The 57,671-nt window shown below is 45.1% G+C and carries 54 protein-coding genes and 1 pseudogene (1 of these 55 running past the window's edge); 45 read left to right on the top strand and 10 right to left on the bottom strand.

Annotated elements, in window-relative coordinates:
• Positions 1 to 116: 116 nt before the first annotated feature.
• Both mepA and AB4585_RS14700 read left to right on the top strand, forming a co-directional pair.
• Positions 117 to 956, top strand: coding sequence for a penicillin-insensitive murein endopeptidase (gene mepA / locus AB4585_RS14695; RefSeq protein WP_017062537.1), 840 nt, complete (start codon positions 117 to 119; stop codon positions 954 to 956).
• 273 nt (positions 957 to 1,229) lie between these two features.
• Positions 1,230 to 1,538, top strand: a complete 309-nt coding sequence (locus AB4585_RS14700) for a hypothetical protein (RefSeq protein ID WP_372154820.1) — start codon at positions 1,230 to 1,232, stop codon at positions 1,536 to 1,538.
• Positions 1,539 to 1,580: 42 nt separating this feature from the next.
• Here the strand turns inward: AB4585_RS14700 and AB4585_RS14705 are convergent, their stop codons facing one another.
• The 3 genes from AB4585_RS14705 to rdgC form a co-directional block, all read right to left on the bottom strand.
• A complete protein-coding gene (locus AB4585_RS14705; RefSeq protein WP_004735061.1) occupies positions 1,581 to 1,835 on the bottom strand; it encodes a YfhL family 4Fe-4S dicluster ferredoxin in 255 nt (84 codons plus the stop codon).
• A gap of 34 nt (positions 1,836 to 1,869) precedes the next feature.
• Positions 1,870 to 3,288: a tRNA 5-hydroxyuridine modification protein YegQ gene (yegQ, locus tag AB4585_RS14710; RefSeq protein ID WP_017062848.1), complete on the bottom strand. Its 1,419-nt coding sequence runs from the start codon at positions 3,286 to 3,288 to the stop codon at positions 1,870 to 1,872.
• 206 nt (positions 3,289 to 3,494) lie between these two features.
• Complete coding sequence (gene rdgC, locus AB4585_RS14715) at positions 3,495 to 4,409, bottom strand: recombination-associated protein RdgC (protein ID WP_017062534.1); 915 nt, start codon at positions 4,407 to 4,409, stop codon at positions 3,495 to 3,497.
• Positions 4,410 to 4,603: 194 nt separating this feature from the next.
• On the opposite strand from rdgC, the gene phoB reads away from it, so the two are divergent.
• From phoB to AB4585_RS14730, 3 genes are read left to right on the top strand one after another with little or no spacing between them, the layout of a single operon-like run.
• The gene (gene phoB / locus AB4585_RS14720) at positions 4,604 to 5,293 is read left to right on the top strand and encodes a phosphate regulon transcriptional regulator PhoB (RefSeq protein ID WP_004735064.1); all 690 of its coding nucleotides are present in this window, start codon (positions 4,604 to 4,606) and stop codon (positions 5,291 to 5,293) included.
• A gap of 33 nt (positions 5,294 to 5,326) precedes the next feature.
• Complete coding sequence (gene phoR, locus AB4585_RS14725) at positions 5,327 to 6,625, top strand: phosphate regulon sensor histidine kinase PhoR (protein WP_004740365.1); 1,299 nt, start codon at positions 5,327 to 5,329, stop codon at positions 6,623 to 6,625.
• Positions 6,626 to 6,642: 17 nt separating this feature from the next.
• Complete coding sequence (locus AB4585_RS14730; protein ID WP_372154824.1) at positions 6,643 to 7,599, top strand: PstS family phosphate ABC transporter substrate-binding protein; 957 nt, start codon at positions 6,643 to 6,645, stop codon at positions 7,597 to 7,599.
• Between the two features lie 76 nt (positions 7,600 to 7,675).
• Here the strand turns inward: AB4585_RS14730 and ppx are convergent, their stop codons facing one another.
• Both ppx and ppk1 read right to left on the bottom strand, forming a co-directional pair.
• Entirely contained in the window at positions 7,676 to 9,187 is a 1,512-nt protein-coding gene (gene ppx, locus AB4585_RS14735) for an exopolyphosphatase (RefSeq protein WP_210447367.1), read from the bottom strand.
• Complete coding sequence (gene ppk1 / locus AB4585_RS14740; protein WP_017066137.1) at positions 9,178 to 11,274, bottom strand: polyphosphate kinase 1; 2,097 nt, start codon at positions 11,272 to 11,274, stop codon at positions 9,178 to 9,180. Before ppk1 ends, ppx begins: the two co-directional genes overlap by 10 nt.
• 200 nt (positions 11,275 to 11,474) lie before the next feature.
• Here ppk1 and AB4585_RS14745 point away from each other — a divergent pair, with 200 nt between their 5' ends.
• The 4 genes from AB4585_RS14745 to phoU all read left to right on the top strand — a co-directional run bounded on the left by AB4585_RS14745 (position 11,475) and on the right by phoU (position 17,104).
• The gene (locus tag AB4585_RS14745) at positions 11,475 to 13,691 is read left to right on the top strand and encodes an ABC transporter permease subunit (RefSeq protein WP_372154818.1); all 2,217 of its coding nucleotides are present in this window, start codon (positions 11,475 to 11,477) and stop codon (positions 13,689 to 13,691) included.
• 111 nt (positions 13,692 to 13,802) lie between these two features.
• The gene (gene pstA / locus AB4585_RS14750; RefSeq protein ID WP_372154822.1) at positions 13,803 to 15,512 is read left to right on the top strand and encodes a phosphate ABC transporter permease PstA; all 1,710 of its coding nucleotides are present in this window, start codon (positions 13,803 to 13,805) and stop codon (positions 15,510 to 15,512) included.
• Entirely contained in the window at positions 15,513 to 16,331 is an 819-nt protein-coding gene (gene pstB / locus AB4585_RS14755; protein ID WP_009848269.1) for a phosphate ABC transporter ATP-binding protein PstB, read from the top strand.
• Positions 16,332 to 16,405: 74 nt separating this feature from the next.
• Positions 16,406 to 17,104: a phosphate signaling complex protein PhoU gene (phoU, locus tag AB4585_RS14760; protein WP_009848270.1), complete on the top strand. Its 699-nt coding sequence runs from the start codon at positions 16,406 to 16,408 to the stop codon at positions 17,102 to 17,104.
• A 9-nt stretch (positions 17,105 to 17,113) separates the two neighbouring features.
• Here the strand turns inward: phoU and AB4585_RS14765 are convergent.
• The 3 genes and pseudogenes from AB4585_RS14765 to AB4585_RS14775 form a co-directional block, all read right to left on the bottom strand.
• Positions 17,114 to 17,377: pseudogene (locus AB4585_RS14765) on the bottom strand (hypothetical protein); the annotation flags it as partial.
• 146 nt (positions 17,378 to 17,523) lie between these two features.
• On the bottom strand, positions 17,524 to 18,267 hold the full coding sequence (locus tag AB4585_RS14770) for a copper homeostasis protein CutC (RefSeq protein ID WP_017062527.1): 744 nt from the start codon (positions 18,265 to 18,267) through the stop codon (positions 17,524 to 17,526).
• Between the two features lie 311 nt (positions 18,268 to 18,578).
• Entirely contained in the window at positions 18,579 to 19,187 is a 609-nt protein-coding gene (locus tag AB4585_RS14775) for a peroxiredoxin C (RefSeq protein ID WP_017062526.1), read from the bottom strand.
• A gap of 210 nt (positions 19,188 to 19,397) precedes the next feature.
• On the opposite strand from AB4585_RS14775, the gene AB4585_RS14780 reads away from it, so the two are divergent.
• Entirely contained in the window at positions 19,398 to 20,303 is a 906-nt protein-coding gene (locus AB4585_RS14780; RefSeq protein WP_017062525.1) for a hydrogen peroxide-inducible genes activator, read from the top strand.
• Positions 20,304 to 20,372: 69 nt separating this feature from the next.
• On the opposite strand, the gene AB4585_RS14785 is transcribed toward AB4585_RS14780, so the two are convergent.
• Entirely contained in the window at positions 20,373 to 20,819 is a 447-nt protein-coding gene (locus AB4585_RS14785) for a CBS domain-containing protein (protein ID WP_017062524.1), read from the bottom strand.
• A gap of 334 nt (positions 20,820 to 21,153) precedes the next feature.
• On the opposite strand from AB4585_RS14785, the gene queA reads away from it, so the two are divergent.
• The 5 genes from queA to secF all read left to right on the top strand — a co-directional run bounded on the left by queA (position 21,154) and on the right by secF (position 26,818).
• Positions 21,154 to 22,206: a tRNA preQ1(34) S-adenosylmethionine ribosyltransferase-isomerase QueA gene (queA, locus tag AB4585_RS14790; protein WP_017629870.1), complete on the top strand. Its 1,053-nt coding sequence runs from the start codon at positions 21,154 to 21,156 to the stop codon at positions 22,204 to 22,206.
• A gap of 195 nt (positions 22,207 to 22,401) precedes the next feature.
• Entirely contained in the window at positions 22,402 to 23,538 is a 1,137-nt protein-coding gene (tgt, locus tag AB4585_RS14795; protein WP_017056177.1) for a tRNA guanosine(34) transglycosylase Tgt, read from the top strand.
• A gap of 111 nt (positions 23,539 to 23,649) precedes the next feature.
• On the top strand, positions 23,650 to 23,979 hold the full coding sequence (gene yajC, locus AB4585_RS14800) for a preprotein translocase subunit YajC (protein WP_010440492.1): 330 nt from the start codon (positions 23,650 to 23,652) through the stop codon (positions 23,977 to 23,979).
• A 20-nt stretch (positions 23,980 to 23,999) separates the two neighbouring features.
• A complete protein-coding gene (secD, locus tag AB4585_RS14805) occupies positions 24,000 to 25,856 on the top strand; it encodes a protein translocase subunit SecD (RefSeq protein WP_372154816.1) in 1,857 nt (618 codons plus the stop codon).
• A 14-nt stretch (positions 25,857 to 25,870) separates the two neighbouring features.
• The gene (gene secF / locus AB4585_RS14810) at positions 25,871 to 26,818 is read left to right on the top strand and encodes a protein translocase subunit SecF (protein WP_048658840.1); all 948 of its coding nucleotides are present in this window, start codon (positions 25,871 to 25,873) and stop codon (positions 26,816 to 26,818) included.
• A 309-nt stretch (positions 26,819 to 27,127) separates the two neighbouring features.
• On the opposite strand, the gene suhB is transcribed toward secF, so the two are convergent.
• Positions 27,128 to 27,931 carry an inositol-1-monophosphatase gene (suhB, locus tag AB4585_RS14815; protein WP_017062836.1) on the bottom strand — a complete coding sequence of 268 codons (804 nt, stop codon included), beginning with the start codon at positions 27,929 to 27,931 and terminating at the stop codon, positions 27,128 to 27,130.
• A 181-nt stretch (positions 27,932 to 28,112) separates the two neighbouring features.
• Between suhB and trmJ the strand changes: the two genes are divergently transcribed.
• The 30 genes from trmJ to ureC form a co-directional block, all read left to right on the top strand.
• Positions 28,113 to 28,841: a tRNA (cytosine(32)/uridine(32)-2'-O)-methyltransferase TrmJ gene (gene trmJ, locus AB4585_RS14820; RefSeq protein ID WP_372170128.1), complete on the top strand. Its 729-nt coding sequence runs from the start codon at positions 28,113 to 28,115 to the stop codon at positions 28,839 to 28,841.
• A gap of 116 nt (positions 28,842 to 28,957) precedes the next feature.
• Positions 28,958 to 29,479 carry a Fe-S cluster assembly transcriptional regulator IscR gene (iscR, locus tag AB4585_RS14825; RefSeq protein WP_010440512.1) on the top strand — a complete coding sequence of 174 codons (522 nt, stop codon included), beginning with the start codon at positions 28,958 to 28,960 and terminating at the stop codon, positions 29,477 to 29,479.
• A 27-nt stretch (positions 29,480 to 29,506) separates the two neighbouring features.
• Positions 29,507 to 30,721, top strand: a complete 1,215-nt coding sequence (locus AB4585_RS14830) for an IscS subfamily cysteine desulfurase (protein WP_017629866.1) — start codon at positions 29,507 to 29,509, stop codon at positions 30,719 to 30,721.
• A gap of 33 nt (positions 30,722 to 30,754) precedes the next feature.
• Positions 30,755 to 31,132, top strand: coding sequence for a Fe-S cluster assembly scaffold IscU (gene iscU, locus AB4585_RS14835; protein WP_004740340.1), 378 nt, complete (start codon positions 30,755 to 30,757; stop codon positions 31,130 to 31,132).
• Positions 31,133 to 31,229: 97 nt separating this feature from the next.
• A complete protein-coding gene (iscA, locus tag AB4585_RS14840) occupies positions 31,230 to 31,553 on the top strand; it encodes an iron-sulfur cluster assembly protein IscA (RefSeq protein ID WP_010440519.1) in 324 nt (107 codons plus the stop codon).
• Positions 31,554 to 31,637: 84 nt separating this feature from the next.
• A complete protein-coding gene (gene hscB, locus AB4585_RS14845) occupies positions 31,638 to 32,153 on the top strand; it encodes a co-chaperone HscB (protein ID WP_019822106.1) in 516 nt (171 codons plus the stop codon).
• A 22-nt stretch (positions 32,154 to 32,175) separates the two neighbouring features.
• Entirely contained in the window at positions 32,176 to 34,026 is a 1,851-nt protein-coding gene (gene hscA, locus AB4585_RS14850; RefSeq protein WP_048658837.1) for a Fe-S protein assembly chaperone HscA, read from the top strand.
• A gap of 20 nt (positions 34,027 to 34,046) precedes the next feature.
• Positions 34,047 to 34,385: an ISC system 2Fe-2S type ferredoxin gene (gene fdx / locus AB4585_RS14855; RefSeq protein ID WP_010440525.1), complete on the top strand. Its 339-nt coding sequence runs from the start codon at positions 34,047 to 34,049 to the stop codon at positions 34,383 to 34,385.
• Between the two features lie 134 nt (positions 34,386 to 34,519).
• Positions 34,520 to 34,720 (top strand): Fe-S cluster assembly protein IscX, encoded by a 201-nt coding sequence (iscX, locus tag AB4585_RS14860; protein WP_004740335.1) that lies wholly within the window; start codon positions 34,520 to 34,522, stop codon positions 34,718 to 34,720.
• Between the two features lie 206 nt (positions 34,721 to 34,926).
• Positions 34,927 to 36,222, top strand: coding sequence for an aminopeptidase PepB (pepB, locus tag AB4585_RS14865; protein ID WP_372154813.1), 1,296 nt, complete (start codon positions 34,927 to 34,929; stop codon positions 36,220 to 36,222).
• A gap of 106 nt (positions 36,223 to 36,328) precedes the next feature.
• A complete protein-coding gene (ndk, locus tag AB4585_RS14870) occupies positions 36,329 to 36,763 on the top strand; it encodes a nucleoside-diphosphate kinase (protein ID WP_016797173.1) in 435 nt (144 codons plus the stop codon).
• A gap of 441 nt (positions 36,764 to 37,204) precedes the next feature.
• Complete coding sequence (locus AB4585_RS14875) at positions 37,205 to 38,347, top strand: bifunctional tRNA (adenosine(37)-C2)-methyltransferase TrmG/ribosomal RNA large subunit methyltransferase RlmN (RefSeq protein WP_019822113.1); 1,143 nt, start codon at positions 37,205 to 37,207, stop codon at positions 38,345 to 38,347.
• A gap of 440 nt (positions 38,348 to 38,787) precedes the next feature.
• A complete protein-coding gene (rodZ, locus tag AB4585_RS14880) occupies positions 38,788 to 39,744 on the top strand; it encodes a cytoskeleton protein RodZ (RefSeq protein WP_372147193.1) in 957 nt (318 codons plus the stop codon).
• A 7-nt stretch (positions 39,745 to 39,751) separates the two neighbouring features.
• The gene (gene ispG, locus AB4585_RS14885) at positions 39,752 to 40,873 is read left to right on the top strand and encodes a flavodoxin-dependent (E)-4-hydroxy-3-methylbut-2-enyl-diphosphate synthase (RefSeq protein WP_009848294.1); all 1,122 of its coding nucleotides are present in this window, start codon (positions 39,752 to 39,754) and stop codon (positions 40,871 to 40,873) included.
• 70 nt (positions 40,874 to 40,943) lie between these two features.
• Positions 40,944 to 42,212 (top strand): histidine--tRNA ligase, encoded by a 1,269-nt coding sequence (gene hisS, locus AB4585_RS14890; RefSeq protein WP_004735105.1) that lies wholly within the window; start codon positions 40,944 to 40,946, stop codon positions 42,210 to 42,212.
• Between the two features lie 79 nt (positions 42,213 to 42,291).
• Positions 42,292 to 42,906 (top strand): YfgM family protein, encoded by a 615-nt coding sequence (locus AB4585_RS14895; protein WP_372154811.1) that lies wholly within the window; start codon positions 42,292 to 42,294, stop codon positions 42,904 to 42,906.
• Between the two features lie 10 nt (positions 42,907 to 42,916).
• Entirely contained in the window at positions 42,917 to 44,077 is a 1,161-nt protein-coding gene (bamB, locus tag AB4585_RS14900; RefSeq protein ID WP_048613470.1) for an outer membrane protein assembly factor BamB, read from the top strand.
• A 158-nt stretch (positions 44,078 to 44,235) separates the two neighbouring features.
• Positions 44,236 to 45,717 carry a ribosome biogenesis GTPase Der gene (gene der / locus AB4585_RS14905; RefSeq protein ID WP_017629857.1) on the top strand — a complete coding sequence of 494 codons (1,482 nt, stop codon included), beginning with the start codon at positions 44,236 to 44,238 and terminating at the stop codon, positions 45,715 to 45,717.
• 131 nt (positions 45,718 to 45,848) lie between these two features.
• Positions 45,849 to 46,751 carry an alanyl-tRNA editing protein gene (locus tag AB4585_RS14910; RefSeq protein ID WP_372170134.1) on the top strand — a complete coding sequence of 301 codons (903 nt, stop codon included), beginning with the start codon at positions 45,849 to 45,851 and terminating at the stop codon, positions 46,749 to 46,751.
• Between the two features lie 289 nt (positions 46,752 to 47,040).
• Positions 47,041 to 48,042: a sensor domain-containing diguanylate cyclase gene (locus tag AB4585_RS14915; RefSeq protein WP_102431876.1), complete on the top strand. Its 1,002-nt coding sequence runs from the start codon at positions 47,041 to 47,043 to the stop codon at positions 48,040 to 48,042.
• 36 nt (positions 48,043 to 48,078) lie between these two features.
• Complete coding sequence (locus AB4585_RS14920) at positions 48,079 to 48,306, top strand: zinc ribbon domain-containing protein (protein WP_102431877.1); 228 nt, start codon at positions 48,079 to 48,081, stop codon at positions 48,304 to 48,306.
• Positions 48,307 to 48,600: 294 nt separating this feature from the next.
• Positions 48,601 to 49,887, top strand: a complete 1,287-nt coding sequence (gene urtA, locus AB4585_RS14925) for an urea ABC transporter substrate-binding protein (protein WP_076650847.1) — start codon at positions 48,601 to 48,603, stop codon at positions 49,885 to 49,887.
• Between the two features lie 160 nt (positions 49,888 to 50,047).
• Positions 50,048 to 51,676, top strand: a complete 1,629-nt coding sequence (gene urtB, locus AB4585_RS14930; RefSeq protein ID WP_372170138.1) for an urea ABC transporter permease subunit UrtB — start codon at positions 50,048 to 50,050, stop codon at positions 51,674 to 51,676.
• Between the two features lie 10 nt (positions 51,677 to 51,686).
• Positions 51,687 to 52,859, top strand: coding sequence for an urea ABC transporter permease subunit UrtC (gene urtC, locus AB4585_RS14935; protein WP_136974072.1), 1,173 nt, complete (start codon positions 51,687 to 51,689; stop codon positions 52,857 to 52,859).
• On the top strand, positions 52,856 to 53,698 hold the full coding sequence (gene urtD, locus AB4585_RS14940) for an urea ABC transporter ATP-binding protein UrtD (protein WP_105059085.1): 843 nt from the start codon (positions 52,856 to 52,858) through the stop codon (positions 53,696 to 53,698). The genes urtC and urtD overlap by 4 nt, the downstream gene beginning before the upstream one ends.
• 1 nt (position 53,699) lies before the next feature.
• On the top strand, positions 53,700 to 54,395 hold the full coding sequence (gene urtE / locus AB4585_RS14945) for an urea ABC transporter ATP-binding subunit UrtE (protein WP_017062505.1): 696 nt from the start codon (positions 53,700 to 53,702) through the stop codon (positions 54,393 to 54,395).
• Positions 54,392 to 55,339 (top strand): urease accessory protein UreD, encoded by a 948-nt coding sequence (locus AB4585_RS14950; RefSeq protein WP_136974073.1) that lies wholly within the window; start codon positions 54,392 to 54,394, stop codon positions 55,337 to 55,339. The genes urtE and AB4585_RS14950 overlap by 4 nt, the downstream gene beginning before the upstream one ends.
• A 133-nt stretch (positions 55,340 to 55,472) precedes the next feature.
• Positions 55,473 to 55,775 carry an urease subunit gamma gene (gene ureA / locus AB4585_RS14955; protein ID WP_004735119.1) on the top strand — a complete coding sequence of 101 codons (303 nt, stop codon included), beginning with the start codon at positions 55,473 to 55,475 and terminating at the stop codon, positions 55,773 to 55,775.
• Positions 55,776 to 55,786: 11 nt separating this feature from the next.
• Complete coding sequence (locus AB4585_RS14960; RefSeq protein WP_004735120.1) at positions 55,787 to 56,122, top strand: urease subunit beta; 336 nt, start codon at positions 55,787 to 55,789, stop codon at positions 56,120 to 56,122.
• 39 nt (positions 56,123 to 56,161) lie between these two features.
• Positions 56,162 to 57,671, top strand: the 5' portion of a protein-coding gene (gene ureC / locus AB4585_RS14965; protein ID WP_372050938.1) for an urease subunit alpha. Its footprint extends 194 nt past the window's final position; 1,510 of the gene's 1,704 nt are visible here — the first part of the coding sequence; it begins with the start codon at positions 56,162 to 56,164; its stop codon lies beyond the right edge, outside the window.

Below are 57,671 nucleotides of genomic sequence, written 5' to 3' on the forward strand. Positions count from 1 at the left end.
ATTTTTACTTTAATTGGTATAATTCACTAGCTACCACCAAAAACTTAAGTACGATATGCACCTAATCCTAAATGGCGACTAATATAATGAGTAAGCGTCAGTAATTTGGGATTATTATGAGGTTCTTTTTTGCACTGGTTGTATTCTTTTGTTCATTTTCTCTATCAGCAACTTCGTGGGAAAAAGAGAGTCACCCTACTAGAAATTCACCCTCATCAATTGGAAGCTATGCCAATGGCTGTCTAGACGGCGCGCAGGCTTTGCCTATTAATGGTTTGGGGTATCAGATCATTCGCCCTCAAAGAGAGCGCTACTATGGCCATACAGAAGCTATAAAGTTTATTGAGAGGTTAGGAGTCACGACCAGCGAGAAGCTCAATACTAATTTATTGATCGGTGATATTTCTCTTCCCAGAGGAGGGCGCTTTTCTTCAGGTCATTCAAGTCATCAAACAGGGTTAGATATTGATATATGGCTAAGGTTAACCAGTAAGAGGTTGTCAGAGAACGAATTAGCTGTGCCTAAACCTGTGAGCGTTGTGGATCTTACCAACTACAAATTGCGTGAATCGAATTGGACCGATGATCATTTTCAAGTTATTCGTTATGCGGCGAAAGATGAAAAAGTGGTGCGTATTTTTGTTCATCCAGTGATCAAGCAAACCCTTTGTGAACAAGAAAACTCTGACGCTAATGATAGAGCTTGGTTAGGCAAAATAAGACCTTGGTGGGGACACCACTCCCACTTCCACGTTCGTTTAAAGTGTCCTGAAGGCAGTTCAAACTGCATAGCTCAAGCGAGCCCTCCTAAAGGTGACGGTTGTGGAGATGAACTTGCAAGTTGGGCTCCAAAGACTGTTCCAGTTCCACCTCCTAAAAAAGTAGCGAAAACTAAGAAAAAGAAAAAAGTTAAAGTGATGCCAAGTCAGTGTTTGGCCTTGATATCGAATAAGTAATCCTGTTCATCGAGGCTTTTTACAGTGGTACTGCCACTGGTTTTTTCGACTCTAAAACTGGAGAAATATCACACTTTTGTCTAGAGTTTATAAACACGAGATTAAGAACATCGTTTGATATTAATAAAAGCAATAACGGTATCAGCAAGGGCGATGGCGAATTTGACAAGGTTTGGTCAGGGATTGAGTGTTTTGGGGTGAAAGATGCGGCTTATATGCAGTATGCGAAATCAGAGTCTGATACCCGTCGATAGATAATTCAAGGATAAGACTATGACTATGATTTGTGCGAAGGAATTTTCAGAATGGTTAAGACATAGGTTCAACGCTGAAAGCTCGGGTATTTCAATTTCAAGAGATGACATCAATCAGCTAACAGGCAGACAACGTTTAGACCCTAGTTTCGTAAATGATGTTCACTATGAATTGATGCAGTATGGAATGGCATTTGTGACCGATACCAGCAGGGAAAACTTTTATCTTGTTCCTATAGCTCAATCAATAAACTGGCGAGAACGACTCGAATATCAATTTGAAAAAGAGCTCTTCTGCAATATTTATACAATCGGAAAATCAGGATGAAAAAAAAGGTTCAACTTATGGTTAAGTTGAACCTTTCTTCTTTTAGGTCAAGCCTTGAATGATAACAAACTTCTCAAGTAGCTCGTCATCAGTTTCAATATGGTTTGGGTCAGTGATGATGCATTTTGTAATCGGACACACTGACTGGCATGTTGGCTTTTCATAGTGACCTTTACACTCTGTACATAAATCAGGATCGATCTCGAAGATGCTGTCGCCCATAGTGATTGCACCATTTGGGCATTCAGGATCACACATATCGCAGTTTATGCACTTGTCAGTAATTAACAGAGCCATTATTTTCTTCTCAAGTAAGTCGCTTAAGTAAAAATTATTTGCCTGATGCGTTACGTGTATCTTGGCCTTCGCTCAAGTTACGCATCAGCAAGCCGTACTCTAGATCTAGATCTGCTGGTACAGGAATAAATACAAAGTGACCGTTACCTTTCGCATCGTCGACCGCTTCAGATTTGCGGTTTTCCATAACTTCTAGTTTGAAAACAACGTTACCTTTCGGTGTCATCATTTCTAAGCTGTCGCCTACTAGGAACTTGTTCTTCACTTCTACTTCCGCTAGGTCACCACGGCGCTTACCTGTGAACTCACCAACAAACTGTTGAGTGTCAGAGATAGAGTAACCGTACTCGTAGTTTTGGTATGTATCGTGTGTATGGCGACGTAAGAAGCCTTCAGTGTAACCACGGTGAGCTAGGCTCTCTAGTGTACCCATTAGGCTTTCATCGAATGGTTTGCCTGCCACTGCATCGTCAATAGCTTTACGGTAAACCTGAGCAGTACGTGCACAGTAGTAGAAAGACTTAGTACGACCTTCAATCTTCAGAGAGTGAACACCCATCTTCGTTAGGCGCTCAACGTGTTGGATTGCACGAAGGTCTTTTGAGTTCATGATGTAAGTACCATGCTCATCTTCAAACGCTGCCATTTTCTCTTCTGGCTTGTGTGATTCAGAAAGCAGAACCACTTCGTCTGTTGGTTTACCAAGGCCTAGTGTGTTGTCTGGACGCTCATCTTGAACTTCAATGTCTTGCGTTTCTACTTCTTGAATAGCAACACCAGTAGGGTTTGCTTCAACGATCTGACCGTTTTCGTCTTCTTTCGCTGCTTCTGTTTTGTATTCCCAGCGGCAAGCGTTGGTGCAAGTACCTTGGTTTGGATCGCGCTTGTTCATGTAACCAGAAAGCAGACAACGGCCTGAGTAAGCCATGCAAAGAGCTCCGTGAACAAAGATCTCTAGCTCTGTTTCTGGGCAGTGTTCGCGAATCTCTTCGATCTCTTCAAGCGATAGCTCACGAGATAAGATCACACGCTCAACGCCTTGAGTTGACCAGAACTTAACGGTCGCCCAGTTTACTGCGTTTGCTTGAACAGAAAGATGGATTGGCATTTCAGGGAATGCTTCACGAACCATCATGATAAGACCAGGATCTGACATGATAAGCGCGTCAGGGCCCATGTCTACAACTGGTTTGAGGTCGCGAATGAATGTTTTTAATTTAGAGTTGTGCGGCTGAATGTTACATACAACATATAACTTTTTGCCTTGAGCATGAGCTTCATCGATACCGATTTGTAGGTTTTCGTGATTGAACTCGTTGTTACGAACACGAAGGCTGTAACGTGGCTGGCCTGCGTATACTGCATCTGCGCCGTAGGCGAATGCGTAACGCATGTTTTTGAGGCTTCCTGCCGGTGATAATAGTTCAGGTACAAATGGTTTTTGTGTAGTCATTGCTTCGTTCTCTAATCTGATCTCAAGTCAGGTTGATACCACCAAGTGATATCAAAGGGGCGCAAATTTTACGCTAAAATGAGTTTGGTTGATAGCCCTAAAGATAGCAATGACATTAACAAGAGGGTCTAGAGGCAGATATAAGTGAGAACTTAGTGAGAAATAAGCTCAGATACCGTTAGCACCTGAGCCTATAGTTTGACTGATTAAGCGTTAGGTTGAGTTAACCCGCCTAATGATTCAAATAGGTTTGGAAGGAAAACACTGAACTCACCACAAAGTAGAGAGAAGTCCGCATCAAAACGCGCAGCTTGATCTTCACGAGGAATATCGTCGTTTTCGTCTTTGAGCTCATCACTGAATTTTAGGCGTTTGATGCTGCCATCTTCTGCAAGAATGAATTCAATACGGTCTTGCCAGTTGATAAGAAGTTTCGTCACCATCTTATTGGCTTCGATGTGGTTTTTAATCTCATCAGCTTCTAGTTCTTGTTTCTTAACTCGAACAATACCGCCGTCTTCTTGAATAGATTTTAGTTCTGCTTCATCAAGCATAGTGATGCCTTGTGGCGTATCACCTGATTTCACCCATTCTGTAAGAGTCGTTTCGATCGCTTGCTCTGGGATAGCTGGCACTACTGGCAGGCTACCCATTGTCTTACGTAGCAATGCTAATACATCTTCTGCTTTTTTGTAGCTGCTCGCATCAACCACAATGAAACCTTCTTTTGGCATGATCAGCGCGTAAGTGAAGTTGCTGCGGCTGAATGCTCGAGGAAGTAGATCAATGATGATGTCTTCTTTTAGGCTGTCTTTCTCTTTCTTTTTCAGAGGGGTACCAGACTCTGCCTCAAGCGTTTCTACTTTTGCGTTCAATGATTCTTTGATCACAGAAGCGGGTAGCATTTTCTCTTCTTTCTTTGCACAGATAAGAATGCGGTTTTCTGATACGTGCGTCATCATATCGCCATGTCTACCCATTGCGTGTACCCAACCAAACTTCTGTTTGTCTTGGCTACCACAAGGAGTAAAGCGGAATTCTTCAAGTTGTTTCTCTAGCTGATCTGCGTTGAAATCAATATCACGGTTGAAGCGATAGACTAGGCAATTTTTAAACCACATAAATTTTTCTCATACCTTTTTAGAAGTGCTTCATGATATGAGATCTAATTCGATTTGTCCCTAGCTCTGTATCAAAAGTTATAAAGTGAAATGTTTGAGACAGTTATATGAAAATTTGTTTTCAAAGGTCACAAAAGTGTCATAATTAACTCAGATAATGCAATGCGTTGATTAAATACAAAGGCTATTCAATTATGTCGAGAAGGATTCTGGTCGTTGAAGATGAAGCACCTATTCGTGAGATGCTGTGCTTCGTGCTTGAACAAAAAGGCTACCAAGCAGTAGAGGCTGAAGATTACGATACAGCGGTAAACAAGCTATGTGAACCTTTCCCAGATCTAGTATTACTAGATTGGATGCTACCTGGTGGTAGCGGGATAAACTTTATCAAGCACATGAAGCGTGAAGAGTTAACTCGCAACATCCCAGTGGTGATGCTAACGGCTCGTGGCGAAGAAGAAGATAAGGTGCGTGGTTTAGAAGTGGGTGCTGATGATTACATCACCAAGCCATTTTCACCCAAAGAGCTCGTTGCTCGCCTGAAAGCGGTTATCCGCCGTGTAACGCCTACTGCACTAGAAGATGTGATTGATGTACAAGGTCTTAAGCTAGACCCAGTATCTCATCGTGTTACCGCAAGCGAAGGTCCAGTTGATATGGGACCAACAGAGTTCAAAATGCTGCATTTCTTTATGACTCACCAAGAGCGTGTGTACAGCCGAGAGCAGCTGCTTAACAACGTTTGGGGTACCAATGTTTACGTTGAAGACCGAACGGTTGATGTACATATTCGACGCCTGCGTAAAGCGCTTGAGTCTGCAGGTCACGATAAGCTAATCCAAACGGTTCGTGGCGCTGGCTACCGTTTTTCTACAAAGGCTTAATGTGGCTTCGCTGCCCAGTTTACGGAGTCCTGAATGGTTGAAAAGTTAACCTGGAAAAAGCTGGCTTGGGAGCTGGCTTTTTTTTACGCACCATGGGTTTTAGTCGGATGGATATTCGGTTACCTACCTTGGTTGCTGCTGGCTGCTACGGTATTGCAGCTCGGCTGGCATCTACACAACCAAATGCGTTTGTCCGCATGGCTGTGGGATGAGAAGCGTCTAACTCCACCTTCAGGCTCTGGGAACTGGGAATCTCTGTTTAACGGTATTTATCGTATGCAGCAGAGACAGCGTCGCAAACGCAAAGAACTGACTAACCTTATCCGCCGTTTCCGTAACGGTGCAGAATCGCTTCCCGATGCCGTTGTGGTATTTCGCGGTGAAGGCAATATCGTTTGGTGTAACAAGCTAGCTCAGTATTTGCTGGGCTTTCGTTGGCCAGATGATTCAGGTCAACCGATCTCGAATTTGATTCGTACTCCAGATTTTATTAAGTACCTTAATAAGCAAGATTTCTCTGAGCCATTAGAGATGCCTTCTCCATTGAATGTGGAGCGTATGCTCGAGCTGCGTATTGTGCCGTATACCGAGGGTGAACACCTGATGGTGGTACGTGATGTGACCCAGCTTAAGCAGTTAGAAGGCATGCGCCGTAACTTCTTCGCTAACGTTTCTCATGAATTGCGTACGCCGATGACCGTCCTTCAAGGTTACCTTGAAATGACCGAAGATCCAGACATGATCGTTGGCCCAATGTGGACCAAGGCGCATGGCGTAATGACTGAGCAGCTCAATCGAATGAACAGTTTGGTTAATCAACTACTCACGCTTTCGAAAATTGAAGCGGCGCCAATGCATGAGTTGGATGAAGTGGTCAACGTTCCGGCGATGCTTGAGGTTCTTGAGAAAGAAGCGGCGAGCCTTAGCGGTGAGCGCGAACATAAGCTTGAGTTTGATATCGATAAGAGCCTACGAGTTCTTGCCGATGAAGACCAATTGAGAAGTGCGATATCGAATTTGGTTTATAACGCGGTTAAATACACACCCGCAGGTGCAACGGTCAAAGTGCGTTGGTATCAAACCAGCCAAGGCGCGTGCTTAGATGTGTCAGATACTGGTGATGGTATTGAGCCTCAACACTTACATCGACTCACAGAGCGCTTCTATCGTGTAGATAAAGCCCGCTCTCGTGATACCGGTGGTAGTGGTCTTGGATTAGCGATTGTAAAGCATGCGCTTAGCCACCACGATTCACATCTCGAAATTCAAAGTGAAGTGGGCGTCGGCAGTCGTTTCCATTTCACGTTGCCAAACCGATTGACTGTGTCATGAGTGACTTAATACGCAGGATGCGTTTGCCAATTGGTTCACTGTTAGCGATGGTATTGGCGTGTCCAAGCTTCGCTGAGCAGAGTGTTGAGTCATTGCCTGATTATTCCAAAGTTCCTGGTATCTCTGGAAGCTTGTTATCGGTCGGGTCTGATACTTTGGCTGGGATGACGACATTGTGGGTAGAGGAGTTTAAATCCTACTACCCGAATGTGAACGCTCAGGTCCAAGCATCGGGCTCTTCTACTGCGCCTCCTGCATTGACGGAAGGGACTGCTCATCTGGGACCAATGAGTCGCCCGATGCGCTTGCGAGAAATTGAAGCGTTTGAAAGAGAACATGGTTATAAACCGACAGCACTGCGAGTGGCGATCGATGCGATTGGGCTTTTTGTGCACCGCGATAACCCTATTGAGGGGCTCAACTTTCGTCAGATTGATGGCATCTTTTCAGAGACATTACGCTGTGGTGCGACAAAACCGCTGAACGATTGGCAAGATCTAGGCGTCGACCAACCTTGGGCGAAGCATCGATTCCAGTTGTTTGGGCGCAATTCCGTTTCGGGAACCTATGGCTATTTCAAACAAAACGCACTATGTGGTGGTGACTTTAAGAACCGAGTCAATGAGCAGCCAGGTTCTGCATCGGTTGTACAGTCGGTCGCATCATCAATCAGCGGCATAGGTTACTCAGGTATTGGCTATCGTGTCGCTGGCGTTAAGTTAATTCCTATTGCTGAGCATGGTTCTGATTATGTAGAGCCGACTCGAGCGAATATCTTGAGCGGTGATTACCCTCTATCACGCTTTCTTTACGTATACGTGAACAAACACCCAGATAAACCGCTTTCTCCCGTTGAAAGAGAGTTCCTCACTTTTGTGTTCTCAAAGCAAGGACAAGAACTTGTAGAGAAAGATGGCTATTTAGCGATACCGTCTGAGTTCGCAGAGCAAGAATTGGCAAAAGTCGGGCTCTAATTCAGGCTACGACAAACTTAGAAAAAAACGTATGAACAGCTTGCGCGTCGCAAGCTGTTTTTATTTTGACTGTTCGTTATTTTAGCTGCAACGACCATTCTGCATTTTTCCAACGTTGTTGCTCTTCTCTGAGCTCATAATCAAGCAGTTGGTTTTGGGCCAACCAATCGCTGTTAGTTCCTTTCAATTCCCAGTTATCCTGTTGTTCAATCGTTAGAGTCACGTCTGGGGCCAGTGCTTGATTTCGCTGACGGTTGAGTAAGATAGCGAGTCTCAATATACGAATCAGCAGGGTGACTTGTTGCTGAGTAAACAGAGAAAGTTCCGGCAAATCTTGTAGTTTGAGCGCTTTTCTTTGATAGCGAACCAATGCTGATATAAGGCGTTGTTGCTCAGTATTAAAGCCTGGCATTGTCGTATGCTTAAGCAGATAAGCCGAATGGCGGTGATAGCCTTGGAATGCAATGCTTTGTCCTACCTCATGAAGTACTGCAGCCCAACCAAGCAGATCATACAGCTCATTAGTGACCGCAGTTGTCACTTGAGGCTGTACTTGTTTCAGCAATGAAAGAGCGAGCACTTTCACTTTCTCGCCATGAGTTACGTCTACATGGTATCGAGAGACGAGCGTTTCGGCAGTTCTTGTTCGAATATCAATATCTTTAAACCTATCCTCCATGTCATAAAGAACGCCTTCTCTCAGGGCACCATCAGAAAAATGTAACTCCTTGATGTCTAGCGTATCCATTGCTGCTGAAAGAATGGTGACGCCTGCAGCAAACACAGGCTTTCTCTCATCACTTAAGCCTGAAAGATTTACGGTGTTGGATGATGAAAACTCACATAAGTGATTCTTTAAATAGGACAGGCGTTGGGGCGTAATGAGACCATCGGTGAACCCTAAGCCAATGAGTACTTCTTTTATTGATTTCGTGGTACCAGATGAGCCAAAAGCGATTTCCCAAGGGGCTTTTGTGTATTCTTCAATCAATGGCATCAATAGACGAGTAGCTGCGGTATAAGCATCTGAGAAGTGTCGTGAAGTTAGCCCTTCGTCAGCAAAGAAACGTTGAGTGAAGTTGACGCATCCCATCGGTAAACTGCGCATAATTAGAGGAGTAAAGCCTTGTCCGGCGACGAGTTCCGTACTCCCTCCACCGATATCAATAACCAACTTAGATTCAGAAGCGGTTTGAGTGTGTTCTGCTCCGTTATAGATTATTCGAGCTTCTTCTTGACCGGAAATGATCTCTATTGGAAAAGGAAACAGTGGCTTGGCTTGCTCTAAGAAGTCTTTAGCGTTTTTGGCTTTTCTTAGGGTATGAGTCGCAACAACTCTGACATCATCAAGCTCAAAATCCGCCAGTCGTTCTGCGAACACCTTGAGGCATTCTAGGCCTCGCTCGATAGCGCTTTCAGATAGGACGTTACGTTCATCCAATCCATCACCTAATCTCACTTTCTGTTTGTGTCTGCTGACTAATTGCAGGTGTTGATCGAATACTCGGGCAACCACCATGTGAAAGCTGTTCGAACCCAAGTCGATAGCGGCAATACATCGAGAATGTTTGTTATCAATTAGCGGCATGATTTCTTCTCTTGTTTGTACTTCTTGCGAGCAAGTTTCTCCATACGTTTAATATAGTGGTAAGTGGAGAGTTGTGACGTCGGGTAATCAAGTAGGTTTGCTGGTGGTTGTGTGTAAGAGTTGCTCATCGCTTGGTCTAGCACTCGAGCTTTGTTGCTGTCATCGAAATGAAACTCGGTGATATCGATAATGGTTTGCTTGATCTTTGGATCTAAAATTGGAGCTGCAACTTCGATGCGGTGATCAAAATTTCGTGTCATCCAGTCAGCGGAAGATATATAGACCTTCGGCTTTCCAGCGTTACCAAATATCATCACTCTCGGATGTTCGAGGAAACGATCGACCACACTGACTATCTCAATATGATCACTGATGTTGGGTATGCCAGGGACAAGAGAGCACATGCCGCGAATGACCATTCTGACTTTTACATTGGCTTGGCTAGCCTGATAGAGCTTTTCAATGATCTCTCGATCGACCAAGTTGTTGAGTTTTAGAGTGATGCTTGCAGGTTTACCTTCTATCGCGTTTTGTATTTCATTATCTATCAATTGGTACAGACGTTTTCTAGTATTCTTTGGTGACACAATCAGTTGCTTGAACTGGGACTTTTGATAAGGGTTTTCAATATACTTAAAGACTTGTCTCACCTCTTGAGTCAAATCTTCATTCGCAGTGAGCAGAGAAAAATCGGTATACACGCGCGCTGTAACTTCATGGAAGTTGCCAGTGCCAATATGGGCATAATGCTCGGTATGCTTGCCTTCTTTTCGTTTGATGAGCAGCAACTTGGAATGGATCTTCAAACTTGGGATGCCATGGATGACTTTTACACCCGCTTCTTGAAGTTTCTTGGTCCATTGAATGTTGGCTTGCTCATCAAAGCGTGCTTGCAGCTCGACAACCACAGTGACCTTTTTGCCATTGTGCGCCGCATCGATGATCGAGCTGAGGAGTTTTGAGCCTTCCGCAACACGGTAAACGTTTATTTTGATGGAGGTTACCTTCGGGTCAAAGGAAGCCTGCCTAACCAGTTCAGTGATGTGACTAAAGGTGTGATAAGGATAATGCAGTAAGATGTCGCGAGCTTTGATCGCTTCGAAATAGTTTGGGTAATGGCTGAAATGCGCGCACTTAATCGCGGGTAGAGGACGATTAACTAAATCACGTCGGTTAAGGCTTGGGAACTCAGAGAAATGTTTGAAGTTATGATAGCGACCACCTGCGATGACACTGTCATAGTCAGACAGTTTAAGTCTGACTTGTAAGAAGTTGAGCATTTCAGTTGGCATTTCAGATTCATAGATCAGACGTATCGGCAGTGCCGTTAAGCGCTGTTCTAAACCTAAAGACATCGATTCTAATAGGTTATTTTCATTGTCCTCTTGCAGATCATAATCGGCATCACGTGTCATTTTTATCGCAAAACAACGCAATGAGTCATACTCAAAGAATCCTTTAAGTAAGTCATCCAAACAAAATCGAACTATATTATCTAACAAGATCAAAGTTGTACGCTGCGAACCCGAAGTTTCCGGTAACTTAACAAATCGAGGGAGTGCTTCTGATGGGATTTCGAGTAAGACATATTGAGATGATGCATCACGCTCGATGTCGATGGCTAAGTAACTTTGTTCATCTTTGAGAATATTAAGTAACTGGCTATCTTCGTTCAAGAGAATCGGAGTTAAGTGTGGCAGCACTTTTTTCTTAAAGTACTTTTTTATCCAGCCACTTTGTTCTTCGCTGATTTGTTGTTCGTTGACCAGAAAAATACGATTGCGTACCAATTCCAATAGCAAGTCGTTATACAGTTCATGGAATTGAGCATCGAGCTTGCTTGCTTTGCTCTGCATTTTAGTCAGTAGGCTTTTCGGCGAGTTGGAGGTTAGCTGTGGATCTTGAAGTAAGATCTTTCGCTTCACATCAGCAAATCGGACTTTGTAAAACTCATCGAGGTTTTTCGAGTAAATACCTAAAAAACGAACTCTTTCGATTAAGGGGACTGACTTATCTGCCGCTTCTTGGAGCACTCTTTCGTTGAAGGATAACCAGCTAAGTTCTTTTGTGACATAGTCTTTTTCCATCGAGATGAGAATCCTTGAGTACTGGCTATAGAGCTGATTACTTTAAATTAGAATGGCAAAATTCACAAAATCTATGATCTTACTTTAAGAAATATGGCTAACAAACTTGTTATTAGTTTCAGTTGTTTAACGTAACTTGTAATATAATTGTCATCTAACGTACATATTATGTCAGTAGCTAAAAAAAGGTAGATAAACAGATGGCATCAGCCCAATTTTCATTGAAAGAGCGCGACAAAAAAAGATGGTTGAAAGATCGTCTCGTCCGTTTTTCGGTGACATGTGGCGCGGTCAGTGTTCTAGCTGCCCTAGTATTGATCTTTGTTTACTTGGCGATGGTCATTTTACCGGTATTTTCTGATACTGGTTTAGAGACAGACCAAGCTGTAAAGACCGTTGCCGTAGAAAAACCTATCGTCTTATCGGTTGATGAATACGGTCAGCATGCATTTACTATCGAAAAATCTGGTTTGGTACAGTTTTGGGATTTAGAGTCTCAAAATACACACTCTTACTTTGAGCGTGATGTTGTAGCCAACCCCATCGCCTTTTCTCGAAACACCCCATCTGAAAACTGGTTTGCCTTTGCCGACAGCGCAAGCAATCTTACTTTTTTCTATCCTGAGTATAGTGCGCCTGTGCTGAAAAAGGGCAGCGAAGCCGAACCTAAAATTGAGCAAATCACTCTCCCTGAATCGTTTTTAAATGATGAACCCTCAAATGGGGCGACGATCGACAAATTCGCATTCTCTAAAAATGGACGTGGGATTACGGTTGCCGCGCAGTTAAGTGACCAACGAGTCTTGGTTAAGTGGTATCAGAGTGACCTTACTGGTCAGTATGTTTTTCAGAAGAGCCAATGGCTATCGGATAAGTTGGGCTTGCAGCAGCAACTGCTTGTCACACCTGATGGGCAAACCTTATACCTACGAGCACAATCGGATTTGGTTGTTTTGAAACTATCAGATAACGGTTTTGATGTTCGTGAAGTGATTGATCTTAGCTTAAATGATGCGAAGCATTCCGTGAAAAGCATCGATTTATTGTCTGGCGCATACTCGTTGTTGGTTACGCATGAGGACGGACAGGTTTCTCAATGGTTCGATGTACTCAAAGATGAAAAGCGTAGCCTGACCCATATTCGAGACTTCCAACTTGCTGAACAAGTGCAATTTATTCTTCCTGATACTTATAGAAAGGGTTTTTATAGCTTCTATAAGAACGGCACATTACAAAGCCACTATACGACCAGTGAAAAGCTGTCGTTGTTTGAACGCGCATTTGATAAATCACCACAACTAGCCGCTATGTCTGCCAATGAACTGCATCTGGCAACGTTGATTGATGGCATCATCAGTGTGGCTAAAGTCGACAATGAATACCCACAAATCTCATTCTCCTCGCTTTGGCAAAAGGTCTGGTATGAAAGTTACCCTGAGCCGCAATACGTTTGGCAATCAACATCGGCGAATGATGACTTTGAAGAGAAATTCAGTTTAGTACCTATCACATTCGGTACTATCAAAGCCGCTCTGTTTGCGATGATGTTTGCCGTGCCGGTTGCTGTGCTCGGAGCTATTTACACCGCTTATTTTATGTCTCCACGCATGCGAAGAGTGGTGAAGCCTTCGATAGAGCTGATGGAAGCTCTTCCAACCGTGATCATCGGATTTTTGGCTGGGCTTTGGTTTGCTCCAATCGTTGAAACACATTTAACGGCTGTCTTCTCATTAATGATGCTATTACCACTGAGCACACTGTTGACTGGACTTGTTTGGTTCTGTTTACCGAAGAGGGTAACGGGTCGCTTCTCTAACGGTTGGCATGCTCTGATATTGATTCCGGTATTGGTGATTACAGTGGTTGCGGTGTTTGCTGGTGGAAACAACATTGAAGCCTTGTTATTTGGTGGTGATATTCGTACCTTCTTGGCTAGCTATGGTATCGACTTTGACCAACGCAATGCGCTAGTGGTTGGTTTTGCTATGGGCTTTGCGGTCATCCCAACGATTTTCACTATTGCTGAAGATGCTATTTTCTCTGTACCTAAACATTTGTCTGATGGGTCATTAGCGTTGGGTGCGACGGCGTGGCAGACGCTTATTTATGTGGTGCTATTGACGGCGAGTCCAGGTATCTTTTCTGCGGTTATGATGGGCCTAGGGCGAGCAGTTGGTGAAACCATGATCGTCTTGATGGCGACAGGTAACACCCCAATTCTTGACTGGAATGTTTTGGAAGGGATGAGAACTTTATCGGCAACGATTGCTGTTGAGCTGCCAGAATCAGAAGTGGGTGGTTCTCATTTCCGCTTGCTGTTCTTGGCTGCACTCTTGCTGTTTATCTTTACATTCGCGGTGAACTCAGTTGCTGAGTGGGTTAGACAAAGACTGAGAGATAAATATCGTGCGCTGTAGTTTTAAAGGTTTGCCTCAATGTGTATCAATGGCTTTTAGTGGCTTGACTAGCGTGTCTCTTGATCTTTGCAGCTCCTTGATTTCAGCACGCCAAGAGCAAGGTCGATCATGATGAATAAACTGAAGTCATTATTATCTTGGGTTAAATCGGGCTCTCCGTGGATCTGGCTTACGGGCGGGGCGGTGAGCATCAGTATGCTTTCTGTTCTTGGCCTAATGCTGCTGATTGGTTGGAAGGGCTTAACCTATTTTTGGCCCGCACCTTTGTATCAATGGCAAGTTGACTCCAAAGACTTATCGCTAGTGGTCGATCTTGACGAAACCGTATCAAAACAAGATGTATTGGTTGGTCAGTTATATGAACGAAAATACATCCCGATAGAGCAAGTTCCACAAGTCCATGACCTTTTGTCTCCTCAAAATTTGTCGACTGGGCTGATACAGCGCTTAAGCATCAAAGTTGCTAACAGAGAACTGTACCCTGCGGACTTTGTTTCTATTCTGGATGTTAACTTACGTGAACCCACTACCCCGCTAGATTGGGTTGTGATTGAACGAAGTCGAGGTGGTTATTTCTTTGGTAAGCCGGTGGGTTTTAAAACTGCTTCTGGCACCTTTGATTCGAACATAGACCAAAAGCTCGAACAAGGCTTGGCGTTCGCTGATACGTTACGTAAAGAAACGTCGCGTGTCGTGAACCAAGAAATTCGCAATATCAGCTGGCAATTGGAAAACCTGCGCTTAGAAAAGCGTAAGCTTGAACTCAATGAGTCAGTGAGTGATGAATACCTTACAACCTATACTCAAACTAAACTGGAATTAAATCGCCAGTTAGGTGAAGCCGAAGTTAAGCTTGAGCACCTTAGAACGCAACTTAATGTCGAAAGCTTACTCGTTGAGGATATGACAGGCGAGCAGGTCGAGATTTCGCTAAGTCACATTCTGGATTATTGGTACCCAAATAATATGTCTTACCTAGAAAAGGTTGGGCACTGGGGCAAACAAGTTTGGAAGTTCTTATCAGAGAACCCACGAGACTCAAACTCTGAAGGCGGTGTGTTTCCTGCTATTTTTGGCACAGTACTGTTGGTTATTCTCATGTCGATCGTCGTGATGCCTCTTGGGGTAGTCGCTGCGATATATCTTCATGAATACGCAAAAAACAACGCACTAACACGTTTAATTCGTATCGCCGTGATTAACTTGGCGGGTGTACCGTCGATTGTGTATGGCGTTTTTGGTTTAGGCTTTTTCGTCTATACCATTGGTGGCTCGATTGATACGTTGTTCTATGCAGAGCGATTGCCAGCACCGACATTTGGTACGCCGGGTCTACTTTGGTCAGCACTAACCTTAGCGGTCTTGACGCTTCCAGTCGTTATCGTAACCACGGAAGAGGGCTTAACGCGTATTCCTAGTGCAGTGAGGCACGGTTCATTAGCGCTTGGTGCGACTCAATTTGAGACGCTTTGGCGCATTGTTTTACCGATGGCAAGCCCAGCGATTATCACTGGTTTAATTTTGGCAATCGCGAGAGCCGCGGGGGAAGTTGCACCACTTATGCTGGTGGGTGTTGTTAAATTGGCATCCAGCTTGCCAGTCGATGGTCAGTTTCCGTATTTACACTTAGATAGAAAGTTCATGCATTTAGGCTTTCATATCTATGATGTTGGTTTTCAAACCTCTAATATCGAAGCGGCACGACCTTTAGTGTATGCGACTTCATTTTTATTGGTTACGGTGATTGTTGGGTTGAACTTAACAGCCATCAATATCCGTAATAACTTGCGTGAAAAATACCGAACCTTAGGACAAGATTAGATGTTCTCGATTAATGAAACCTTGGGTTACCAAGCACCACTTGATGTTCACAATCTGAAGGATGAGCAAATTGCTATCTCGATCGAAGGGCTAAATCTTTACTATAAAGAGAGCCAAGCACTTGATGATATCTCGATGCAGATCCCGAAGGGGCAGGTGACGGCGTTTATCGGCCCTTCTGGGTGTGGTAAGTCGACTCTGCTGCGCTGCATTAATCGCATGAACGATCTTGTTGAAGGCTGTAAGGTTTCCGGGAAAGTGAAGCTTCATGGCAAGAACGTCTATCACCCTAAGGTGGATGTTGCGACCTTACGACGCCGTGTGGGTATGGTATTCCAGCGTCCAAACCCTTTTCCTAAATCTATCTATGAGAATGTGGTTTATGGCTTGAGGCTACAAGGCGTTAGCAACAGCCGAGACCTTGATGATGCGGTTGAACGCTCTCTGCGCGCTGCTGCGTTATGGGATGAAGTGAAAGATCGGTTGCATGAGAATGCTTTTGGTTTATCTGGCGGTCAACAGCAGCGTTTGGTTATCGCTCGTGCGGTTGCGATTGAGCCTGAAGTGCTGTTGTTAGATGAGCCGACATCGGCACTCGATCCGATTTCTACTTTGACGATTGAAGAGTTGATCAACGATCTCAAAACGCAATACACAGTGGTGATTGTTACCCACAACATGCAACAAGCCGCGCGTGTAAGTGACCATACTGCCTTTATTCATATGGGAAAATTGATCGAGTACTCAGATACGGACTCAATTTTTACGTCTCCATTGAAAAACCAGACGGAAGACTACATTACTGGTAGATATGGCTAACCTCTCCAAAGGTGTCATCTAGAGCTAAGTCACTCTACAAAAATGGCTTTCTTCATTTCTTTCAAGGAGCAAGTATGCATTTCGGTCGCCACATTTCAGGGCAATTCAATGTCGAGTTAGAATCGATCCGTACTCATGTATTGACCATGGGCGGGTTAGTGGAGCAGCAACTCTCGTTTGCAATGCAGGCGCTTCATAAAGACGATGTTGAATTGGCCAAAAAAGTGATTCGTGATGACCACAAAGTGAATGCGATGGAAGTGTCGATTGATGAGGCTTGTACTCGAATCATTGCAAAGCGTCAGCCGACAGCGAAGGATCTGCGTTTGATTATGGCGATCATCAAAACGATTACCGATCTGGAACGTATTGGCGATGTTGCTTCTAAAATTGCGCAAGGTGCTATTGAGATCCCTTCAACCAAAGAGCAGAAATTCCACGTATCTTTAGAGCCTCTTTGCCGTCAGGCTATCACCATGCTTCATCAAGTATTAGATGCTTTTGCTCGTATGGATGTTGATGCGGCAGCTGAAGTTCACAAGCTTGATGATAAGTTGGATGCGGAGTACGAGGCCGTTATTCGTCAGTTAATGACCTATATGATGGAAGACCCTAAGAACATTCCTAATATTTTGCAGGTGATGTGGTCAGCGCGTGCGATTGAGCGAGTGGGAGACCGCTGCCAAAATATCTGCGAATACATTATTTACTTTGTGAAGGGTAAAGATGTACGTCACCTAGGCGATCAAAGCCTTGATGACGCACTCAAATAGAGCTTATCTTTAGAAGCTAATTATTGCACCAAGATTGAAATTGACCGTTGTGTCGTAAGGCACAAAGGTTTTGTTGTGATCAAAAATATTCATATCAACACCAGCACGTAATCCAAGCATTGGTGTCGCTTGGTAAACGTAGGCCCCGCCTAGGCTTATACCATGTGTTGTTTTCTCTTCTACTTCGCATGAGCGCGTTTTCGTACCGTCATAACTTGCCACGCCAATTTCAGCCTGAAAGCCGTGGATTTGGTTTCTTCCAAACATGTTTTGCTTCGTAACAGGTTTAAATCAAGAGAGCTGAATAAGTCTTTAGCCATATCTATCCATGAAAATTTTCTGCGCTATTAAATCTAATATACGTCAGTCAGTTAGATTAGTCAGCGAGGTTCTCTGGATTTATGCTGGCGACTATTGCCCTAAGCGGTGAGGGCGGCTCTCACATCAGATATCTTACTCGCATCTGTCACTGGGATCTGATAATCATCAATATTATCACTGCCCATTTGAGCACTTGAGTTGTTTTCCATTAGACTCGGCCTTGTCGATTTACCTGAAAGGTGAAGAGCAGGTACTTGGGTAGCGCTTTGAATCATTTTGGCATTCGCAGCGTTAACGCCAGCCCCCGCCATGATATCAATTCGTCCATCGGCTTGTTTGACCATTGCAGCCAATACATCGATACCTTGCTCAGCATTAGCAGCAAGCCCTGATGTCAGGACTCTTTCGCATCCAAGTGTAATGATTTGTTCTAATGCTGCTTGGAAATCAGAGCTTTGATCGATGGCTCTGTGGAAGGTAATCCCAAGCTTTAACGAGTGCGCTTTGTCAGCCAGTTGTTGCATCTTTGGCATATCAATACTTCCGTTCGGCGCTAACACACCAAGTACGACCCCATCCAATCCTGCATTTGCGCAAGCTTCAATATCTTCAAGCATACAGAGCATATCGTCGTTATCGAAAATGAAGTCGCCTTGTCTTGGGCGTATCATAGCGTAGACCGGAACCGACGAAACTATTGCCGCTTGTTTCATCATTCCGAAGCTTGGAGTTAATCCGCCAAGTGCTAATGAAGAGCAAAGCTCAATTCGATTCGCGCCACCAGATAGTGCGGTATGAAGAGATTCTAAGTTATCGATACAGACTTCAATTTCGGTGTTCATCGTGTTTATCCGTTCAAAAAGATACTGATGAAATAATAGCAATCTAGGTGTGATTCTGAATAGATGGGGATAAGGGAAAATAGAGGTAAAGTTTAGGTTTATCGCTACCTCAATTATCTATTACAAGAGTCAGTCTAGGGGAGCGAGGAGGGGGAAAACAAAAAGCCCGAAGCGTTAACTTCGGGCTTTTAATAGGACTTTACTTCTTAACTGATTGGCGGTGCGCTTTGCGCTATTAGCTTATGCTTTATGTCTCTTTAAAGAGAATCTTCCAACCATTAACCCGCGTTGAGTTCGGGCTTAAGAGGTAATTACTTGCTTAGGTCGTCAGCGTGCTCAGATAGGAATGCTGCAACACCTTTTGGAGATGCGTCCATACCTGATTTGCCTTCTTCCCATTGTGCAGGACAAACTTCACCGTTCTTCTCGTGGAAGTTTAGTGCGTCTACCATGCGTAGCATTTCGTCGATGTTACGACCTAGTGGAAGATCGTTAACTACTTGGTGACGTACAAGACCGTCAGCGTCGATTAGGAAAGAACCACGGAAAGCAACGCCTGCTTCTGGGTGCTCAACATCGTATGCTTTGCAGATCTCGTGCTTAACGTCAGCAATTAGAGGGTATTTAACTTGACCGATACCGCCATCAGCGATAGCAGTGTTACGCCATGCGTTGTGAGAGAATTGAGAATCGATAGAAACACCGATTACTTCAACGCCTTTAGCTTGGAAATCTTCAAGACGGTTGTCGAAAGCGATTAGCTCTGAAGGACAAACGAAAGTGAAGTCTAGTGGGTAGAAGAAAACTACAGCTTTCTTACCTTTAGTGAATTCTGCGAAGTTGAAGTTATCAACGATCTCACCGTTACCTAGAACAGCTGCTGCAGTAAAGTCAGGGGCTTGACGACCTACTAGTACCATTTTGGAATCTCCTAAAAAATTAGTTGGCCCAACACATCTTTGTTTGGGCTCCGTTTCTACGGGACAAACTATAGTACAATCGGTACTATAGAAAAAAGCGAATTAAATAGATTAAGTTAATCGAAAAAAGCGATAAGCTTATTCTTTGTCCTGTCCTTAGGTCGAATGACCTTTACCTAACTTATCCTACTCATATTACAAAGTAATTTCATGAATAAATGGCCAAGTCTTAAGCAACTTCACTATCTTGTTACTCTTCACGAAACTCGTCATTTCAGTGATGCCGCAGATCGCTGTTTCGTCAGTCAATCTACGCTAAGTAAAGGCATTCAAAACCTAGAAGAGCTGATTGGTTGCCCGCTTTATGAGAAGAAAGATAAAAAGAGCCCGCTAGTTTTCACGCAAGCAGGTGAGCTGGTGGTCAAGCACGGTCGAGAGCTACTAGCGAAAGGACAAGATCTCGTAGAGCTTGGAAATCTATGTAACGGGGATGCGATGCAAGGGCAGTTGCGAGTCGGGTGTATTCCTACTATAGCGCCGTTCCTTTTGTGCGATTTGGTACAGGAAGCCAACCAGCGCTTTCCACAATTAAATTTGCTGTTACGTGAAGACACAACGACCAACCTATTGGCTGCGCTGCGTCATGGAGACTTAGATGTGCTGATTCTGGCTTTGCCTGTCGATATCGACAATATGGAAAGCCAAGTTGTTGGGCAAGACCCTTTCCGGATGGTGATCAGTCGCAATCAAGCTGATGGTATTCGCGTTCCGATTAAATACGATGACCTGCCAGACGAATCTGTATTTTTGTTGGAGAACGAGCATTGCTTAACCGAGCATGCTGTGTCGGCTTGTAAGTTAACGGATAAAGAGAAGATCAACCCGTTCACTGCGACGAGCCTTCACACATTGGTGCAAATGGTGGCCAATGGTTTAGGAACCACCTTTATTCCGCAAATGGCGATCGACCACGGTTTATTGGAAAACCAGAATCTCGTTGTGATCGATCCTCCTGGTCAGCAGGCCTACCGAGATATTGGCCTTGTCTGGCGACCAAGCTCTTCGCGTCGTGAGACATTCCATCAATTAGCGGATGTGGTATCTGAGCTTCTATAATAAGCCGCTGCGACAACAATCCCTCTGAGCGGCTGAATTGGCCGCTCTTCTTTATATCAATTCCGAGCGTTACTCTACTTCCGCTTCTTCTGGCTCTACTTCTTCTTGCAGCTCCAGTAAATTGATCGCTATCGTGACAAAATCGCTGTCTGTAATAATGCCTACTAGTTCGTGGTTTTCTACGACAGGTAAACAGCCCACTTTATGTTTCTGCATGTAGATAGCCGATTCTTTTAATCCTGCACGCGGCTCTACCGACATAACACTTTTGTGCATGATGTCGTTGAGGGGAGTAGCAAGAGTAAAAGATTGAGCTTGTGGGATGTTTTGTAGGCTGGATTCTTGAGCGGCGAGAACGTCTCGCTGTGTGACGACACCTAGTAGTTGCCTGTCGGAATCGACGACCGGAATATGGCGGATATCAAGTGCTTCCATCATGTGCTTAGCATCGGCCAGTGAGTGTGAGCGCAATAGGGTATGAGGGTTGCGAGTCATCATATCTTCAACCTTGATCATACGAACCTCCTTCTTTTTTATTTGTTGCTATTACTATAGTTTTTTATCCAAAAAATAACTGAGATCTGACGCATTCTTGGGTGAGTTTTATGCAACTAATTCTTTAGCTTGAGGAGGTGAATCAGTCGCATTATTTTACGCCTCTTTACAATAATCCAGTGCTGTAAACCTTGCTATTGCGGCTCGTGTGCCTATACTAGCCCACTGCGAAATTTTTAGTCGTGTTTGCGATGTGTTTCTGGTAACGATTGACTTACCGTAACGATTATCCAGCAACTACGATTTATGATTCGTCAACGGCACAAATCTCATCAACTAAGACAAGACTAGACACATGCAAGTTTCAGATTTTCACTTTGACCTACCAGATGAACTTATTGCTCGTTACCCTCAAGAAGAGCGTACAGCAAGCCGCCTACTTAAATTAGACGGCAATAATGGCAACCTGACGGATGGTTCGTTTAAAGACGTTTTAGACTTGGTTGAGCCAGGCGATCTTGTTGTTTTCAATAACACTCGAGTGATTCCAGCTCGCGTGTTCGGTCGCAAGGCATCAGGCGGTAAGCTTGAAGTGCTGGTTGAACGTATGCTTGATGAGAAAAGCATTCTTGCGCATGTTCGTTGTTCTAAATCACCGAAGCCGGGTACCAAGTTGTTCCTTGGTGAGAACGATGAATATGAAGCTGAAATGGTGGCGCGTCACGATGCGTTATTCGAAATCCATTTCACATCTGATCAAAGCGTTTTAGAGATTCTTAACAGTGTTGGTCACATGCCACTGCCTCCTTACATCGATCGTCCTGATGAAGATGCAGATAAAGAGCGCTACCAGACTGTCTATAATGAAAAGCCGGGTGCGGTTGCAGCGCCAACAGCAGGCCTTCACTTTGATGACAAGCTAATGGCTGACATGAAAGAAAAAGGTGTTGAGTTTGCTTACGTGACGCTTCATGTTGGTGCTGGTACGTTCCAGCCAGTAAAAGTTGATAATATTAACGATCACCACATGCATGCTGAGTACGTTGAAGTGCCGCAAGAAGTGGTTGACGCCGTAGCTGCAGCAAAAGCCCGTGGCGGCCGTATTATTGCTGTTGGTACAACATCAGTACGCTCACTAGAAAGTGCAGCTCAAGATGCATTGAAGAAAGGCACTGAGCTCGTTCCTTTCTTTGGTGATACAGAAATCTTCATCTTCCCTGGCTATGAATACCAGTTGGTGGATTGCTTGATTACCAACTTCCACTTGCCAGAATCAACACTGATTATGTTGGTGAGTGCATTTGCAGGTTACGACAACGTGATGGGCGCATACGATCACGCAGTGAAGAGCGAATATCGTTTCTTCAGCTACGGTGATGCCATGTTCATCAATAAGAAAACAAGCTAATTTAAGCTAGTTATAAACGATATACATTAGAATTTACGGGTGCTAGCAGTAAGCTAGGAGTCGGGCAGGGTGTCTGTCTAATCTCTCGCAAGGAATACGCGACCGCTCCTCATAGAACCCACTAGACTGAACTTTTGTTTGGCCTAAGGTTCTGAATTAACAGTCAGATTGTTTCTCTGGCATATTGGAGGCTTCGTGAAATTAAAATACGAACTTAAAAAAACTAATAGCGGCGCACGTCGTGGTCAACTTCAGTTTGAACGCGGTACCGTTGAAACCCCAGCATTCATGCCTGTAGGTACTTACGGTACTGTTAAAGGTATGACACCTGAAGAAGTAAAAGACACAGGTGCTGAAATCCTATTAGGTAACACATTCCACCTATGGCTACGTCCTGGTCAAGAAATCATGAAAATGCACGGTGACCTGCACGATTTCATGAACTGGCACGGTCCTATCCTGACTGATTCAGGCGGCTTTCAAGTATTCAGCCTAGGTGCAATGCGTAAAATCACTGAAGAGGGTGTTCATTTCCGTAACCCTGTAAACGGTGACAAGATCTTCATGGACGCTGAGAAGTCTATGGAAATCCAAAAAGATTTAGGTTCAGACATCGTAATGATCTTCGATGAGTGTACGCCTTACCCTGCGACACACAAAGAAGCAAAAGACTCAATGGAGATGTCTCTTCGTTGGGCTGAGCGTTCACGTAACCACTTCGACAAACTTGAAAACCCGAACTCACTGTTCGGTATCGTTCAAGGTGGCGTGTACGAAGACCTTCGTGATGTATCCGTTAAAGGCCTAACAGAAATTGGTTTTGACGGTTACGCAGTAGGTGGCCTAGCAGTAGGCGAACCAAAAGAAGATATGCACCGCATTCTTGAGCACACATGTCCTCAACTGCCAGAAGATAAGCCACGTTACCTAATGGGCGTAGGCAAACCGGAAGACTTGGTTGAAGGTGTTCGCCGTGGTATCGACATGTTTGACTGTGTAATGCCAACGCGAAATGCACGTAACGGCCACCTGTTTGTGACTGAAGGTGTGATCAAGATCCGTAATGCGAAGCATAAAACCGATACAACACCACTAGATTCAGAGTGTGACTGTTACACTTGTAAGAACTACAGCAAGTCGTACTTACACCATTTGGATCGTTGTAACGAAATCCTAGGTGCTCGACTGAACACGATTCATAACCTGCGTTTCTACCAACGAGTAATGTCAGACATTCGTCAGTCTATCGATGAAGACCGCTTTGAAGAGTTCGTTGCAGAGTTCTACGCAAGAATGGGGCGTGAAGTGCCACCACTAGGTAAAGAATCTTAGTATTTCTTTTTTGCGAGCCCTATCTCTCTTCCGAGTGATGGGGCTTGAAAATAAAGGGATGCGACCCAATTAGACAAACAATTACGAAAATATAAATAGAGGATGTTTTAAATGTTTATTTCTCAAGCTCACGCAGCAGCAGAAGGTGCACCAGCAGGCGGCGGTTTCGAAATGCTTATCATGCTAGGTATGTTCGCTGTGATCTTCTACTTCATGATCTACCGTCCACAAGCTAAGCGTGTTAAAGAGCACAAGAACCTTATGTCTTCTATGGGCAAAGGTGATGAAGTTCTTACAAGCGGCGGCCTAATTGGCAAGATCACTAAGATTGCAGAAGACAGCGACTACGTTGCTATCGAACTGAATGCAAACAACGAAGTAGTTATCAAGAAAGACTTCGTTACAGCAGTGCTACCAAAAGGTACTCTGAAATCTCTATAAACAGCTAGAGGATCCTCGCTGTGCTAAACCGTTACCCGTTATGGAAGTACCTGATGGTGGTGTTTACTATCGCCATCGCTGCGTTGTACGCACTTCCGAATATATACGGTGAAGATCCGGCAGTTCAAGTTACAGGGGCGCGCGGCGCCTCTGTAGATATGTCTACGCTGGATGCTGTCACCAATGCTCTTGAAGCTGAAAACCTTTCTACTAAATCCGTTGCTCTAGAAAACGGTTCCATTCTTGTTCGCTTTAACGATACAGACTCTCAAATTAGTGCTCGTGATGTCATCACTGAAGCATTAGATGAAGACGTAATCGTTGCTTTAAACTTAGCTGCTTCAACTCCTGATTGGCTTGAATCTATTGGTGCTGCACCAATGAAGCTTGGTCTTGACCTACGTGGTGGTGTTCACTTCTTGATGGAAGTGGATATGGACGCTGCGATGCAAAAGCTGGTTGGCCAACAAGAAGAAGCGTTCCGTAGCGAACTTCGTGAAGAAAAAATCCGTTACCGTGCAATTCGCCCATCTGGTAAAGATGCGGTTGAAGTGATTCTACGTAACGCCGAGCAGCTTGCTGAAGCGAAATCGCTACTGCAATCTAAGCACCAAGACATGACGTTTGTATATTCTGAATCTAATGGTCGTTTTTCTTTGGTTGCTAGCTTCACAGAGGCTCGTCTTCAAGAAATCCGCAACTATGCGGTCGAGCAAAACATTACCATTCTACGTAACCGTGTTAACGAACTTGGTGTTGCTGAACCTTTGGTTCAACGTCAAGGCTCTAGCCGTATCGTAGTGGAATTGCCTGGTGTTCAAGACACGGCTCGCGCTAAAGAAATTCTTGGTGCTACCGCGACGCTTGAGTTCCGTGAAGTGGATAGCAGTGCTGACTTAGCCGCTGCCGCTTCTGGTCGTGCCCCTGCGGGTAGCGAAATCAAGCAAGATCGTGATGGTCGTCCTGTGGTACTTAAGAAGCGCGTTATTCTAGGCGGCTCAAGTATTACTGATGCAAGCTCAAGTGTTGATGAATATGGTCGTCCTCAAGTTAACATCTCGCTAGACAGCGAAGGTGGTAGCAAGATGTCTGCATTCTCTCGTCAGAATATCGGTAAGCTAATGGCAACGGTATTTGCAGAGTACAAAGACAGCGGTCGTAAAACACCGGAAGGTCGAGTTATCTTGAGTAAGCACGAAGAAGTGATTAACCAAGCGACGATTCAATCTGCGCTAGGCCGTAACTTCCGTATTACTGGTATCGATTCAACGGCTGAAGCTCATAACTTGGCACTTCTACTGCGTGCTGGTGCTCTGATTGCGCCTATCTCGATTGTAGAAGAACGTACGATTGGTCCATCTATGGGGCAACAAAACATCGATATGGGTATCATGGCGATGGTTTGGGGTATGGCTGCTGTAATGCTGTTTACGCTGCTTTACTACCGCAGCTTTGGTCTGATTGCGAACGTTGCGCTAATGGCTAACTTGGTGTTGATTATCGGTGTGATGTCGATGATTCCGGGGGCTACTATGACCCTGCCAGGTATTGCCGGTATCGTATTAACGGTCGGTATGGCGGTTGATGCCAACGTTCTGATCTTTGAGCGTATACGTGAAGAGCTTCGAGATGGACGTAGTCCACAACAAGCGATTCACCAAGGTTACGCGAACGCATTCAGCACAATCGCCGATGCCAACATCACCACGCTACTAACAGCAATTATTCTATTTGCTGTGGGTACTGGTGCTATCAAAGGCTTCGCGGTAACGCTGTCTATCGGTATCTTGACTTCAATGTTTACAGCTATTGTGGGAACACGTTGTATCGTGAACCTGATGTATGGCGGCAAACGCGTTAAAAAACTGTCGATCTAAGGCTAGGAATTAATATGTTTCAGATTCTAAAAGCAGACAAAATGATCGACTTTATGCGTTGGTCAAAGGTTGCCTTTGTTTTTTCTATCTTGATGATTGGTACTGCTATCTTCACCCTAACAACGAAATCGTTGAACTGGGGTCTAGATTTTACTGGCGGTACTCTGATTGAAGTTGGTTTTGAACAACCGGCACACCTTCCTGATATCCGTAGTGCACTAGAAGCCGAAGGCTTTGGTGATGCAACGGTACAGAACTTCGGTTCAGCTCGTGATGTGATGGTTCGTTTACGTCCACGTGATGGCGTAGCGGGCGAAACGCTTGGTAACCAAATCCTTTCTGCTATTGAGAATGGTACTGGTGAGCAAGTTGAAATGCGTCGTATCGAGTTCGTTGGTCCTAACGTAGGTGATGAGCTAACAGAAGCGGGTGGCCTTGCTATCCTAGTTTCTCTTATCTGTATCTTGATCTACGTATCAGTGCGATTTGAATGGCGTTTGGCTGCGGGTGCGGTATTAGCACTGGCGCACGATGTTATCATCACACTTGGTGTGTTCTCTCTAATGCAAATTGAGGTCGACCTTACCATCGTAGCAGCCTTGCTAACGGTAGTCGGTTACTCCCTCAACGATACCATCGTTGTATTCGACCGTATTCGTGAGAACTTCCGTAAGATGCGTAAAGGTGAAGCGCCTGAAGTACTGAACAGCTCAATCACACAAACATTGAGTCGTACATTGATCACTTCTGGTACCACGTTATTCGTAGTTATCGCACTGTTCGTTCAGGGCGGCGCTATGATTCACGGCTTCGCAACTGCCCTTCTATTGGGTATTACGGTTGGTACTTACTCTTCTATCTACGTTGCATCTGCACTAGCAATGAAGTTGGGTATTACACGTGAACACCTAATGCCACCACAAGTGGAAAAAGAAGGTGAAGAGTTTGACGAAATGCCTTAGGCCTTGGCTTAACAAGTTTCGCTAAACCAAAAAAACCGCTAGGCAACTAGCGGTTTTTTTACGTCTGTATATTGTCGATAAGCTCAACGTAACTTATCGGCAAGTTGAGTTGCATATACTGTCACTAAGAGCACCATTTTCGTATTTCGTATTTCGTATTTCGTATTTCGTATTTCGTATTTCGTATTTCGTATTTCGTATTTCGTATTTCGTATCTCAAATCGCAGATACAAAAAAGCCTCGCTATCTAGCGAGGCTTTGGAATTTTTATGCGCCCTTAAAACAGGGAGCTTTAACGTAAGGTCTGAATTATTTCAGCATACCTTCGTTAGCGTTCTCACGAACGTGCTTAAGAATAGACTTAACACCACGTGCGCTTGAAGCAACAACATTACCAGAAGTCATGTAATCAGTACCGCCAGCGAAGTCGGTCATGATAGCACCAGCTTCACGAGCGATTAGGTCACCAGCTGCTAGATCCCATGGCTTAAGGCCTAGTTCTAGGTAACCATCAACACGGCCAGCTGCTAGGTAACATAGGTCAAGAGCAGGAGAACCTGTACGACGGAAATCAGCACAGTCAATGAATAGACCAGAGATGATCTTCATGAAAGATTCTGAGTGTTGTTTTTGCTTGAATGGGAAACCAGTCGCTAGAACAGTACCTTGAAGGTCTTTTAGTTGAGTAACACGCATACGAGCGTTGTTAAGTTGAGCGCCAGCGCCACGTTGAGCTGTGAATAGCTCGTTTAGCATTGGGTCATAAACACAAGCAACTTCTGTACGACCGTTCATGCGAACAGCGATAGATACAGAGAAGTGAGGGAAACCTTTTACAAAGTTGTTGGTGCCATCTAGTGGGTCAACGATCCATTGTACGTCAGAGTCTTTACCTTCAGTCAGGCCTTTCTCTTCAGAAATAATGCTGTGCTCTGGGTAAGATGCTTTGATTGTCTCAATGATCATGTACTCAGCTTCTTGAGCAATGTTAGTAACGTAATCGTTGTTACCTTTTAGAGACGATTCGATCTTATCAGTTGTTTCTAGAGATTTAGCAATATGGTTGCCAGCTTTACGCGCAGCGCGTATCGCAATGTTTAGCATTGGATGCATATGGTTTTTCCCACAAGATGTTAAAGAACAATTTAAAGCGGCGGCGAGTATACCAAAGTTTTACCAAAAGGGAAGTGGTTATTTTTTGAACTCTTGGTTTCACATTGCGCGAAGGGTCTGACCATTTTACTTTGCTATGTGTTAATATCTCGCGATTATTTTTAAAGTGGTGTCATATAGCATGTTAGACAATGTAAAAGTCGTTCTGGTTGGTACGTCTCATTCGGGAAATATCGGATCAGCAGCTCGCGCAATGAAAGTGATGGGTTTGAGTCAATTAGTTCTTGTAGACCCTCAATGTGAAGTTGACGAGCAGACCTTAGCACTGGCTGCGGGTGCTGGTGACATCGCAGAAAACGCGACTATCGTTTCCACACTGGACGAAGCAGTAAAAGACTGTGGTTTAGTAGTTGGTTCGAGTGCTCGTTCACGCACACTTGAATGGCCAATGCTTGAGCCTCGTGAGTGTGGAAAAAAATTTGCAATTGAAGGTCAGAAGCACCCAGTAGCATTAGTATTCGGCCGTGAGCGTACGGGCTTGACTAACGATGAGCTTCAGAAGTGCCACTTCCATGTATGTATCCCAGCTAACCCTGAATACAGCTCGCTAAACCTAGCAATGGCGGTACAGACTCTGAGCTACGAAGTGCGTGTCGCCCACCTTGATATGGTCGCTAGCCAATATCAACCACAGCAACAAGATGAGTACCCTCGTCACGAAGAACTAGAAATGTTCTACGAGCACCTTGAAAAAGTGATCATTGATACCCAATTTATCTCTAAGGATAAGCCGGGGCAGGTGATGAATAAGCTGCGTCGTCTGTTTAGCCGAGCTCGTCCAGAGCTGCAAGAGATCAATACTCTACGTGGCATTTTGACTTCAATTGAGAAGAGCAAAAACGATAAATAAAGCCCACGTGAAAACTAAGGGTGAATACCTGACTAAAATAGTCAACTAAATACTTGACCAATTTAGTCGGGTATGGGAAGATTCCAACCACATAAACAATGTGGATACGGTGTGATATGAAACTTACATCTAAAGGAAGATATGCGGTAACAGCTATGCTCGATGTAGCACTGCATTCGCAAAAAAGCCCAGTTCCTCTGGCTGACATTTCAGAGCGACAAGGCATCTCGTTATCTTACTTAGAGCAACTTTTTTCTAAGTTACGTAAAGCTGGCTTAGTTGCTAGTGTTCGCGGCCCTGGTGGTGGTTACCGTTTAGGAGCTGAAGCGAGCGACATCGCTGTCGGAACTGTGATTGCAGCAGTAGACGAATCAGTGGATGCGACTAAGTGTCACGGTCGAGCAGATTGCCAGGGTGGTAGTCGTTGTTTAACTCACACTCTATGGCGTGATTTAAGCTCCCGAATCAGCAGCTTCTTAAACGACATTACGCTCGGTGAGCTAATGAAAGATAACGAAGTTTTAGAAATTTCTGATCGTCAAGATATCGATCTTGCGGTTAATAATGGTTTTGCACATAAAAATACGAGCACTACAACGATTAGTGCAGCACCTCACGGTGTTAATGCCCGCTCTTAGCGGTCAGTTTTTACATTGGAGTAGAAAATGAAACTGCCTATTTACTTTGACTATTCAGCTACATGCCCAGTCGATCCACGAGTTGCTGAGAAAATGGTTCAGTGCATGACGATGGACGGTAACTTCGGTAACCCTGCATCTCGTTCACACCGTTACGGCTGGCAGGCAGAAGAAGCAGTAGATAATGCTCGTGAGCAAATTGCTGACCTATTAAATGCAGACCCACGTGAGATTGTTTTCACTTCAGGTGCTACAGAGTCAGACAACCTTGCTATTAAAGGTGCAGCGCACTTTTACGAGAAGAAAGGTAAGCACGTAATTACGTGCAAAACAGAACATAAAGCGGTTCTTGATCCATGTCGCCAACTAGAGCGTGAAGGTTTTGAGGTAACTTACCTTGAGCCAGAAGCAAACGGCATCATCGATCTAGACAAGCTACAAGCTGCAATGCGTGAAGACACTGTTCTAGTTTCTATCATGCACGTTAACAACGAGATTGGTGTAATCCAAGATATCTCTGCAATCGGCGAATTATGTCGTTCTCGTAAGATCATCTTCCACGTTGATGCGGCTCAGTCTGCGGGTAAAATCCCACTAGACGTACAAGAGATGAAAGTTGACTTAATCTCACTTTCAGCTCACAAAATGTATGGCCCTAAAGGTATCGGTGCACTTTACGTTCGTCGTAAGCCACGTATTCGTCTTGAAGCGCAAATGCACGGCGGCGGTCATGAGCGTGGTTTCCGTTCAGGTACGCTTGCTACTCACCAAATCGTGGGTATGGGCGAAGCTTGTGCTGTTGCTAAGCAAGACATGCAGAAAGATTACGATCACGCACTAGCACTTCGTGAGCGCCTATTGAAAGGTGTTCAAGATCTAGAAGCGGTAACGGTAAACGGTGACTTAGACCAACGTGTACCACACAACCTAAACGTTAGCTTCGCTTTCGTCGAAGGTGAGTCTCTGCTTATGTCTCTAAAAGACCTAGCAGTATCATCAGGTTCTGCATGTACATCAGCAAGCCTAGAGCCTTCATACGTTCTACGAGCTCTTGGCCTGAACGATGAACTGGCACACAGCTCAGTACGTTTCTCATTCGGCCGTTTCACAACGGAAGAAGAAATCGACTACGCGATTGCACAAATTCGTGTAGCGGTAAACAAATTACGCGACATGTCTCCTCTATGGGATATGTATAAAGAAGGGATTGATTTGAACACTGTTGAGTGGGCTCATCACTAATCTCACGGAAATAGAGGATTCGAGGTAACTATCATGGCATATAGCGAAAAAGTAATTGATCACTACGAAAACCCACGTAACGTAGGTTCGTTTGATAAAGAAGACCCAAGTGTTGGTAGCGGTATGGTTGGCGCACCAGCTTGTGGTGATGTAATGAAACTGCAAATCAAGGTAACGCCAGAAGGCATTATCGAAGATGCAAAATTCAAAACTTACGGTTGCGGCAGCGCAATCGCTTCTAGCTCACTAGTAACTGAGTGGGTTAAAGGCAAAAGTATTGATGAAGCGGCAGCTATCAAAAACTCTGAAATCGCAGAAGAGCTAGAGTTGCCACCAGTGAAAGTTCACTGTTCAATTCTTGCTGAAGATGCAATCAAAGCAGCTGTTGCGGATTACAAAAAGAAGCGTTAATCGTCTCATTAAGTAATCACAAAAAATAAGCAATATTTGGGAGCATCCTTTGTGCTCCCCCTGAGTTCTCAATTTATATAAAACACAAGGTTGTAGTATGGCCATCACCATGACAGATACGGCAGCAAGCCGAGTTCAAGCTTTCCTAGATAACCGAGGTAAAGGTATCGGGTTACGCTTAGCGGTAAAAACGACTGGCTGTTCGGGTATGGCGTATGTACTAGAATTCGTTGACGAGCTTAACGAAGAAGACGAAGTGTTCGAGCATTCAGGTGTTAAGGTCATCATTGATCCAAAGAGCCTAGTTTACCTAGACGGAACTGAGCTTGATTACGTAAAAGAAGGCCTAAACGAAGGTTTTGAATTCAACAACCCTAACGCGAAAGGCGAATGTGGTTGTGGTGAGAGCTTCAACGTATAAACGCTTCAATCGTTAAGCGTTTATAGTGAGCGAAGAATAAAATTAGGCTCTGATTGAAGAGCCTAAACTTAGGACCACCGTTACATGAATCATTTCGAATTATTTGGGCTACCACTTCAGTTTCAACTGGATGGTAGCCTTCTTTCTTCTCAGTTTAGAGATCTGCAACGCCAATTCCACCCTGATAAATTTGCCACTGCTTCTGAGCGTGATCGCCTGCTAGCCGTGCAAAAAGCTGCGCAAATCAATGATGCGTATCAGGTATTGAAGAATCCAATCAGCCGAGCTGAATACCTGTTAGTGCAACATGGTGAGGATATTCGTGGTGAACAGCAGACCCTGCAAGATCCTATGTTCCTAATGGAGCAAATGGAATTGCGTGAAGAGCTTGAAGATATCGCCGACAGTTCTGAACCTGAAGATGCTTTGTTTGCATTTGAAGGAAAGGTTAGCAAAATGTATAAACAACAATTAAGCGCTATCCAACAAGAACTCGACAGTGAGGCTTGGCTAGAAGCTGCAGACCGAGTAAGAAAGCTTAAGTTTATTGCAAAATTAAAGAATGAAATCGAGTTAGTTGAAGATCGTCTGATCGGCTAGTTCGTATAACAAGGACACATCCATGGCACTACTTCAGATTGCAGAACCAGGGCAAAGCGCCGCTCCTCACCAGCACAAGCTTGCTGTGGGTATTGATTTAGGTACAACAAACTCATTGGTTGCGGCAGTGCGCAGTGGTGAGGCGAGCACACTGATTGATCAACAGGGTCGCAGTATTCTTCCTTCCGTTGTTCACTATACGTCAGAGTCATACACGACTGGTGATGAAGCTCGTGCAAATGCACAGACTGATCCTAAAAATACCATTATCTCAGTTAAGCGACTAATCGGTCGCTCACTGTCAGATATTCAACAGCGATACCCATCTCTGCCATATCAATTTGAAGAAAGTGATAATGGTTTGCCTGTGATTCGCACAGAGCAAGGTAACAAAAACCCAATTCAAGTATCTGCAGACATTCTGCGAGCGCTAGGTCAACGTGCTGAGTCAACACTTGGTGGCGAGTTATCTGGTGCTGTTATTACCGTTCCTGCTTACTTTGATGATGCACAGCGTGCGGGTACGAAAGACGCGGCGCAACTTGCTGGTCTTCACGTGTTACGTCTTCTTAATGAGCCGACTGCCGCTGCGATTGCTTACGGTTTGGATTCAGGTAAAGAAGGGGTAATTGCTGTTTATGACTTAGGTGGTGGTACGTTTGATATCTCTATCCTACGCCTATCTAAAGGTGTCTTCGAAGTTCTAGCTACGGGCGGTGACTCTGCATTAGGCGGCGACGACTTTGACCATTTAGTTGCGGATCATTTCCAAGAGCAAATGGGCTTATCGGAGCTAACTGCAGAGCAGAACCGTATTCTTCTAGACGCCGCAACAGAAGCTAAGATTGGCTTATCTGAAGCTGAAAGCGTTGAGGTTGAAGTACTAGGTTGGTCTGGTTCATTAACTCGTGAAGAGTTTGAAGAGATCATCAAACCGCTCGTTAAGAAAACACTGCTTTCATGCCGTCGTGCACTAAAAGATGCGGAAGTTGATGCAGATGAAGTTCTAGAAGTCGTGATGGTCGGCGGTTCAACTCGCACATTACTTGTACGTGAAATGGTCGGTGACTTCTTTGGTCGTACGCCACTAACCAGCATTAACCCTGATGAAGTGGTTGCAATTGGCGCATCGATTCAAGCGGATATCTTAGTCGGTAATAAGCCTGACTCTGAGATGCTGCTTCTGGACGTTATCCCTCTGTCTCTTGGTATCGAAACCATGGGCGGTTTGGTCGAAAAGATCATCCCTCGAAACACCACGATCCCAGTGGCTCGCGCACAAGAATTTACCACGTTCAAAGACGGTCAAACTGCTATGACAGTGCACACCGTACAAGGTGAACGCGAAATGGTTGACGACTGTCGTTCACTGGCTCGATTTGCTTTGAAAGGCATCCCGCCGATGACTGCAGGTGCTGCTCATATTCGTGTGACTTACCAAGTGGATGCTGATGGCCTGCTATCGGTTACCGCAATGGAGAAGAGCACTGGCGTTCAAGCTGAAATCCAAGTTAAGCCTTCTTACGGTCTAAGCGACAACGAAGTGGCTAGCATGCTGAAAGATTCGATGACGTTTGCAAAAGAAGACATGCAAGCGCGTGCTCTTGCTGAGCAACGCGTAGAAGCGGATCGCGTTATCGAAGGCCTTATCGCTGCAATGCAAGCCGACGGTGACGAGCTACTTGATGAGCAAGGCAAACAACAACTTGTTCAAGCGATTGAAGCACTGATTGAAGTGCGTAATGGCGACAACGCTGATGCTATTGAACTAGAAATTAAGAATACCGACAAAGCGAGCCAAGACTTTGCTTCTCGTCGTATGGATAAATCAATTCGTGCTGCACTGTCAGGTCAGTCAGTCGATAATATTTAATAGTTAGAGAATAGATAAACATGCCAAAGATTATTGTTTTACCTCACGAAGATCTATGTCCAGAAGGCGCTGTTTTAGAAGCAAAAACTGGTGAGACGGTTCTTGATGTTGCACTGAAGGCCGGTATTGGTATTGAACACGCATGTGAGAAATCGTGCGCATGTACAACATGTCACGTTGTGATTCGTGAAGGTTTTGATTCTTTAGAAGAGAGTGATGATCTAGAAGACGACATGCTAGATAAAGCATGGGGCTTAGAGATGGAATCTCGCTTGGGTTGCCAAGCTAAAGTGGCTGATACGGATCTTGTTGTAGAGATTCCAAAGTACACGTTGAACCTGGCTTCTGAAGACCATTAAGAACCTGTTCTCAGTCATGGCTAATACAGCGATGACTGAGAGAGTTATTGCTTAGACAAACATACTAAGAAAACTGGCCTAGAATATAGATCATAAAGGTGACAGAGCGTCGCTGATAAATATAAGGAAGTGTTATGAGCTTGAAGTGGATTGATTCGCGAGATATCGCAATTGAGCTATGTGATTTGTACCCTGATACTGATCCTAAAACGGTACGTTTTACCGATCTGCATCAATGGGTGCTAGACCTTGAAGAGTTCGACGACGAGCCTAACCACTCGAATGAGAAAATCTTAGAGGCTATTATTTTGTGCTGGATGGATGAGATGGATTAATCCTCTTGTCTAATGATTTGGTCGCGGGTTGGTATCAGTCCAATATAAAACGCAGCCAAGTTAACAATTCTTACTAAAAAAAGCGGACCTTATGGTCCGTTTTTTTATCAAAATGACATTTTCCTCATACATAATGCTAACATCAGTGAGCTAATAAAAAATAATCAGAATCACACTCTCGAAGTGGTTCATGACAAGGAGAAATCATGTCTACACAGATGTCAGTATTTTTAAGTCAAGAAGCTGCCCAGCCTCAGTGGGGAGCAAGAGCTATTTTATCGTTCTCAGAAGCGGGAGCGACAATTCACATTGGTGAAGGCCACGATCTAGGCGCAGTTCAACGTGCGGGTCGTACGCTTGACGGACAAGGTATCGCATTCGTTTCACTTCGTGGTGAAGGTTGGGATCTAGAAAGCGTTTGGGCTTTCTACCAAGGCTACCGTGGACCAAAGAAAAAGAATGCATTGGAATGGGATGCACTTTCAGAAGCCGATCAAACTGAGCTTGAAGCTCGTATTCGCGCAACTGACTGGACGCGTGACATTATCAATAAAACCGCTGAAGAAGTGGCACCTCGTCAACTTGCGACAATGGCTGCAGAATACATCAAGTCAGTGGCACCAGCGGGCACTGTTAAAGCGAAGATTGTTAAAGACAAGGATCTACTAACCGAAGGTTGGGAAGGCATCTACGCGGTAGGTCGTGGCTCTGAGCGTACATCAGCAATGCTGCAACTGGACTTCAACCCAACAGGCGATGAAAACGCACCTGTATTTGCCTGTTTAGTCGGTAAAGGTATTACGTTCGATTCGGGCGGTTACAGTATCAAGCCAGGCCAATTCATGACAGCGATGAAAGCTGACATGGGTGGCGCAGCAACGATTACTGGTGGTTTAGGTCTTGCGATTGAACGCGGTCTTAACAAGCGCATCAAGCTTATTCTATGTTGCGCAGAGAACATGATCTCTGGTCGCGCATTGAAGCTTGGCGATATCATTACCTACAAAAACGGTAAAACAGTTGAGATCATGAACACTGATGCGGAAGGTCGCTTAGTGCTAGCTGATGGCCTGATGTACGCAAGTGCACAAAGCCCTGAGCTGATCATCGACTGTGCAACGCTAACAGGCGCGGCTAAAAACGCATTAGGTAACGACTACCACGCACTATTAAGCTTCGATGATGAGTTGTCTCACCAAGCGCTAACAGCGGCAAACCAAGAGAAAGAAGGCTTATGGCCACTGCCTCTTGCTGATTTCCACCGTGGTATGTTGCCTTCAAACTTTGCTGATCTTTCAAACATCAGCACAGGCGATTACACACCGGGTGCAAGTACAGCATCGGCATTCCTTTCTTACTTTGTAGATGATTACAAAAAAGGTTGGATTCATATGGATTGCGCGGGTACTTACCGTAAGTCAGCAAGTGACAAGTGGGCGGCAGGCGCAACGGGTATGGGCGTTCGCACACTGGCTCGTCTTCTTATCGACCAAGCAAAATAATAATAAGGGTGAGCGGTATTTTGTGCCGCTCATTCATAAAGCTCAGATCGAAAGATCTCAGTAATTTCAGTATTTAATAACAAAAAAATGAAGTGAAGGAATCCCTATGGCTCTAGAAAGAACGTTCTCAATTGTTAAGCCGGATGCAGTTAAGCGTAACCTTGTTGGTGAAATCTACCACCGTATCGAAAAAGCAGGCCTAGAAATTATTGCTGCTAAAATGGTTCGTCTTACTGAAGAGCAAGCGAGTGGCTTCTACGCTGAACATGAAGGTAAAGAGTTCTTCCCAGCTCTTAAAGAGTTTATGACTTCTGGTCCTATCATGGTTCAAGTGCTTGAAGGCGAAAACGCTATCGCTCGTTACCGTGAGCTTATGGGGAAAACAAACCCAGAAGAAGCGGCATGCGGTACTATCCGTGCTGACTACGCAATCAGCATGCGTTACAACTCAGTTCACGGCAGCGACAGCCCTGAGTCTGCAGCTCGCGAAATCGAATTCTTCTTCCCAGAATCTGAAATTTGCCCACGCCCAGCTCAATAATCGGCACTGCAAATTATTCTAAAGGCTTCACCTCGGTGAGGCCTTTTTTGTAAGTGGATTTTACGCTCTCGATAATCAATTTAGTCGTCATTCTCGAAAGCGACGAAGGAGCGTAATCGGGAATCTGTTTTTGTTATTGGAGATTCCAGATACTTCGTTCCTCAGTTCTGGAATGACGGGGAACTTTGGAGCAACCATCTCGTGGTAAATATTATCGAGCAATTGGTGATTATTTACGTCATTCCCGAAAGCGACGAAGGAGTGTAATCGGGAATCTTTGTTTAAATTGGGTAATCTCAGGCCGATAAATACAATCGTTCAAATTTTAATCGCTTAAGTTTGAATGTCTTAATAAACACAGGGTTTTACAATGCTTGTTGAAGTTGCGTAAAGCCTGTACAATTCGCGCCCTTAATTATTGTTCCGTCATTGAGAGGCATCATGACCACAGCTAAAGTCAATCTACTCGATTTTGATCGTAAAGGTCTTCGTAAATTTTTCACAGAAGAACTGAATGAGAAAGCGTTTCGAGCAGAGCAAGTGATGAAGTGGATTTATCACTTCGGTGTCGATGACTTCGAACAAATGAATAACATCAACAAAAAGTTACGTGAGAAACTTCAACGTCGCTGTGAGATTGTTGCACCTGTTGTTTCTGAAGCTCAACACTCTTCAGATGGCACAATTAAATGGGCGATGAGCGTTGGCGACCAAGACGTTGAAACGGTATACATCCCAGATGGTGACCGTGCGACGCTATGTGTATCTTCACAGGTTGGTTGTGCACTTGAATGTAAGTTCTGTTCTACAGCTCAACAAGGCTTCAACCGTAACCTAAAAGTTTCAGAGATTGTTGGCCAAATCTGGCGCGCATCTCGCGAAATCGGCCTAGAAAAAGAAACCGGTCGTCGTCCAATTACTAACGTTGTAATGATGGGTATGGGTGAGCCTCTATTGAACATGAAGAACCTAATGCCATCATTAGAAATCATGCTTGATGATCTAGGTTTCGCACTGTCTAAGCGTCGTGTAACCGTATCAACTTCTGGTGTTGTTTCTGGCCTTGACCAAATGACAGACAACATCGATGTCGCATTGGCTATTTCTCTACATGCGCCAAACGATGCACTACGTAGCCAAATCATGCCGATCAACGACCGTTGGGATATCCAAGACTTCCTAGCATCTGTTCGTCGTTACATTGCATCTTCAAACGCTAACCGCGGTAAAGTAACGGTTGAGTACGTGCTATTGGATCATGTGAATGATGATATGGACCACGCACGTGAACTTGCAGAGCTAATGAAAGAGACGCCTTGTAAGATCAACTTGATTCCATTCAACCCTTACCCGGGTTCGCCTTATAAGAAGCCAAGCAACTCTCGTATTGATCGCTTCCAAAAAACGCTGATGGAATACAACTACACAGTAACCGTTCGTAAGACTCGTGGTGATGATATTGATGCCGCGTGTGGTCAGTTAGTCGGTGATGTGATTGATAGAACCAAACGTACCAAAATGATCAAAGCAGCCTCTGAAGCGAACTTGATTGCCGGTGGTGTGATTGAAGTAAAAGCGGTATAAAACGCGATTAGAACCTAAACAAGCCAGAAGTCCTACTTCTGGCTTGTTGCTTTTCTGGGGTACAGTTTTTGATTTTTTGGACTTCTTGCCCACGCTTTCTTACATTTTTCGTCAAATTTTGGACAAAACCATGAGCTGACGGTAAATTTTGTTTAAAGTGTTTTTGCCTTGTAATGGCATTAGCTTATGATTAACTAATCTTAAATTAATTTAAGTGCTCGCTTGCTACTGATCATCAATATGTCTATTTAGGTTGGCTACTTGATAAACTAGCTTCTTGAGAAGGTCATCCATAACAAATGAATGATGTTCGCCTTTAAGGGTTGATGATTTAGATAGCAGGAAAAATTCCACATAACGTGGGTTGTTAGATTGAGCTTAAACGACAATAAGAAAACGCTCTCCTCAACCTGCGATAATACTTTAGAAGTTCACTCTCTATGAACACAGAACAAGATACACAAACGCAAGAAACCGTAGCTCCAGCTTTGGAAGCGGGAACGCTGCTTAAGAACAAACGAGAATCTCTTGGTTTAACGCAAAAGCAGATTTCTGATCGCTTGAAACTTCGCGTTACGCTGATCCAACAAATTGAAGAAAACCAATTCGAGTCAGATCAAGTGGCGACGTTTATGCGTGGCTATATTCGTTCATACGCGAAATACGTCAATCTTGACGAAAAAGTCGTATTGAGTGCGCTGCATCATGCCGGTGATGCTCAGCATCAAGAGCAAGAAATGTTGAGCTTTTCTCGTAAGACCAAAACCGAGAAGCACAACAGCCGTATTATGATCCTGACTTGGAGTATTTTTGCGGTCATTGCGGGTATCTCCTCACTTTGGTGGTGGCAGAACCAACAACAAGACACCCTATCTCAATCTTTAGCGAATACCGAAAGCTCAGAAGAGCTCGCGGTAGAAGAATCACTTGCCCCTGAATTCACATCTTTAGAAGTGATTGAAGCTGAACAAAATGAAGCGGGTGCTTCTGTTGTTGAAGATACTGAAGGCCTTGCTGCGATAAGCGATGCGGAAGATACTTCAGATGCTGTTACTCCAGCTGACGAAACTCCTGCACAACAAGCAACAGAGACAGAGCCAACTGCTGAAGTTGCTGCGAATGCAGAAGCGGTTGAAGCAAGCACTGCTCCTGAAGCTGTGGCTAACGAGCTAGTCATGCAGTTCTCTGCTGATTGCTGGATCCAAGTAAAAGATGCAACGGGTAAAACCTTGTCGACTGGCATCAAAAAAGCAGGTCAGTCGTTAAATCTTTCAGGAACTGCGCCATATAAAGTGATTCTAGGTGCGCCAGAAGGCGTATCAATGACATTTGCAAGTGAACCTGTCGACCTTTCTGGGTATACTTCAGGCAAAGTAGCTAGAATAACCTTACCTTAGAGTTAATATGCAACACGAATCTCCTATTATTCGTCGCAAATCAACCCGTATTTATGTGGGTGATGTGCCGATCGGTGATGGCGCACCAATTGCTGTGCAATCCATGACCAACACAAGAACAACAGATGTAGCCGCGACCGTTGCTCAAATTAGAGCTCTGGAAAAAGTTGGCGCTGATATCGTTCGCGTATCTGTACCGACTATGGATGCCGCTGAAGCCTTTAAGCTAATCAAGCAGCAGGTCTCTGTTCCTTTGGTTGCTGATATTCACTTCGACTACCGTATCGCCCTAAAAGTGGCCGAATACGGCGTTGACTGTCTGCGTATTAACCCAGGCAACATCGGTAACGAAAGCCGTATCCGCTCAGTTGTTGATTGTGCACGTGATATGAATATTCCGATTCGTATTGGTGTTAACGGCGGTTCTCTTGAGAAAGAGATCCAAGAGAAATACACAGAACCTACAGCAGAAGCGCTTGTTGAATCAGCAATGCGTCACGTAGATATCCTAGACCGTCTGAACTTTGATCAATTCAAAGTCAGCGTTAAGGCGTCTGATGTATTCCTAGCAGTCGGTTCTTACCGTTTGCTGGCTAAGCAGATTGATCAACCTCTTCACCTTGGCATTACCGAAGCGGGTGGTGCGCGTGCTGGCTCTGTGAAGTCAGCGGTAGGTTTAGGTATGCTTCTTTCTGAAGGTATCGGCGATACGCTGCGTATCTCGCTAGCGGCTGATCCGGTTGAAGAGATCAAAGTTGGCTTTGATATTCTTAAATCTTTGCGCATTCGTTCGCGTGGCATCAACTTCATTGCGTGCCCGAGCTGTTCTCGTCAAGAGTTCGATGTTATTAACACCGTTAATGCCCTTGAAGAACGCTTAGAAGACGTGATTACTCCAATGGATGTGTCAATCATCGGTTGTGTGGTTAACGGCCCTGGTGAAGCAGAAGTGTCTCACTTAGGTTTAGCCGGTAGTGCTCGTAAGAGTGCCTTCTACGAAGACGGTAAGCGTCAGAAAGAGCGCTTCGACAACGATGACCTTGTCGACAAACTTGAAGCTAAGATTCGTGCAAAAGCGTCAGTGCTTGATAAAGCAAATCGCATTGATGTAGAAAACTTAGAAGATTAATACAACGCGATGGGGTGTGATTGTCTATTCGCACTAACACCTGGTCGTGAGAAATTACGGAATAAATACTGTGGCTAAAAATATCCAAGCAATTCGAGGCATGAACGACTGCCTTCCAACTCAATCACCACTGTGGCAGAAAGTAGAAAGCGCAGTTAAAAGCGTGGTGAGCGCATACGGTTACAACGAAGTACGTATGCCTATCGTTGAAGAAACAAACCTATTTAGCCGTGCAGTTGGTGAAGAGACAGACGTTGTTTCTAAAGAGATGTACACCTTTGACGACCGCAATGGCGATAGCCTAACGCTGCGTCCAGAAGGCACAGCAGGTTGTGTTCGTTCATGTATTCAAAACAGCCTTATCAACCGTGATGAACAGCGCCTATGGTACATGGGCCCTATGTTCCGTCACGAGCGTCCTCAAAAAGGTCGTTACCGTCAATTCCACCAATGTGGTGTTGAAGTGTTTGGCCTAGACGGTCCAGACGTTGACGCAGAACTTATCATGATGACAGCACGTCTATGGCGTGAGCTAGGCATCGACAAGCACGTTCGCCTAGAGCTGAACTCAATCGGTTCTCAAGAAGATCGCGTTAGCTACCGCACTGCGTTAGTGGCTTTCCTTGAGCAACACATTGATGTGCTTGACGAAGACTGCAAACGTCGCATGCACACTAACCCTCTACGTGTACTTGATACTAAGAACCCTGATGTTCAAGCTATCTTAGGTGACGCACCTCGACTATCTGAATATCTAGGTGAAGAATCGAAGCAACATTTTGCTGGTTTGTGTGAACTTCTTGACGCTGTTGGTATCGAATACCAAGTTAATGAGCGTCTAGTACGTGGCCTAGATTACTACAACCGCACTGTATTTGAGTGGATCACAGACAGCCTTGGTGCTCAAGGTACAGTATGTGGCGGCGGTCGTTACGATGGTCTTGTTGAGCAACTAGGCGGCAAAGCAACCAATGCAGTTGGCTTCGCAATGGGTCTAGAGCGTCTGGTTCTGATGATGGAAACGCTAGAGCTAACAGAAGTTCGTCGTAGCGTTGATGTATACGTAGTTGCTGCTGGCGAAGGTACTATGATCGCGGGCATGCAGTTAGCGAATCAATTACGCGACACCGTTGAAGGCGTGCGTGTAATGAACCACTTCGGTGGTGGTAACTTCAAGAAGCAATTCAAACGTGCTGACAAAGTAGGTGCTGTTGTGGCGCTGGTACTTGGTGAGAACGAAGTTGCTGACAATACAGTTGTGCTAAAAGATCTGGTTGGCGGCGAGCAAGAAACCGTGTCTCAAACGGAAGTTGCAGAGAAAGTTGCTGCGCTAATCTAATTAGCCATTGAGCAAACGCTCATAATGAATACTAACGTCAGCACTATGCTGGCGTTTAAAGAATTAAAGAGGACAGGAAGTGGAACTTTACGATAGCGAAGAGCAACAAGTTGAAGCCATTAAAGATTGGTGGAAAGAGAACGGTAAAGCCGTAATCTTTGGTGCGGTTATTGGTTTAGGTGGTCTATTTGGCTGGCGCTATTACCAAGATTCAGTCGTTGAAGCGCGTGAAGCAGCTTCAGAAAGCTACACCTCTGTAATTTCAGCTCTTGATACTAAGGGCGTTGATGCTCAATCTGATATTCAAGCTTTCATCGACGCAAACAAAGACGCTGAGTACTCAATACTTGCAGCTATGCAATTAGCAAAAGTACAAGTGCAAGCGGGTGAGCTAGCAGCAGCACTTGAACAGCTAGAGTGGGCAAAATCGGCAACTAAGGATGCGGCACTTGCGCCACTACTTACTTACCGTGTTGCACGCATTAAAGCTGAGCAAGGTGAATTTGACGCAGCATTGACTGATCTTGCTGCTATGACTGATGAATCTTGGAAAGGCCGTGTTGCTGAACTGCGTGGTGATATCTCACTTCGTAAAGGCGACACTGACGCAGCATACAGTGCTTACACAGAAGCACAGCAAGCTGTTGATGCTAGCCAAACGCTTCAAATCAAACTTGACGACCTAGCTAAATAAGGCGCTTTGAATGAAGAAGATGTTTCCAAAAGCGGCGTTGTGTGCGATTGCTCTTGGCCTACTAGCTGGCTGTGCGGGTGAAGAAGACACCGTAATCATGGCTCCAGTACCAACGGTAAACAGCGAGTTCACTCCTAGTCAGGAATGGTCTACGTCGGTTGGTGATGGTGTTGGTCACTACTTTTCAAAACTAACGCCAGAATTGGCTTACGACAAAGTGTTTGTTGCAAGCCGTGAAGGTATGGTTAAAGCGCTTGATCCTGATACAGGTAAAGAGCTGTGGAAAGTCGATCTTGAGAAAGACGTACTGGCTCGTTTATCGGGTGGCTTAACGGCGGCTTACGGTAAAGTATTTGTTGGTTCTGAAAATGGCGAAGTGATCGCACTGGAAGAATCGACCGGTGAAGAGCTGTGGCGTGTATCAGTGAATGGCGAGGTGCTTGCATCCCCAGCAACTGATAGCAACATGGTCATTGTTCATACCAGTCGCGGTATGTTGATCGCGCTAGATCAAGCAAGTGGCGAACAAAAGTGGACCATCAGTACTGAAGTGCCAAGCCTAACACTCCGTGGCGATAGCTCACCGGTTGCGGTTTCTGGTGGTGTATTCTGGGGTACAGCAAATGGTCGTCTAGCTGCGGCTATCGTTGACCGTGGTCAGCTTATTTGGCAACAGCCAGTAGGTACGCCAAAAGGCGCAACGGAAATCGATCGCTTGGTTGATGTTGATGCATCTCCAATTGTTCTCGGTGGCACCCTGTATACCGTAGGTATCAATGGTCAGCTGATTGCAATTGACCTTCGTTCTGGTAAGCCAATTTGGAAGCGTAACTACTCGTCAGCGATTGATTTAGCAAGTGATGGCAGCCGTTTGTTCGTTGTTACCGACAAAGACCATGTGGTTGCGGTTGATGCTCGTAGTGGTACTGAACTGTGGAGCACTCCATTGTTAGAAAACCGCTTACTGACAGCACCTGCTATTATTAATGGTTATGTAGTCGTGGGTGACACAGAAGGTTACCTGCACTGGTTAGATCGTTCATCGGGTGAGTTTGTTGCTCAACAGCTTGTCGATGATAGCGGCTTTGCGGTTGCACCAATTGAACTGCCTGAAGGCTACTTAGTGACGACTCGCAATGGCGATGTAAAGAAACTAACGATTAGCCAATAAAAGCGTGATATAATTCACAGTCGGCTCCTGGTTGGTAACAGCCAGGAGCCGTTTTGTTGTTAAAAATTAATAAACCGTGTGGTTATAGGTAAGAGTTTAAACTTGCGAACAAGTGCTTACCTATAACTACATTTAGAGAAGAAATTGTAGAGGTTGTTATGGTACCTGTTGTTGCTCTAGTAGGGCGTCCGAACGTAGGTAAATCTACGTTATTTAACCGATTGACTCGAACTCGTGATGCATTGGTTGCGGATTTCCCTGGCTTAACGCGTGACCGTAAATACGGCCATGCTCATTTTAGCGAGCATGACTTTATTGTTATTGACACTGGCGGTATCGACGGTACCGAAGAAGGTGTTGAAACTAAAATGGCTGAACAGTCGCTAGCAGCGATTGATGAAGCTGATGTTGTTCTATTTATGGTAGATGGCCGTGCTGGTCTAACACCATCTGATGTAGCGATTGCTAAGCACCTACGTCAACTAGAAAAGCCTTCAATGCTAGTAGTAAACAAGGTTGATGGTATCGACCCTGATGCTGCAAGTGCTGACTTCTGGCAACTAGGTGTAGAAGACATGTACCAAATCGCTGCGGCGCACGGTCGTGGCGTTACTGCACTGATTGACCTTGCTCTTAACCCATTCGCAGAAGCGCTAAAAGCGGAAAATGGCGAAGTAAGCGATCTAACTGAGTTTGAAGACGAAGAAGAAGAGCAGGTTGAATTTACAGAAGAAGAAGCTGAAGAAGAATTCAAGCGTCTTCAAGATCAACCAATCAAGCTAGCGATCATTGGCCGTCCTAACGTAGGTAAATCAACACTAACTAACCGTATTCTTGGTGAAGAACGTGTGGTTGTTTACGATATGCCAGGCACAACTCGTGACTCTATCTATATCCCAATGCAACGTGATGAGCGTGAATACGTTCTAATCGATACTGCGGGTGTTCGTCGTCGTAAAAACATCAACGAAACGGTAGAGAAGTTCTCAGTAGTTAAAACACTGAAAGCGATTGAAGATGCCAACGTTGTATTGCTGCTTATCGATGCTCGCGAAAACATCTCTGATCAAGATCTAAGCTTGTTAGGCTTTGCGTTGAACGCGGGTCGTTCAATTGTTATTGCTGTAAACAAGTGGGATGGCCTAGATAACGACGTGAAAGAACGCGTTAAGAAAGAGCTAGACCGTCGCTTAGGTTTCGTTGATTTCGCACGTATTCACTTTATCTCTGCACTTCACGGTACTGGTGTTGGTCACTTGTTTGAGTCTGTACAAGAAGCTTACAAGTCAGCGACGACTCGTGTTGGTACTTCTGTGCTAACTCGTATCATGAAGATGGCGACTGATGATCACCAACCGCCTATGGTTCGTGGCCGTCGTGTGAAACTGAAATACGCGCACGCTGGTGGCTACAACCCACCGATTATCGTTATCCACGGTAACCAAGTTCGTAATTTGCCAGATTCATACAAACGATTCTTGATGAACTACTACCGTCGTTCACTAGAAATTATGGGGACACCTATTCGCATTCAGTTCCAGAACAGCGAGAACCCATTTGAAGCTAAGACAAACAAGCTGACCATTTCTCAAGAACGTAAACGTAAGCGTATGATGAGCATGGTTAAAGGTCGTAAGTAAACCTTTCCAATAGATTTGATACCCGAGCCTGTCTCGGGTATTTTTTTAAGCAAAATTCACGTTAAGCCATAACAATACGTTTTTATCATCATGGCTTAACGAATCAGACTAGATTCCAAAAGAAGAACGATATGACTACTAGCGATTTGATTACACCTGCGTCAGCAATCACAGCAACCATTACTCAATTTTGTCATCAGGCTTGGCAGCTCAACGCAAAGGCGCTGCATGTTGAAAGTGACGACAGCAAAACTTACCTGATCACCGAAGTAACACCTTTCCACCCTGTGAGTTATATTTGGCCAGATCACCCTGCAGACCAAGGCTTTGTGAATGTCGGTGACGTGCAATATCCCGTTGATGACTGTCTTGTTGGTGCAATAGAACAATCTACTGGCAAGCTTCATATCGCAGCAGATATCCCTGTTAAGCGTGATACAGAAGGGTGGGCGTTTGTGGTTGTCCACCAGCTACCCGCATCTGCTTCTATGATTAAGGTTAGCGACGAAGTCGTGTTGTCGGTTGATAAAGAGTATCAAGCCAGTTTGAGCCGTGGTCACAGTGCTGGCCACATCGCTTTTCTAGCCCTGAATAAAGTATTGGCTGAAAGCTACTGGCGTAAAGATGCGGACAGAAAAGATCCGCTTGGCAGTTACGACTTCAATAGCTACGCACAAGTGACGAGCTTTGTGACTCCAGAGCTGTGTACCGATAAGTATCGATTAGGCAAAACCCTGAAGAAGCGCGGTTTGAACGTTGCAGACATGCTAGCAAACCTAGATGGCATTGAAGCTGACATCAACCAGATGATTGCGGGCTGGCTTGCAGAGCCGACACCAGTTGCGATGCGACTGGAAGGCGAGACATTAACAGACTCTCGCTATTGGGAATGGCAGTTGGATGCCGACACTTTGGTGTCGATTCCGTGTGGTGGTACTCACATTGAGAACACCTCAGAACTTAAGGCATTATCCGTTAAGTTAACCCAGCTAGATGACCAGCATATTGAAATGCTGACGCATGTAATTCGATGATTTAGACTACAGATCGAAATGCCTTGTGCTGTTTGTTTTGTTTTTTAATGTCACTTTCAATATAAATGACTGTTTAAAATTGAAATGCAGCACATGTAACTTATGCTTTCGGTGTGTGGTGATATAAATATTCTTTTTGGGGTAGATCGCTGATCAAAATAGATAAAGCGAAAGATCAACCTATGATCTTCGGTTGTGTGTGGTACTAACTTAGTGTGTTATTATTAACCAATAACAAGCTTGCATAAGAACAAGCTGTACCCAATTACACAATTGAAAGCTTTAGCGAATGGAACAACAATTTTTATTAGAAGGCCACCGAGCAGTCAATAGTTTGCTTCGGAAGCTTGCCCTTGGGATGGATCGCAAGGACTTAAACCATAAGATCATTCAGCTTACTGAGCTGCTTTTTGGTCAGCGTATGGCTTCAATCTTACTGCTCAACTCCGAATCAAAGACTCTACATCTTGAATATGCCCCCAACCTGCCTGATTTCTACAATCAACAGATAGAAGGGGTGGGAATTGGTGCCGGGATTGGTTCCTGTGGTGAGGCAGCTGCGCTTAAGAAAGCAGTGATGGTCTCCAATATAAATGCACACCCAAACTGGGCGCCTTTCTTAGCCTTAACCAGCCAAGCCAATCTGCATGCCTGTTGGTCGGTACCCATTATCTCGTCGCGCGGTAATGTTTTGGGTACCTTTGCTATTTATAGTCAGTACATCTCTGAACCACATGAATTTGAGCTCGAGATCTTAGAGCTATTAGCGTCTCTGTATTCGGTCGCACTAGAGAAGTTTGAGCTGGAGAATCAGCTTAACTTTTTCGCCAATCGTGATTCTCTAACTCACTGTTTGAATCGTCGGGCATTGTTCAATGAAGCCGAAAAAGTGTTAACTAAGCGCTGTTTTGCACAAAAGGTGATGGCGTGTCTGTTTGTTGATGTCGATAAGTTCAAATCGATAAATGATACCTATGGCCACAGTTTCGGTGACGATGTGTTGTTGGCGGTTGCTGAGGTTCTTGATGAGGCAACTACAGCCTGTGCCAAGATAGGACGTTATGGTGGTGATGAGTTTGTGGTGTTCTCTTGTTTTGATGATCAAGAAAGCGTTGTTAGCTTCTATCACAGCTTAGAAAAAGCACTGCAACAAGCGCTTTATATCAATGATGTGCAGTTTTCAGTGAGTGTCGGGCTTTCTTGTGAGAAAGAGCCTCAAGGATTAGACCAGTTGATTGCACAAGCTGATAAGAACATGTACCAAATCAAGCAAGCTAAATCCCAGCAGTAGTAGATTGTAAACAGAGTAGTGAATTAGGAAATGCTAATGAGTGAAAATATCTGCCCTAAGTGTCAGTCTGAGCTTGGTTGGGATGGTAAATATCATTGTGAAACTTGTCAGGCTCACTTTACTAAAGTTGGGTTTTGCCCTGAATGCCGCTGCCAACTTGAGAAGCTTCAAGCCTGTGGTGCCGCGAGCTATTTTTGCAATGGCGATTGCAACGAGCTTAAGTCTAAATCGAGAGTAAAATTCGAATTCCAACCAGCGGAATAGCCTTAAACTGCATGGTTTGAACGACTATCGGTGATGTTATACCAGAGACTCAATACTAAAGTGTTGGGTCTTTTTTGTATCTGAAGAACAGGAATGTGTCATCTTGGTTCATTCTTATCGCCGCTGCACCAGTATGAAACATAGTTACATGATTACTATGCACTCTACTGGTGTGAGTTAATTTTAAATTCTATTAATACAATAGCTTATAAATAAACTTGTTGATTTATAAGTTTGGCACTCTTCTTGTAACTCTGTAATTGAATAACAAAAATACAATTATGGAGTACTATCATGAACAAGGTGTTCAATTTATCGCTAGCTGCACTGTGTACAACACTTTCATTTTCTTCTGCTACCGTGCTTGCGGCTGATGAGACCATCAAGGTCGGCGTTCTACATTCACTGTCTGGTACTATGGCGATCAGTGAAACAACGCTAAAAGATACCGTGCTAATGCTCATCGAAGAGCAGAACAAAAAGGGCGGTTTGCTTGGTAAGAAGCTAGAGCCTGTCGTGGTTGACCCTGCGTCAAACTGGCCGCTATTTGCTGAGAAAGCGCGTGAGCTTATCGAAAAAGAGAAAGTGGATGTGGTGTTCGGTGGTTGGACGTCGGTATCACGTAAATCCATGCTACCTGTCTTTGAAGAACTCAACAGCATCCTTTTCTACCCAGTACAGTATGAAGGTGAAGAGTCTTCTAAAAACGTTTTCTACACCGGTGCCGCGCCAAACCAACAAGCGATCCCAGCAGTGGATTACTTGATGGAAGAGCTTGAAGTCGAGCGCTGGGTACTTGCAGGTACCGATTACGTTTATCCACGTACAACCAATAAGATCTTAGAAGCCTACCTAAAAGATAAAGGTGTCGCAGAAGAAGACATCATGATCAACTACACGCCATTTGGTCACTCTGATTGGCAATCTATCGTTTCAGACATCAAAAAGTTCGGTGAAGCTGGCAAGAAAACCGCTGTGGTTTCTACTGTAAACGGCGATGCGAACGTACCTTTCTATAAAGAGCTAGGCGCTCAAGGCATTTCATCTGAAGACATCCCAGTTATTGCATTCTCTGTTGGTGAAGAAGAACTGTCAGGCATGGACACAGAACCATTGGTTGGTCATCTAGCGGCATGGAACTACTTCATGAGTGTTGATACTGAAGCTAATGAAGAGTTCGTTGAAACGTGGCAGTCGTTCATCAAGAGTGAAAAGCGTGTCACCAATGACCCAATGGAAGCGCACTATGTTGGCTTCAATATGTGGGCTCAAGCGGTCACTAATGCGGGCACAACCGATCCTGAATCTGTGCAAGATGCCTTGATTGGCGTGTCTGTACCTAACCTTTCTGGCGGCTACTCTACCATGCTGCCAAACCACCACATTACTAAACCAGTCCTGATCGGTGAAATCCAAGACGATGGTCAATTCGATATCGTTTGGGAAACCACTGGACTAGTGGCGGGTGATGCTTGGTCGAGTTACTTACCTGAATCGGCAAAACTGTTCTCTAGCTGGTCGAAGCCATTCTCATGTGGTGCGTTTAACGTCGAAACGAAGAAGTGTTCTGGCGGTAACTAGATCGTCAATTCAGGAATATTGAGCCTTCCGGTTTGGGAAGAACGCGTCTGTTTAACGGGCGAAGCGAACGGAAGGCTCATCGTTTCAGGTAACAACCACTATCCACACATCCTCCAAGTAAAAATAACAATATCTAACTTGGTTGGTTAAGGAAGCAGGGATGAAAAACGTATTAAACGTATTTAAAGCGCTGTTGCTCATGGCAGTCAGTGCTCAGTTGGCTTTTGCTGGAATAACGGATGAAGCTAGCTTTACCAAGGCGCTAGTTGGTAAGAAAACATCGGATAAAGAATTAGCTATCGATTGGGTGATTGAGACGCAAACGGAAGATGTGTCGAAAGCTATTTTAGATGGCTGGTTAAACGGAAACCTTTACTACTTCAATGAGAAACAGAGCGATCAGTACAAACAGCTCTACCTCATTCAAAGTATCAAAACAGCGACGTCAGCTCAGTCAGTATGGGATGATTCAACGCTTAATATCGAGAATGCGAGACAGTTTAAAAAGGTTCGTGTGAATAACAAACTTCGCGGGATATTACGCGGGGAAATAGCCTCGATTGGACTGAACAGCGGTAACCCTGATGTGCGTTATAAGGCGGTTTTGGATTTGTTAGGAACCAAAGACGCTGACATTATCGAACGACTAACTGAACTCAGAGCCAATGAATCAGATGGCAAAGTAGCTGAGCTAATGGATTTGTCGTTAGCGATTGCCACTTCTCTTAATAACAGTGCCACCATTGAAGATCGTGTGGCTTCAATTGAACGAGTTGGCGACTTCAAACACTCGGTCGTTCTGAAAACACTGAACCAACTACTGAACAGTGAGCAAGATCCAAGCATTACCGCTGCAGCAGAACGTGCGATGGATAGCTATCAACAAAGCCAAGCACTCTATTCGGGTGTAGAAACAGTATTCTTCGGTTTGAGTTTAGGCTCGGTATTGGTACTGGCAGGCATTGGCTTAGCGATTACCTTTGGTGTGATGGGCGTTATCAACATGGCTCATGGCGAGCTGATCATGATTGGCGCTTACACCACCTACGTATTGCAGTTGTTGATGCCGAATCATATTGGCCTAGCGCTGATACTTTCCATTCCAGCGGCATTCATTGTTTCTGGCTTAGTGGGCATTGCGATTGAGCGAAGTGTGATTCGTCATCTTTATGGTCGCCCATTGGAAACCTTACTCGCGACCTTTGGTATTAGCTTAATCTTGCAGCAGGCTGTTCGTTCTATTTTCTCTCCTTTGAACCGCTCAGTGAGCACGCCTGAATGGATGTCTGGAGCACTTCAATTAAACCCAATGTTGTCCCTGACCTACAACCGCCTTTACATCATTCTCTTCTGTGGTTTGGTGTTTATGGGCTTATTAATGGTTCTGAAAAAGACACCACTAGGTTTGCAGGTTCGTGCGGTTTCTCAAAACCGTGGCATGGCTCGTGCGATGGGTATTCGTTCAGAGCGAGTTGATGCGATGACCTTCGGTTTAGGCTCTGGCGTTGCGGGTGTTGCAGGTGTGGCACTGTCTCAACTGACCAACGTTGGCCCTAATATGGGACAGGCGTACATCATCGACTCATTCATGGTGGTGGTATTCGGCGGTGTTGGCAACCTATGGGGCACGCTAGTCGCAGGCTTAAGCCTTGGTCTGTTCAATAAAATTTTAGAACCATGGGCTGGTGCGGTTCTCGCCAAGATTCTGGTACTGGTTTTCATCATTCTATTTATTCAAAAACGCCCACGCGGACTCTTCCCGCAACGTGGTCGTGCGGCTGAAGGTTAAGGACAACATCATGCAGTCAAAATCATTTGTACTTTCGGCAATGCGTGGTGACAAAGGTGGCCAACTGACCATCCTTGCCATTCTAGCGGCCGTTATTCTTATCCCACTGGCTAACACCATGTTACCAAGTGGGCACCCGCTCCATGTAGAGACTTTTACTATCTCGCTGATGGGCAAATATCTGAGCTACGCAATGTTGGCGTTGGCGCTCGATCTGGTGTGGGGCTATCTCGGAATCTTGAGCCTTGGCCACGGTGCTTTCTTTGCGCTTGGTGGTTATGCGATGGGCATGTACTTGATGCGTCAGATTGGTGACCGTGGGGTTTATGGTGATCCAGTCTTACCAGATTTCATGGTGTTCCTTGATTGGTCTGCGTTGCCTTGGTTCTGGCAGGGCTTTGACCAGTTCTGGTTTGCTTGCCTGATGGTGGTGCTAGTGCCGGGCGCATTGGCTTACTTGTTCGGTTATTTAGCTTTCCGCTCTCGTGTGTCCGGGGTGTATCTTTCTATCATGACTCAGGCATTAACTTACGCATTGATGCTGGCATTTTTCCGCAACGAAATGGGCTTTGGTGGCAACAACGGACTGACGGATTTCAAAGACATCATCGGTCTGAGTTTGCAGAGTGATGCGGTCAAGATAGGTCTGTTTGTCGCGACTGGTATTGCGCTCATTCTCAGTTACATCGTCTGTCGCATGGTAGTGACCAGTCGATTGGGGCGTGTGGCACTGGCGATTCGTGATACCGAGTCTCGCACTCGCTTTATGGGTTACGACGTCGATGGCATCAAGCTATGGGTATTTGTACTGTCTGCGGTTATCGCAGGTATTGCGGGTGCTTTATATGTTCCTCAAGTCGGCATCATCAACCCTGGAGAGTTTGCACCGCTTAACTCGATTGAGATTGTGGTTTGGGTTGCCTTGGGCGGTCGCGCCACTCTGTTTGGTGCCATCGTTGGTGCTCTGATCATCAACTACGCCAAGAGCTGGTTTACGGTTGAATTCCCTGAGGTGTGGCTTTTCGCTCTCGGTGGTCTATTCGTTCTCTCGACCATGTACTTCCCACAGGGTGTGATTGGTTTTGTCAGTGAAAGGTGGCAACAGCTACGCAAAGCATCGAATTCAAAAGACGCAGGACAAGAGCAGGATGATCAGCATAAAGCTAAGGAGGTGATCGCATGACTAAATTCAACAGCGTGAAAGAATCGGTTCAGGCGTTCACTCGTCGAGATGAAGTCTTCGATTACCTCAAGCCCGATATTCATCCCGCCATCGATACCCGTCATAACGTGCTGCTGTATGTAGAAGGGGTGAATAAGAACTTCGATGGCTTCCAAGCGATAAACGACCTCAACCTCTACATCAAAGAGGGAGAGCTACGCTGTATCATAGGTCCTAATGGCGCAGGTAAAACCACCATGATGGACATTATCACAGGTAAAACTAAGCCAGACACCGGCGAGGTGTGGTTGGGTTCGAACATCAACTTATTGAAGATGAACGAAGCCGAAATCGCCAATGCAGGCGTTGGGCGTAAATTCCAAAAACCGACCGTGATTGAGTGTTTAACTGTGTGGCAGAACCTTGAATTAGCCATGGCCGGTGACCGCTCAGTGTGGGCGACGTTCACCGCTGTGATGTCTGGTGAACAGAAAGACAAATTGACCTCGGTACTTGAGCTGATTCATTTAAAAGACGAAGCGGCGAATTTGGCAGGTAACCTGTCTCACGGACAAAAGCAGTGGTTAGAGATCGGCATGCTATTGATGCAAAACCCTAAGCTGTTGCTGGTGGATGAACCCGTGGCAGGTATGACTCACCAAGAAATGGATCGCACCTCTGAGTTACTTAACTCACTGGCAGGTAAGCACTCGGTTGTGGTCGTTGAACACGATATGGATTTCGTTCGTTCTATCGCCAGCCATGTCACCGTGCTTCATCAAGGTCATGTGTTGGCTGAAGGCACCATGGATCAAGTGCAGGCTCACCCTGAAGTTAAACAAGTTTATCTCGGAGAATAGGATGCTAGAGGTTAAATCAGTTAATCAATATTACGGTGAGAGCCACACGCTGTGGGATTTGGATATGCAGATCCCAGAAGGTAAATGCACGGTGCTAATGGGGCGAAATGGTGTCGGTAAAACCACCTTACTGCAATGCATTATGGGGTTGGTGAAGGTTGAAAGCGGTGACATCTCCTTATCGGGTGAGTCACTTTTGAAAACCGATGCCGAGGACCGTCCACGCCAAGGGATCGGCTATGTACCGCAAGGTCGCCAGATCTTCCCAATGCTCACTGTTCAAGAAAATCTAGAGGTCGGTTTACCGATTCGTAAAAAGGGTGACCGCAAGATCCCTGAATTCATCTTCGATATTTTCCCAGTGTTAAAAGAGATGCTACATCGTCGCGGTGGTGATTTATCGGGTGGCCAGCAGCAACAGCTAGCGATTGGGCGTGCGCTGGTGGTTAATCCAAAGCTATTGATCTTGGATGAGCCGACGGAGGGTATTCAACCCAATATTGTGCAAGAGATTGGCGACATCATTCGCATGCTCAACGAGAAAATGGGGCTCACGGTTCTGTTGGTTGAACAGAAGCTGCCGTTTGCAAGAAAGGTCGGTGACCGTTTTTGCATTATCGACCGTGGACGCCAAGTGGCAGAAGGTGAAATGACAGGGCTCGATGAGTCCTTGATAAAGGAGTACCTAACCGTATGAATTCTCTCTTTTCTCCGAATGAAGTAAGCAAGGCTTCTTTAGTAGAAGCTTTATCTTTGAATGAGACCATCGAACAAGATATTCGTGATGGTTGGCAAGCGAGTTTAAACCTCACCTTTGTCGATCGAGGTGATAAAACCGTATTAAAGAATCGTCAGCAGTCTGGTCCGTTTGCGGTGCAACGCCCCCTGTATCCTGATGGGGAAACGTGTCACACCTACTTACTCCATCCCCCCGGCGGAGTGGTAGGTGGTGACACTCTCAATATTAACGTGAATCTTGAGCACGGTGCTCACGCGTTGATTACCACACCCGGTGCGACCAAGTTTTATCGCTCAAACAACAAGTACGCCAAGCAGAAGCAGACCCTACGAGTGAAGAAAGATGCACGCTTGGAATGGATGCCGCAAGAGAACATCTTTTTCCCGAATGCACACGTTCGTTTAGATACTGAAATTCGCCTAGAAAAGGGTGCACAGTTTTGGGGTTGGGAGATGCACTGTTTTGGACGCCCTGCACAGAATGAGGGATTCGAGCATGGTCATCTCGTTGGGAAAACAGAAATCTATCTTGATAATCAAAGGCTTCTGACTGAAGGCTTTAATTTTCATGGTGGCGATAAGTTAATGATAAATATGGGGTTACTTGATTATTCAATGATGGGAACCTTTTATATCACCTCAAATGAGAAGCAAGATCTAGAGTTGGTACAGAGCTTGCTCATATCTATTACACAGCAAGCTTCACAGCAATCAGTTACATCAAAAACGTCGAGTGAACCCACATTAATATTGGGTGCTACTCAGATAGAAGGATTGATTGTGGTGCGAGCCTTGGGTAATTGGAGTGAAGATATCCTCCAAGCCTTTGGTCAGATTTGGCAAGCAACTCGCTCTCATTTATGTGGTACGACTCCTGATTTACCAAGGATTTGGGCGACTTAGCGATTAGCCCTTTTTGTACCTAGGGTGACTTCCGACCCTAGGTACATTTTTTCAAGCTTGCTGTGATTGAATCCCACTTACTGCTCATGCGTTTTTGAGCAATAAGAAAACAACACTAACAGCGGGCGGCTAAATGGAATTAACACCAAGAGAAAAAGATAAGCTACTTATCTTCTGCGCAGGAATGCTGGCACAGCAGCGCAAACAAAAAGGCTTAAAGCTCAACTACCCAGAATCTATCGCACTGATCAGCAGTGCCATTCTCGAAGGTGCCCGCGAGGGTAAAACCGTTTCAGAATTAATGGATTTTGGACGCACACTTCTTACTGTCGATGACGTTATGGAGGGGATCCCTTCCATGATCCCTGATGTACAAGTCGAAGCCACTTTTCCTGATGGCACCAAGCTGGTGACCGTTCATGAACCTATCGTGTAGGGAGAAGTAATATGGCTGGTTCCACAAAACAATACTCAGGATTCGTTCCCGGAAAAGTAGAAACCGCACCGGGTGACATCACTCTCAATGAAGGCCGAGACACAACGTCCGTTAAGGTACAAAACATTGGCGATCGTCCTGTCCAAATTGGCTCTCATTACCACTTCTATGAAGCAAACCCTTCGCTGATCTTTGACCGAGAAGCCACTAAAGGTTTTCGACTCAATATTCCTGCGGGCACCGCAACCCGCTTTGAGCCGGGTCAGTCGCGTAGCGTCGAGTTAGTGCGTTACGCCGGTAAGTTAGAGATCTATGGCTTCCAAGGAAAGGTGATGGGCAAGCTCTAAGCGCTCCCACGGAATAATGAAAATAACAAAGGATTGAACATGGCGACGATATCCAAACAGGCTTATGCCGAAATGTTTGGGCCTACAGTCGGTGACCGAGTGCGTCTTGCTGACACTGATTTATGGCTAGAAGTTGAAAAAGATTACACCGTATACGGCGACGAAGTGAAATTCGGCGGCGGCAAAGTTATCCGTGACGGACAAGGGCAAAGCCAACGTCCAAGTGCCGAAACGCCGGATTTGGTGATCACTAATGCGATTGTGTTGGACTACTGGGGCATCGTAAAAGCCGATGTCGCCATCAAAGATGGTCGAGTTCAGGCATTGGGTAAAGCGGGCAACCCAGATGTTCAGCCGGGCGTTGATATTGTGATTGGCCCGGGCACGGAAATTTTAGCAGGTGAAGGTTCAATCCTGACTGCTGGTGGCATTGATTCACACATCCACTTTATTTGCCCACAACAGATTGAAGAAGCACTGGCGTCGGGTGTCACAACCATGATCGGCGGTGGCACGGGTCCAAATACGGGCACCAACGCAACCACATGTACACCGGGTCCGTGGAACATGCATCGTATGTTGGAATCACTCGATCAATTCCCAATGAACTTTGGTTTGTTAGGAAAGGGCAATGCGAGCCAGCCTGAAGCACTGCGTGAGCAAGTAGCAGCGGGTGCTGTTGGCTTGAAGTTGCACGAAGACTGGGGAACAACACCCGCGTCAATTGATACTTGCTTAAGTGTTGCCGATGAGATGGACGTACAAGTTGCAATTCACACCGATACGCTGAATGAGTCGGGTTTTGTTGAATCGACACTTGGCGCCATCGGTGACCGCGTGATTCATACCTATCACACCGAAGGTGCGGGTGGCGGCCATGCTCCCGACATTATCCGTGCGGCAGGTGAACCCAACGTTCTGCCTTCTTCGACTAACCCAACACGACCTTACACGGTCAATACGGTCGATGAGCATTTAGACATGTTGATGGTGTGTCATCACCTTTCACCATCAATTGCAGAAGATGTCGCGTTTGCTGAATCTCGTATCCGCCGTGAAACCATTGCCGCAGAAGACATTCTTCATGATTTAGGTGCGTTCTCGATGATCGCCTCGGATTCTCAAGCTATGGGACGAGTAGGCGAGGTAGTAACACGTACTTGGCAAACCGCGCACAAGATGAAAGTTCAGCGCGGTAGCTTAAAAGAAGATTCAGACTACAGCGATAACTTCCGTTTAAGACGTTATGTCGCTAAGTACACCATCAACCCTGCGATCACTCATGGTATGTCTCATGAAATCGGTTCGATCGAAGCCGGGAAATTAGCTGACCTAGTTCTATGGAAGCCAGCCTTCTTTGGCGTGAAACCAAGCGTGATTTTGAAAGGCGGCATGATCGCCATGGCGCCGATGGGTGACCCAAACGCTTCAATCCCAACACCTCAGCCAGTTCACTATCGCTCGATGTTTGGTAGCTACGGCAAGGCGTGTCAGAACACATCAATGCTGTTTGTCTCTAAAGAAGCCAAGGCGCAGAACATCGACAAGC

The sequence above is a fragment of the Vibrio sp. 10N.222.49.C9 genome (assembly GCF_041474985.1).
Classification (GTDB): domain Bacteria; phylum Pseudomonadota; class Gammaproteobacteria; order Enterobacterales; family Vibrionaceae; genus Vibrio; species Vibrio crassostreae_C.

Coding starts and splice junctions, on each gene's coding strand:
- mepA (WP_017062537.1), top strand. CDS start 117: ATGAGGTTCTTTTTTGCACTGGTTGTATTCTTTTGTTCATTTTCTCTA.
- AB4585_RS14700 (WP_372154820.1), top strand. CDS start 1,230: ATGACTATGATTTGTGCGAAGGAATTTTCAGAATGGTTAAGACATAGG.
- AB4585_RS14705 (WP_004735061.1), bottom strand. CDS start 1,835: ATGGCTCTGTTAATTACTGACAAGTGCATAAACTGCGATATGTGTGAT.
- yegQ (WP_017062848.1), bottom strand. CDS start 3,288: ATGACTACACAAAAACCATTTGTACCTGAACTATTATCACCGGCAGGA.
- rdgC (WP_017062534.1), bottom strand. CDS start 4,409: ATGTGGTTTAAAAATTGCCTAGTCTATCGCTTCAACCGTGATATTGAT.
- phoB (WP_004735064.1), top strand. CDS start 4,604: ATGTCGAGAAGGATTCTGGTCGTTGAAGATGAAGCACCTATTCGTGAG.
- phoR (WP_004740365.1), top strand. CDS start 5,327: ATGGTTGAAAAGTTAACCTGGAAAAAGCTGGCTTGGGAGCTGGCTTTT.
- AB4585_RS14730 (WP_372154824.1), top strand. CDS start 6,643: ATGCGTTTGCCAATTGGTTCACTGTTAGCGATGGTATTGGCGTGTCCA.
- ppx (WP_210447367.1), bottom strand. CDS start 9,187: ATGCCGCTAATTGATAACAAACATTCTCGATGTATTGCCGCTATCGAC.
- ppk1 (WP_017066137.1), bottom strand. CDS start 11,274: ATGGAAAAAGACTATGTCACAAAAGAACTTAGCTGGTTATCCTTCAAC.
- AB4585_RS14745 (WP_372154818.1), top strand. CDS start 11,475: ATGGCATCAGCCCAATTTTCATTGAAAGAGCGCGACAAAAAAAGATGG.
- pstA (WP_372154822.1), top strand. CDS start 13,803: ATGAATAAACTGAAGTCATTATTATCTTGGGTTAAATCGGGCTCTCCG.
- pstB (WP_009848269.1), top strand. CDS start 15,513: ATGTTCTCGATTAATGAAACCTTGGGTTACCAAGCACCACTTGATGTT.
- phoU (WP_009848270.1), top strand. CDS start 16,406: ATGCATTTCGGTCGCCACATTTCAGGGCAATTCAATGTCGAGTTAGAA.
- AB4585_RS14770 (WP_017062527.1), bottom strand. CDS start 18,267: ATGAACACCGAAATTGAAGTCTGTATCGATAACTTAGAATCTCTTCAT.
- AB4585_RS14775 (WP_017062526.1), bottom strand. CDS start 19,187: ATGGTACTAGTAGGTCGTCAAGCCCCTGACTTTACTGCAGCAGCTGTT.
- AB4585_RS14780 (WP_017062525.1), top strand. CDS start 19,398: ATGAATAAATGGCCAAGTCTTAAGCAACTTCACTATCTTGTTACTCTT.
- AB4585_RS14785 (WP_017062524.1), bottom strand. CDS start 20,819: ATGATCAAGGTTGAAGATATGATGACTCGCAACCCTCATACCCTATTG.
- queA (WP_017629870.1), top strand. CDS start 21,154: ATGCAAGTTTCAGATTTTCACTTTGACCTACCAGATGAACTTATTGCT.
- yajC (WP_010440492.1), top strand. CDS start 23,650: ATGTTTATTTCTCAAGCTCACGCAGCAGCAGAAGGTGCACCAGCAGGC.
- secF (WP_048658840.1), top strand. CDS start 25,871: ATGTTTCAGATTCTAAAAGCAGACAAAATGATCGACTTTATGCGTTGG.
- suhB (WP_017062836.1), bottom strand. CDS start 27,931: ATGCATCCAATGCTAAACATTGCGATACGCGCTGCGCGTAAAGCTGGC.
- trmJ (WP_372170128.1), top strand. CDS start 28,113: ATGTTAGACAATGTAAAAGTCGTTCTGGTTGGTACGTCTCATTCGGGA.
- iscR (WP_010440512.1), top strand. CDS start 28,958: ATGAAACTTACATCTAAAGGAAGATATGCGGTAACAGCTATGCTCGAT.
- AB4585_RS14830 (WP_017629866.1), top strand. CDS start 29,507: ATGAAACTGCCTATTTACTTTGACTATTCAGCTACATGCCCAGTCGAT.
- iscU (WP_004740340.1), top strand. CDS start 30,755: ATGGCATATAGCGAAAAAGTAATTGATCACTACGAAAACCCACGTAAC.
- iscA (WP_010440519.1), top strand. CDS start 31,230: ATGGCCATCACCATGACAGATACGGCAGCAAGCCGAGTTCAAGCTTTC.
- hscB (WP_019822106.1), top strand. CDS start 31,638: ATGAATCATTTCGAATTATTTGGGCTACCACTTCAGTTTCAACTGGAT.
- hscA (WP_048658837.1), top strand. CDS start 32,176: ATGGCACTACTTCAGATTGCAGAACCAGGGCAAAGCGCCGCTCCTCAC.
- fdx (WP_010440525.1), top strand. CDS start 34,047: ATGCCAAAGATTATTGTTTTACCTCACGAAGATCTATGTCCAGAAGGC.
- iscX (WP_004740335.1), top strand. CDS start 34,520: ATGAGCTTGAAGTGGATTGATTCGCGAGATATCGCAATTGAGCTATGT.
- pepB (WP_372154813.1), top strand. CDS start 34,927: ATGTCTACACAGATGTCAGTATTTTTAAGTCAAGAAGCTGCCCAGCCT.
- ndk (WP_016797173.1), top strand. CDS start 36,329: ATGGCTCTAGAAAGAACGTTCTCAATTGTTAAGCCGGATGCAGTTAAG.
- AB4585_RS14875 (WP_019822113.1), top strand. CDS start 37,205: ATGACCACAGCTAAAGTCAATCTACTCGATTTTGATCGTAAAGGTCTT.
- rodZ (WP_372147193.1), top strand. CDS start 38,788: ATGAACACAGAACAAGATACACAAACGCAAGAAACCGTAGCTCCAGCT.
- ispG (WP_009848294.1), top strand. CDS start 39,752: ATGCAACACGAATCTCCTATTATTCGTCGCAAATCAACCCGTATTTAT.
- bamB (WP_048613470.1), top strand. CDS start 42,917: ATGAAGAAGATGTTTCCAAAAGCGGCGTTGTGTGCGATTGCTCTTGGC.
- der (WP_017629857.1), top strand. CDS start 44,236: ATGGTACCTGTTGTTGCTCTAGTAGGGCGTCCGAACGTAGGTAAATCT.
- AB4585_RS14910 (WP_372170134.1), top strand. CDS start 45,849: ATGACTACTAGCGATTTGATTACACCTGCGTCAGCAATCACAGCAACC.
- AB4585_RS14915 (WP_102431876.1), top strand. CDS start 47,041: ATGGAACAACAATTTTTATTAGAAGGCCACCGAGCAGTCAATAGTTTG.
- AB4585_RS14920 (WP_102431877.1), top strand. CDS start 48,079: ATGAGTGAAAATATCTGCCCTAAGTGTCAGTCTGAGCTTGGTTGGGAT.
- urtA (WP_076650847.1), top strand. CDS start 48,601: ATGAACAAGGTGTTCAATTTATCGCTAGCTGCACTGTGTACAACACTT.
- urtB (WP_372170138.1), top strand. CDS start 50,048: ATGAAAAACGTATTAAACGTATTTAAAGCGCTGTTGCTCATGGCAGTC.
- urtC (WP_136974072.1), top strand. CDS start 51,687: ATGCAGTCAAAATCATTTGTACTTTCGGCAATGCGTGGTGACAAAGGT.
- urtD (WP_105059085.1), top strand. CDS start 52,856: ATGACTAAATTCAACAGCGTGAAAGAATCGGTTCAGGCGTTCACTCGT.
- urtE (WP_017062505.1), top strand. CDS start 53,700: ATGCTAGAGGTTAAATCAGTTAATCAATATTACGGTGAGAGCCACACG.
- AB4585_RS14950 (WP_136974073.1), top strand. CDS start 54,392: ATGAATTCTCTCTTTTCTCCGAATGAAGTAAGCAAGGCTTCTTTAGTA.
- ureA (WP_004735119.1), top strand. CDS start 55,473: ATGGAATTAACACCAAGAGAAAAAGATAAGCTACTTATCTTCTGCGCA.
- AB4585_RS14960 (WP_004735120.1), top strand. CDS start 55,787: ATGGCTGGTTCCACAAAACAATACTCAGGATTCGTTCCCGGAAAAGTA.